This window comes from Flavobacteriales bacterium (genome assembly GCA_025210295.1).
In the GTDB taxonomy this organism is placed as follows: domain Bacteria; phylum Bacteroidota; class Bacteroidia; order Flavobacteriales_D; family Parvicellaceae; genus S010-51.
Window position 1 is genome coordinate 57672 of the sequence record JAOASC010000044.1, and the last position, 57671, is coordinate 115342.

Below are 57671 nucleotides of genomic sequence, written 5' to 3' on the forward strand. Positions count from 1 at the left end.
TATTTCTCCATCTAAACCTCTTACGATACCATTCCCGTTTTCAAATCCATCGTTAAATTGGTAGCGTTGTTTTCCTATTAGTCCTTTTAAGTAAATTCCTTTATAGGGATTGTATTTGACGCCTATCCCATCTAAAGCGTTGTCAATTCCTAAGTTGCGTTCTTCATAGCTTCTTAGGATCATACCACTTCCAAACTGTTCGTAGAAATTACCTACTGTCACACTAAGTTTTTCTTTTGTCCAATTAGCATATCTGTATCCTAATCCTGTACCGTTAAATGTTGTTGGGTAACCCGATAGTGGGTTTAGGTATGATTCATACCTGATACCTGCCGAAAAATTACCTCTATTATAATTAATATTGGTAAATGAGTTCATTCCCATTTTAAAATCAGGTAGAGCAGCTCCTATCAAAGAATCTTCGTTGTAAAGTTGGCTCATAACTTGAACGTTACCACTTATTCTTCCTAGGTCTAATGTTTCTTTTTCTTGACCAAAAAATGCTTGTCCTTTTAAAAAGACAAGCATTAGTATTAAAGGTTTAATGAATTTAATGTTCATTGAATTGGGTTAATGTGCGTGTTTCTTAATTTGTTCATACAGCTCTTCTTCATCTCCAGCTGAGTAGTTGTTATGATCCCAAACGATATTCCCTTTGCCGTCAATTAGAAATGTATGTGGGACATTATTAACATTCATAGCTCTTTTTAATTCTCCATTAGGATCTAGTAGAACTTCGTATTCCCACCCTTGTCCGTTGACATAAGGTTCAACCCTACCCGTAGAACGTGAGTTGTCTATGGATACAGCGATTATTTTTACACCTGTTTCATCTTGCCAGTCTTCGTATTCTTCTGCTATAGTGTTTAGCTCTGTCTTGCATGGTTTACACCATGTAGCCCAAAAATTAACGACAATTGGATTCCCATCGTTAGAAATTGTTGCTAAGTTAACAGTTTTGCCGTCTATAGTTTTAAGTTTAACTGCTGGTAATTTTTTGTTCTGAGCAACAATGCTAGTTAGACCAATTAACATTGTCAAAAAAGTAATAATAGTTCTCATAGTAGTTTAATTAATTTATTTTGAAATGAAAATAATTCAAAAATTAAGCCAAAGCCAAAGTAAACATACTAAAAAAAAGAAACAAGCAATAGAGTATAATTGTTTATTCTTGGAATCCTAAAAAACAAACTTTAAAATAGGAATCCAAGAATACTGTCATATTTTATATTAAGTTAATGTTACTTTGACTTATATTTGTTGTTAAACGCTAGACATTTTTTAATGTATAAACATGTAAATAACTTATGAAAAAACAATTACTTAGTTCAGTTACAGCATTATTATCAGCATCTGCTTTGATGGCTCAATTGCCAGTAAGTCAGACTGCGAGTAATAAAAATGTTGTCTTAGAAGAATTCACGGGGATTTATTGTGGGTTCTGTCCAGATGGGCATAGAATCGCTAATAATATAAAGGCAGCTAATCCTGATGATGTGGTATTAATTAATGTCCATGTTGGAGGTTATGCTAATCCAAATGGATCGGATCCTGATTTTAGAACGCCGTTTGGTTCGGCTATTGTCAATCAAACAGATTTACAAGGCTATCCAGCTGGAACAGTGAATAGACATCTGTTTGCTGGTAATTCTCAACAAGGAGGGAGCGGTACAGCCCAAGGAAGAAATACATGGACTTCTACTTCGTCAACAATTCTTTCTGAATCATCGTATGCGAATGTAGCTTTACAGGCTTCTTTAGATATACAAACTAGAGAGATTACAGTAGATGTCGAAGTTTATTATACAGGGAATGGAGCTGCAGCTAACCGATTAAATGTGGCTTTGCTTCAAAATGGAATAGAGGGACCACAATCGGGGATGTCAGCTAATAACGCTCAAATTTTGCCGAATGGTAACTACGAACATAATCATATGTTACGTCACTTAATTACAGGGCAATGGGGAGATACCATTTCAACGACAAGTCAAGGGACGTTAATACAACGTCAATATGTTTATTCAATTCCTGCAGATTTAAATGGAGTTGCTTATGAGTTGGGTGAATTAGAAGTTGTTGCTTTCTTGGCGGAAGGACAACAAGAGATTATTACAGGTGCTGAGGGACCTATTAGTTATGTAATCCCTCCGGGAACGACTTTAGTTGATTTAGCATCTTCAACAAATATGCAAAGTCCTAATTCATATTGTGATGGAGCAGTTGTTCCAGAAATAACGGTGAATAATGCAGATACTGCTTCGATTACTTCTTATGAGGTGTCTTACTCTTTAAATGGGGGAACAGCTGTCACACAAACAGTTTCTAACCCGTTAGCTGGAGGGGCTTCTGCAACAACATCATTCCCTGGAATTACATTGTCTCCTGGAGAGAACGTTTTTACTTACACTGTTAATGCGTTAAATGGATCTTCTTACGTTGAGGTAGTTATGGGGAATAATTCTGCTACTTCGGAAGCAATTTATATTGTGCCATCAGCAGCATTTGCCCAGACGCATCAAGAAGGCTTCGAAAGTTCTAGCGTTGGAGCTAGTGCACCTAATAATGCTATTGCTGATAATCCAGATGATATTTCAGCTTTGGTTGTGAGTAACGCAGTTAGTAATAGTGTATCCCAAGAGATAGGAGGTTTTGGAAAAAGCTCTAAGAGTTTTTTATGGAATTTCTTTTCTATTCCAACTGGAAAAAGCTCAATGCTTGTTTTTGAAAAGTTAGACTTTAGCGTTGGTACAGGGCATGGTGTTAAGTTTAACCACGCGTATGCTCAGTATCAGGCAGAAAATGATAAACTAGAAGTTTTAGTCTCTACAGACTGTGGAATTACTTGGTCGAATGTATATTCTAAACAAGGTTCAGCATTGACTACTGCTAGTGCATCAACAAGTAGCTTTTTCCCTGCCGTTACAGAGTGGAAAAATAACTTTGTAGACTTAGCAAGTTATGCTGGGGAGTCTGAAGTTATCATTGCTTTTAAAGGAACTTCAGCTTATGGTAATAACCTTTTTGTTGATGATATTCAAATTTTAGATGGAACAACTATTGGAGTTGAGGAAAATGAAGCATTAAGTTCGGCTACTGTATATCCAAATCCATCTAATGGAAACTCAGTATTAGCATTGAGTTTATCAGAGCAGGCTGGTGTAAATGTAGCAATTTATAATAGCTTAGGTGAGTTGGTTGTTGCGAATACTACTCACAATCTATCGGCTGGAGTCGCAAATCTTAACTTAGACTTGTCTAATTTAAATAATGGTGTTTATTTTGCACATGTAACTATCGACGGTAGTACAGTCGTAAAACAAATAACATTATTCAAATAATTAAATATATATAAGTTAAGCCCTTACCTGTTGTGTACAATAGGTAAGGGCTTTTTAATACTGCTAGATATGAAATTAATAACATCAATCTTTTTTGTCCTATTGTTTATAGGAGTACAAGCTCAATTGAAGCTGATCGACCCATTGCATCCTGGTGCTGATTTTAATAACACCACAATTACAGTTTCAGGGGTTCCTGCTGATAACGATTTGGAATTCCCATTATCAGTAATCAATACATCAACAGAGAATTATACGATAAAATGTCGAAGAACAGAAGTAGATGTTTTAGCAGGTACAACGAATAGCACTTGTTGGGTGGTGTGTCCTCCTGATGTAAATGCGGGAGATTATCCTGTAATGGTTATTGGGCAAAATGGAGTAGAGTACGATTATAGTTTAGCACCAGGAGATACCGCAATTGGTTTCTTGGCACATTACGGACCTCATAATATAGATGGATGCTCTTTGTTTAAGTATGAGTTTTTTGACGCGGCAGATCCAAATACTGCGTTAGGTACTGTGTATGGTCGCTTTGTGCATAATGTGTCAACTTCTTGTACAGCAGCACTAACAGAAATGTCTAAAGTGAACTTTTCTATCTATCCTAATCCAGCAAGTGATCAACTAAATGTTGAAGTTGATTTAAAAAATGTAGATGTGAAAATTATTGATATGTTAGGGAAGACAGTACTAACAGCAGTAAATGTCAACAATTCAACTAAAATAAACTTGATGGATTTAAACAATGGAATTTATTTTGTTTCAGTTCTAGATAAAGGGACTGTTTTGAAAACAGAAAAACTAATTGTTAAACATTAGTATTTAATACTTGTTAAGTAAGTATAAGTGAGCTTGTTTGAGCTCACTTTTTTTTGCTTTGCCTTTTTGAAAAGGCTGAATTAGGTATCCTTTTTTGTAGAATAAAAAGTATAAAAAGAATTTATTTTAAGTTTTAAAAACTCATTTTGTTTATTTTTAACAACTTCAATATTAATTTATTACTTTTGCAATCCAAAATTATTGTCGAATGAAATCAATGCGGAAGAAACTGTTGGCTTCATTTGATCATAAAAAATAAATAAAAACAGATGAAATTATCACAATTTGAATTTGATTTACCAGAAGAGTTATTGGCTGAATATCCTGCAGATGTAAGGGATGAATCAAGGTTAATGGTTGTTCATAGAGATACGGGAGAAATTGAACATAAAATGTTTAAAGATATTATCGATTATTTCGATGATGGAGATGTTTTTGTGTTAAATAATACAAAAGTCTTCCCTGCTAGAATGTATGGTAATAAGGAAAAGACTGGAGCAAGAATAGAAGTGTTCTTGTTGAGAGAATTAAACAGAGAAAGCTTATTGTGGGATGTTTTGGTAGATCCAGCAAGAAAAATAAGAATAGGTAATAAACTTTACTTTGGAGAGAATGATGAATTAATGGCTGAGGTTATTGATAATACAACTTCAAGAGGAAGAACATTAAGATTTTTATTTGATGGATCTTACGAAGAGTTCCAAGCAGTGATTAAAAAATTGGGGCAAACTCCTCTTCCAAAATATATAAAAAGAGAGCCAACGCCTGAGGATGAAGATCGTTACCAAACAATTTTTGCTAAAGAAGAGGGTGCTGTAGCCGCTCCTACTGCTGGTTTACATTTTAGTAAACAACTCATGAAGAGACTGGAGATTAAAGGAGTTGACTTTACAGAGTTAACGCTACATGTTGGTTTAGGTACTTTTAGAGGAGTAGAAGTAGAGGATTTAACAAAGCATAAAATGGACTCAGAGCAACTTTTTATTCCTCAAGAAGCTGCAGATAGAGTCAATAAAGCTAAAGCTGAAAAGAAAAAAGTTGTTGCAATTGGTACAACATCTATGAGAGCTCTAGAAACGTCAGTTTCAGTTAATAAAAATCTAAAACCTTATGAAGGATGGACGAATAAATTTATTTTCCCTCCTTATGATTTTAGTATCGCTGATGCAATGGTGACTAATTTCCATACGCCTAAATCAACGTTGTTAATGATGATTAGTGCCTATGCTGGGTATGATTTGACGATGAAAGCTTATAAAGAAGCTGTTAAAGAAAAATACCGTTTCTATTCGTATGGAGACGCAATGTTGATTCTTTAATAAAGTTAAAATAAAAGATAATAAAACCTCATTCAAATAAAATGAATGAGGTTTTTTGTATTATTACAGTACAAATGGATAAGAAAGTAGATATAAGACAGCTAACTTTAGAGGAGTTGAAAAACTATTTTGTAGAAATAGGAGAAAAACCATTTCGAGCAAAACAAGTCTACGAATGGCTTTGGAAAAAATCATCAACAGATTTTGATGATATGAGCAATTTATCATTAGCGCTTAGGGAAAAAATGAAAGCGCATTTTGAAATTCGTTATTTAACAATAGCTGAATCTCAAAAAAGTAGTGATAAGACCATTAAGAGTGTTTTTAAACTTTCCGACGGAGCTGTGGTCGAAGGGGTGTTGATTCCTACTTCAAAAAGAATGACAGCATGCATTTCAGTTCAGGTAGGTTGTAGCTTAGCGTGCGACTTTTGCGCGACAGGAAAATTAAAACGCGTAAGAAATTTAAATCCTGATGAAATTTATGATCAAGTAGTACTGATTAATAATCAGGCTATTTCTGAATATGGAATTCCGCTATCAAATATTGTCTATATGGGGATGGGGGAGCCTTTGCTGAATTATAAAAATATGCGACATTCTATTGATAAAATAACGCATGAAGATGGCTTAGGGATGTCGCCCAAAAGAATTACTGTTTCGACGGCAGGTATTGCGAAAATGATTGAAAAATTAGCAGATGATGAGGTGAAATTTAATTTGGCACTTTCATTACATGCTGCTAATGATGTAAAACGCTCTAAAATTATGGAGATTAATGATTCTAATTCGTTAAGTGAGTTAGCAAAATCATTACGTTATTTTCATAAAAAAACAGGAAAACGCGTCACTTTTGAATACATCGTTTTTAAAGATTTTAATGATGAGATTGAAGATGCACAAGAGTTGGCTGAATTTTGTAAAAATGTACCATGTAAAGTGAATATTATAGAGTATAATTCTATTGATGGTGGAATTTATCAGCAGGCAGAAATGAAGAAAGTAGATGCTTTTGCTCAGCATTTAGAAAGAAAAAATATTATTGTAAATATTAGAAGGAGTAGAGGGAAGGATATTGATGCAGCTTGTGGTCAATTGGCTAATAAAAATGAAGTAGTTATAGATAAGCAATATAAATAAAACTTTTTTAGGTAGTATTAATTAAGAATTAAATCAAAATAAAAATGACAAAAATAAGTACCAATAAAGCACCAAAACCAGTAGGGTTGTATCCACATGCACGTAAAGTCGGTAATTTATTATTTTTATCTGGTGTAGGACCAAGAGTGGCAGGTTCCGATGGTTCAGATTCTAAGGTTCCTGGTTTAGAGTTAGACAAGAATGGGAATTTTCTTGAATTTGATTTCGAAGCACAGTGTAGAGCTGTATTTGATAATGTCAAAGTGATTCTTGAAGAGAGTGGATCGAGTTGGGACAAATTAGTGGATGTTACTGTCTTTTTAGTGAATATGAAGCGTGATTTTCATACTTACAATCGTGTGTATGCTGAATATTTTAAAGACAACCAACCTTGTAGAACAACTGTAGAGATTAACTCATTGCCAACGCCTATTGCCATAGAGTTGAAGTGTGTGGCAGAAGTGTAATCCGCTTCGTGTGCTCAAGAACCAAGTGAGGTTAATCAAAAGAGTAATACCAAGCTTTGTATTTATTGGAGTGTAATTGATGGATAATAGAGTCAGTGGCAATCATTTTTCTGGCACTGTCTCTAAAGTGATTCAGAGAAGGGGTTTCTAGTAGGTAATCTTCAACTATTTTCTCAAATGCAGGTAGGTGTTTTGGTGTTAATTGAGGGTATGCTTTTTCTAGAGGAGCTCTAACAATCTGTTCAATATAGTTGTCGTACTCTTCTTCTGCTTTTTTTATCATAGCTTCCTTTTTTACCCTTAAATTTTCATCTTTAGGTAAGCTTCTAAATCCACAAGTGACCCAGCCAGGACCATTAACTTTATAAGCAAAAAATAAAAACATAAAATGTTTTTGTTCAGGATTGGGAGCTTTTAAGTTGAAGCGGTTAATTAGATTTTCTTTAATTGAGTCGTAATTGCCTTCTAAAGTTTGTGCCAGTAGAATGTCAAACTTATTGTTAAGTGTGTCAATTTCTTTTTCTAAGCTATCAATTTTGGATTGTAGCCCCTTTTGTGCTATTAATGAAACAAGCTGACCATGAGTTCTGTTAATACTATCTTTAATTCCGATAATTGAGCATTCTATATCAAATGAGTTTCGAGGCTCTTTTTTTTCTTTACAACTAAATAGAATTAAAATAGAAAAGATAAAATAGGGGAGTCGTTTAATTCGCATGGTTTTAGTTTGAGATTATCTCAATCTATCCATAGATCGAACTAATTTCTCATCTGCTTTAATTCCTCTGTTGGCAAGGAATTGAAATGCAAGTGCCGCAACAGGTAAGAACATTCCTGCGCCATAAGATATTTGGGTTTCCATGATTCCTAATTTGTTGGCAACACCGGTCGCGTCAAAAGAAATAAAAATCAAAGTAACGATAATCAATAAATAATTGATTTTACCAAATGCCAATTGCTTTTTTCTGTTTTTAAACTGAGCAATAGTCATTATCCCTAGACCCATAGAAGCTCCCAGTGTAACGTAGTATGGAAACCAAGGGCTGGCTTTCGAAATGTTTTCAGAAACACCCAATGCCCCTAACGTCCCAACAGTTTCTTCAATAGGGTAGGTCGCAAAAGGAAAAACAAAGCTTAACCCTAGACAGATAACTAATAGCGCTAAGTATACGGTTTGGATACGTTGAATCATAATTTTTTAGTGTTTACACAAAGATACTATTTGTTAGGAATCAATTCATGCGTTTTAACGAAATTTGTAACAAAAATTGCACAGAGCTACTTAAACAAATACTATTTTTGTAGCTCAAATAAACATTAAGTAATATTCTATGAAATATAATTTAAGCGAAATCACTGAGGTTATTAAAAACAGAAGAACAATTTATCCTGAAATGTATTCTTCTCGTAAAGTTCATCGAGAAATCATAGAAGATTTATTGAATAATGCTATTTGGGCACCTACTCACGGGATGACTCAGCCATGGAGATTTACTGTGTTTATGGAAGAAGGTTTAGAGCGGTTAAGTAGTTTTCAAAGTAGCTTGTATGCTGATTTGTTTACAGGAGATCAGTATAATGAAATGAAGTTTAATAAGTTGAAAAATAGACCTTTGTTGGCTTCTGCAGTTATTGCTGTGAGTGTTGTAAAAGATAAACGAGGGAAAATACCATTTATAGAAGAGGTTGAAGCTGCTTCTTGTGCAATACAAAATATGCATTTAACGGCAACAGCTTATGGTTTGGGAGCGTTTTGGGCAAGCCCAAAATTAATTGGAAGACCTGAAATGAAAACGTTTTTAGAACTAGAAGATGAGGAAGAATGTATTGCGTTGTTTTATGTAGGATATCCTCAACTAGAAGAGTGGCCAAAGGGACAGCGTAAACCAATTGAATACCTCACTAAATGGGTAAATGAATAAGATAGTTTCCTATGGACGATATGAATGAAGGGATTTTGAGGGTAACTAACCACCAAACTCATCCAACTAACAAAAATTATAAAGTATTCTTCTTTTATATTGAAGAACAAGCTGACTATTTCGAAAGCTTGTTGAAAGAAAAAGGGATATGGTTTGAAAGAGATCTAGAAGAAAATAGAGGAAAGCAAATGCATCTTTTTGGGATTAAAATGACCAATTTAAGGGAAGTAGATCAGCTTAATTATTTGGCTATTGGGAAATATCGAAAGCCAATTTTTCAAAATAAATACATCCGATATGGTGTTGTGATTTTTGGCCTTATAATTTTTATTCTAGGCATAATCGGTTACCTTTTAAGTCCTGTTTATCAAAATTAACACTTTTAATGATGGTTTTTATTTGCTTGCAAATCAGTTGTTTATAAAATAAAATGTCAAATTGTTTAAGTTTTTAACAATTATTGAAACAATTGTTAGTAACTTGCGTTCTGTAAGAAGAGCCAAAGCGTAGTATTTAGCTCTGAAAACAACAACAACACAACAACAAAAGCAGCAAATGAAAAATATAGTAATTCTCATATTATTGAGTTTTATTTCTTTAAGTGCATTAGCACAACCATCTGAGCGTTTTCTTACGCGTCAAGATTACATTGAAAGGTGGAAAGATGAGGCTATTTCGCAAATGGTAAAGTATAAAATACCTGCTAGCATCACTTTGGCTCAAGGTATTTTAGAAAGTGGCAATGGAAATTCTGAATTGGCAAAATATGCTAATAACCATTTTGGGATTAAGTGTCATGGTTGGGACGGTCCAGGTGTTTATAAGGACGATGACAAAAAAGATGAGTGTTTTAGAAAATACGCTGACGCTTTTCAATCTTTTGAGGATCATTCTAAATTTTTAGCACATAGAAAAAGATATGCAAGTTTGTTTGTGTTAGAAATTACAGATTATGAGGGATGGGCCAAAGGGCTGAGAAAGGCTGGTTATGCAACAAACCCAAAATATGCTAATTTATTGATTGATTTAATCGAAGATAATGGATTGTATCAATATGATCGAATGGAGGCTGTTGTTGTTGATAGCGAGCCAGGAAAAGTCTTGGAGCTGCCTCAAAATGAATTAGTGTTACCAGCAATTCAACCGGTTAAGCATACCGTTTTACTAGCACAGAAAGTAAGGTATATTCAAGCAGTAAAAGGAGATACTTATTATAAAATAGCTAAGGAGTTTGATATGGCTTTGTGGCAATTGTATAAGTACAATGATTGTGATAACAATACTAAATTAAAAGAGGGAGAACGTATTTATCTACAACCAAAACGAAATAGAGGAAAGAAAAAGTATCATACCATTTTATCGGGAGAAACCTTAAGAAGCATTGCTCAAGAAGAGGGCGTAAAGTTGAAACGAATTTTAAAAAAGAATGGAATGACTTTAGCTAGTGAATTAGTTGTTGGTCAGAAAATAAAACTAAAATAAAGATTACAAACATATTGCGATAAAAACAAAATCGCTAAACGCGTGAGGTTGATGAGTGTTGATTTGTTTTTGTTTGTTGTAAAAGCCCTGTTCTTGTTGTGAACAGGGCTTTTAGTTTATTAAATAATCTAAAGTAACGATGAAGTTATATGGTATTAGTGGCTTAGGAGCAGATAAACGTGTGTTTAACTTACTGAAGTTAGAATATAAAGTTCATTGTGTTGATTGGATTAAGCCTTATAAAAAGGAGTCGCTTGAAAGTTATGTCGGTCGCTTATCAGAGGTGGCGAAAAAAACTAGCGAATAAGGTTAATATGCCCATACTTCTCATAAGGGGTTAAATCGCCTATTGTTTTATAATTTAATTTCCAGATATAAACACCATTGGGGAGTTTGGTATTAAGGTGTGTACCATCCCAAGATTCACCAACTATGGTAGAATTAAAGATGATTTGCCCATTTCTGTCGAATATGGTAAAATCATAATCTTCTTCAGAAATATCAGAAACAATAGGAGTGAAAAGGTCATTAATAAAATCATTGTTGGGTGAAAAGGTATTCGGGATAAAAACATTAGAACTATTAAGAATCGTCAATTGTTTGTAGCTAGTGTCACTACAGTATGGGTTACTAGCAATTAGCTGAATGATAAATTCACCAGTTGATGTATAGGTATAATCTTCGTGTTCGTTAGAAGAGCTCATCTCATTTCCTAAGTCCCACAAGTAGTTCGTTGCATTTTGAGAGAGGTTGGTGAAATTGATGCGTAAAGGTTGGTAACCAACAGAATCACTAACTTCAAACTCGGAAAGTACACTTTGATCGTCTACAGTAAAATATGCTGTATCAGCTCCACATTGATTATAGGCGATAACGTAAATTGTTTCGCTAGAAGATGAATAATAAAAGTCATTGGTTGTTCCATTGTGCCATGTATAGGAGTCACCTCCAGAGGCTTCAAAACGATTAAATTCATTATCGCAAATGATAGAATCACCAGAGATAGTTGCGGTAGGGCTTGTTCCTAGATCATTAACGGTAAAATGTAGTGTGTCAGTACCACAGTTGTTGTTGGCAACTAAGAAACCTGTTGTAGCTAAACTGCTGTATGTTGATGAAGTGGTACCATCGTTCCAAGTATAGCTGTCTCCTCCATTTGCTGTAAGCGTTGTCGGAATATTGTTACAAATAAATAAGTCCCCACTGATGCTAGCTGTAGGAGGAGTTCCTGAAAGTGATATGGTCATATAAGCAGTATCTGTTCCACAGTTGTTAGAAACAGAAGCATATACAGTTTGTGGTGAAGAAGCATTATGCAAGCTTCCTATTGAGTTGTCATGCCATGTAAATGGGCCGTCTCCTGTAGCTGTAATTAAGGTGGTTTCGCCTTGGCAAATTAAAGAATCACCACTCAAAGATACATTTGGAGCAGTTCCGTTCCAGTTGATCGTCACAAAAGCAGTGTCATTACCACAAGCATTAGTGCTTACATAAAAGGTTCCTGCTGTATCAATGTTAACCGTCGATCCCGTCGATCCATCGTGCCAATTATAGCTGTTTGCACCAGTAGCACTAAGGGTTATCGTTTCTCCAGCACAAATAGAGGTGGCTGATGTTGTAACAGCCAAATTGGAACTCGTACTTTGTGTAATCGTAACACTATCTACAATAGTGTCTCCACAAGGAATGATATATCCTGCATAAAGTGTTAAAGGAAAAATATCGTTACTACTAGAATAGTATGAAGTGTTTAAAGAAGTTGGATTAGAGAACGTCCCCAAACCTCCTAGCCAAATAATATTCGAACTGCTTGAAGTAGCGGTTAAACTAATGGTGTCTAATGGGCAAATTGTAGTTGGTGTAGCAGTAATGCTAATGTTGTTGGTGATAATTGGAGCTTGGCAACCATTGTTGTAGTAGGTCGCTACTCCATTGTTAGTGAAGTTTACTCCTCCACCATCTCTGTCGGCAGAGCTTCCCCCAACTGTTCCCATTTGATTAATCAATAAACTTCTGTCATAAGAAACCACATCAGTACACCCTGCTGGATTAGCAAAAGACATTGATAACGTCCTTGTTGCGCTAGAACCATGATTTCCAAAATGTCCAGCAGTATTACCTGCGCATTGGTATATAATATATAACGTATCGTTTAAACCGTCAAAAGAGTTGAATGTTACATCAATGTCGGTACTCGTAATTAGCAAAACTTTTGAACCAGCTGGAAGTACTCCATTAGTAGGCTCTTTAAGAAATCCACAGGTTGTAATTGTGGCATTTAAAGCAGCTGTTTTTTGAGCGGTTGTAGCGTTTTGGCAAACACCTAGCCAAGAGTTCATCGTGGTGGCCCATCCAACACTTAAGTCTGAGGTGTTTAAAGCAGTCCCCCCAACAGTGAAACGAACCATTTCATTCTCGCCTTCAGGGTTTCCGCAAGCATCGACCAATATACTTTCGATTTCAAAACATTGAGCAATGTTTGTCGAAGGTGCTAAAAGCACAAATGTTGATAACAAAAGTGTTATCGTTTTTATGTAAAAAAAGTATCTCAACTTATCAATTTTCTATATCTTATTGGTCTTAAAAACATTGTCTAGACGCTTAAAATATATTCAGGTTGCTAAGTTAGTGCTTTTAGTATTAATTTTATGTTAAGTATACATTAGATTTTTACTAATTGTAGTTGTTGTTCGATAGAGTTAGCCTTTTTTATTACAAGGAAGTATTCTTGTAGGTTACCTATTTTCATTAGTTCTTTTGCTAGCGCTTTAAGGGTGTTTAATTGTGTTTTTAAATCGTTCATGACAGTTAATTTTTTAAGTTTGATAATCTTTTTACAAATGCTGTGCCAAAAAAAAACAAATCCATTATAAAATTGTATTTTTGTAATTCATTATGAGGAATAATAAGAAAGAAGTTAGTTCAAAAGAGCCTATAGGAGTGAGGTTAAACAAGTATATAGCAGATGCAGGGGTTTGCTCTAGACGTGAGGCCGATAAATTAATTGCAGCAGGAGATATTTCTGTTAATGGGAAAGTTGTTGTTGAAATGGGATTTAAGGTTCAAGGTGGAGATGTTGTAAAATATAAGCGGAAGACATTGAGTAGGCAGCGCTTTAAGTATTTTATTTTGAATAAACCCAAAGACTGTATCACTACAGCAGATGATCCCCATGGAAGGAGAACAGTGATGGATATTATGGAGGGAGCTTGCTCTGAAAGAATTTATCCTGTAGGACGCTTAGATCGGAATACAACGGGATTGTTGATTTTGACTAATGACGGACATTTGGCTAAACGATTGACGCATCCCAGTTATAATGTAATGAAAACCTACCATGTAGAGTTGGATAAAGGAGTTACTGGAGAGGATCTGAAAAAACTACAAAAAGGAGTTGAACTTGAAGATGGATGGTCTAAGTTTGATAAGGCTGATTATGGAAATAAAGGAAATAACCAAAAAGTAGTGATTGTAACCTTGCATTCTGGAAAAAACAGAATTGTTAGACGTATGTTTGAGCATGTTGGTTATGAGGTGAAAAAACTAGATCGAATTGCTTTTGCTGGAATCAAAAAAGATATGATTACACGTGGAAAGTATAGAGAATTGACAAAGAAAGAAGTGGGGTTTTTAAAAATGACCAGTAAAAACAGCGCTAAAAAATAGTTGAAAAAGAAAAAAGTTATAGCAATTGTAGGAGGTGGAGCGGCAGGAATAATGACTGCTTTGTTGCTTTCTGAGAGTTATGAGGTGCTTCTTTTTGAAAAGGAGAGAACTTTAGGAAGAAAATTTTTAGTTGCAGGAAAAGGAGGGTTTAATTTAACCAATAATGCAGATCAACCAGCTTTAATAGAAGCGTATAGCCCAACTGGGTTTTTAGAAACAGCGTTGAACGAATTTAATGCAAACGACTTAAGAAGTTTGTTGGAACGCTTAGGTGTGGCTACTTATGTAGGGTCCAGTAATCGAGTTTTTCCAAAGCAAGGAATAAAGCCAGCTGAAGTCTTAAAAGTACTTGTTGATGCTTTGAACGCAAAGGGTGTTTCTGTCTTTAAACAACATAAACTTTTGCAAATAAAGGATCGAGAGCTTGTTTTTCAATTTGATCAGGAAAAACAAAAAAGCATAGTATTTGATTATTGTGTTTTGGCTTTGGGAGGTGCTTCATGGGCAAAAACAGGGTCTGATGGTTTGTGGAGTACTATGTTAAAGGAGTTGGGGGTTGTAGTTTCTCCTTTTCAGGCTTCAAATTGTGGGGTGAATGTCGATTGGCCTGAAAGTTTTTTAGTCCATCATGAGGGTAAACCTCTAAAAAATATTGAAGTTAAAGTGGCTGGGATGAGCAAAAAGGGAGAAGCTTTAATAACGAGTTATGGGTTGGAGGGAAATGCAATTTACCCTATTGTTAAGCAAGTAAGGGCTGTGCTCAATAAAGGAGAAACTCCTGTTTTGTTATTGGATTTAAAGCCTAATAACTCTGAAGAGGAATTGTTGGATAAAGTGAGGTTTACTAATGCAAGTAACTTTGCAAAAAAACTCAAACTTGGAACGATGGAAAAATCATTGTTAAAACATTATGTTTCCAGAGAAGCTTATTTTAATCACGAATTGTTTGTGAAATCATTGAAAGCTCTGCCTATACCAGTGTTGTCTTTGCGACCAATAGAGGAAGCTATCTCCACAGTTGGAGGGGTGGCTATAGAGAGTTTAAATGCTGATTATAGTTTAAAGGTGTCTTCTCGTGTTTTTACCATTGGAGAAATGGTAGACTGGGATGCGCCAACAGGAGGCTTTTTGCTGCAAGGGTGCTTTGCTATGGCCAACGCTGTTGCTACTTGTTGCAATAACCGTTATTCTTAATGTATTCAATATGCTCAGTTAAATTATCTAGCTAGCTTAATGATTCCTTTTTCTTCAAATTGTTTACCGTCAATCCCCGTAGCTCTGATAATGTATATGTAATCTTGGGCAGGAGATTCTTCGTTGTAGTTGTTGTAACCATCCCATCCGGTAGTGATGTCTTGAGTTTCAAAAATTAAAACCCCTTGTTTATTATATATGTATAAATTAAATGTGGCTATATGTTCGTGTTGAACCGTAAAATAATCGTTGATGTTATCATTGTTTGGGGTGAAAATATTGGGGATATTGGTAATGCTACTGGTAGGTGATACTGTAATGACTTTGGTGTCTTTGGTTGTGTTTCCGTTTTTGTCTTTAACTGTTAAGGTTACTTCATATTGACCAGCTTTTTCAAAAGTGTAGGTCGTTGTTGGTTGGGAACTGGTGTTGCCATTTTCGAATTCCCAATTTGTAGTGGCATTTTCGCAATCGTGGGTGAATTCAACAACCAGTGGTGCTGGCCCTCCAATTGGAGATGCGGATATGTTAGCAATGAGTTGGGTTGTTTCAACCTCAATGATTTCAATGTTGTTGACAGGTGGGGCAGGAGGGGTAACCAACTCTTTCTCGGGGATTGGTGAGTTTAAGGCTGGTTTTCCCTTAGGTGCTTCTACCTGTTGTTCTATAGTAGGTGGAATGTTAGGTTGTATGATGTATTTTTTATCCTTTTCTTTTAATTCTTCTTCAGCAAAGTGCTTTTCTATAACTGGATCTTTCTTTTCTGTTGCACTTGTAGGAATGGATGCTATATGTTTTTCAGCTTTTTTTGTTGTATTTGAATGTGGAGTAGCTGTGTTTTCGTTTTTTTGTGTTTGAGTTTCTTGAGGAGGATTGGCTTCTTTAGGAAGTTGAGCAATAGATATAAAAGCAATTGTGGCTACAACCAATATACTAGATGCAGCGATTAAAAGAGTTTGGCCTCCAAGTATTGATCCAGTAGTGGTTGTACTAGTGGCAGAAGGGATTTTTTGACTAATGTTTCCCCATGCATTTTGAGGAACCTCCATTTCAAAATCTTCTAACTCAGATTTAAAAACTTCTTCTATGTTGTATTTTTTGTTGTTCATTTTTGTTGTTTCACCTTTTGGGTGTTTTTTATTTTAAGTTAAGCTTTGTTATTTTTTCTCTAAGCAAAGCTTTGGCCCTTGAATATTGCGATTTAGAAGTACTAGTTGTAATGTTTAATTGTTCAGCGATTTCTTTATGAGAGTACCCCTCTATGGCATATAAATTAAAAATGGTTTTATAGCCTATAGGAATACTTTGTAGTATTTTGATTAAATCTTCAGCAGCTAAACGTTCTTCAATAAAATCATTACTAGGAATCTTAAATCCCGTTTCATCAATGTCGGTATGAAGTTGGAATTTTTTATTCTTTCTAATATTATCTAAAGCAGTATTAACAATAATTCTTCGCATCCATCCTTCAAAAGAACCAATGCCAGAATATTTGTCAAGTTTTTCAAAGATCTTAATGAACCCATCTTGCAGTAAATCTTGTGCTTCATCTTGGTTGTTGGCATATCTGTAGCAGACTCCTAACAATTTTGGGCCAAATTTTTCAAAAAGCATTTTTTGAGCACGAGCATTGCCTTCTAAACAGTTTTCAATTAATTGCTCATTTGTCATATACGCTATTCTGTTAGTTAAGACTTTAAAATTAAAATAAAGGTTGCATTTGTTTTATATATTTGCCTAATTTAGTATAAATTGCTCGTTTTTAAAAGGGAAATGAATATGGTGTTAAGAGGTGTTTTGCTTCTGATGACGTTGGTGTTGTTAGGGTGTAAAGAAATAGAAGAAAGTGAAGTCTTAGTTGAGGAACCTACAGCGAAAGCATCTGAGTTTTATTTAAAAAATGGTTATTGGAAAGGAAGTTTAGTCATTGATAGTCTTAAAAGTATTCCTTTTCTAATGGGGGTCTATGGGGATTCTGTTTACTTTATTAACGGGAAAGAAAAATTGGGAGCTGTTATAACTGAAGAGGGGGCTGATTATGTTATAGAAATGCCAATTTTTGATTCAAAATTTACATTTTCAAAACAAGGAGATGGATTGGATGGAAAGTGGAATAATTATGCAAAGGGTAAGGATTATGAAATGCATTTTGTTGGTCATTACTTAGGGGAAGATAGAGCGCGATTTGAAGTCGCCAATCAAGATAAATATATTAATGTAGATGGTAAGTGGGAAGTGGATTTTAGTTCAGGATCAAGAGAGGAGTATAAAGCTGTGGGCTTATTTGAAAAAGGAAATGACTATGTGTCGGGAACATTTTTAACTGAAACAGGGGATTATCGTTTTTTAGAGGGGGTTGTAAGAAATGATTCCTTGTTGCTGTCTTGTTTTGATGGTGCACATGCTTTTCTGTTTGAGGCCCAGTTGAGTCAAGATACAATGCATGGAACGTTTTATTCAGGAAAACATCATCAGGAACCTTGGCGTGCTTTAAAAAATGAGGGGTTTGAATTGTCTAATCCTGATTCTTTAACACGATTAAAAATAGGGGAGACACTTGCTTTTAGTTTGCCTTCAGTTGATGGAGGAGAACCTATTGTTTATCCTAGTACTGCTTATAATGATAAGGTTGTGATTATTCAGGTTATGGGATCATGGTGTCCAAATTGTATGGATGAGACTGCATTGTTTACTCAGTTTTACGAAACCTATCACGATCAAGGATTAGAGGTCATTGCTGTAGCTTTTGAAAAACCTGAAGCGCTTGAAGATAAAAAAGCTAGAGTACAGGCGATGAAAAAGTATTTCAATGCAGGTTACGACTATGCAATAGGAGGAAAAGCAAGTAAGGTTGAGGCACAGCAAGTGTTACCAGCTTTAGAAAGTGTTTTATCTTTTCCTACGGCCATATTTATTGATAAGACAGGTCAGATAAGAAAGATTCATACTGGGTTCTATGGGCCGAGTACAGGAACTTATTATTTAAATTATGTGAAGTCTACCAAAGCGTTTTTAGAACAGTTGTTAAGTGAATAAAATGAGAGAAGAATATGGCTGTTAATAAAAGTGCATTTCAAAGGTATCGTATTATAGATCGTTGTATTAGAAATTCTGCGCGGCCTTTCCCTAGTAAAGAGGAATTAAGACAGGCTTGCGAAGAAGAGTTGTTTGGAACAGATGCAGTGCATATTTGTGATTCTACAATTGAAAAGGATTTGAGATATATGCGCGTTGAACACGACGCGCCCATCTGTTATAGTCGGTTAGAGAAAGGGTATTATTATAGTGAAGAAAATTATTCGTTGGATCAAATGCCTTTGTCTGATACAGATGTAGATGCTATAAAAGTAGCGGCAAATATTTTAAGTCAGTTTAAGCACACCAGTTTATTTAGTCAATTTGAGGCAGCAATTGACAAAATCGTTAATCGTGTAACGATTGCAAAAGATGTTCAAGATGTTGCTATTGATAAGTTTGTACAGTTTGAAACTGCACACAGCATAGAGGGAAATGAACATTTAGAAAAGATTTTGGAGGCTATAAAAACCAATCGTGTTGTTCAGTTTGGATACCAAAGTTTTCAGAGCAAAGTCGCTAAAATAAGAAGAGTACACCCTTATTTATTAAAAGAGTATAGAAACCGTTGGTATTTGATAGGAAAGAGTGAATTAAAAGATAAAATGCTAACGTTTGGTTTGGATAGGGTATATGATTTGGAGTTATTGTCTTTAAAGTTTAAAAGAGCTTCAGATTTCTCTGCCGATCGTTTTTTTAAGCATGCTATTGGTATTACCACTAGCGATCAATTGCCGGTTAATTTAAAGATAGCGACCAATGAGGTGTTGTCTAAGTATTTGCTGTCTCAGCCGTTGCATCATTCACAAGAGTTTGTAGGAGAAGAAAATGGGAGTTATATATTTACCTACCATTTATTATTAACTTACGAATTGAGAATGCAATTATTAAGTTTTGGAGAAGAGGTCCTGGTCCTTGAGCCTCAAGAATTGATCAATGAAATCAAAACTGTTGCTCAAAAAGTAGTGAATCAGTATTAGGATTAATCTATTTCTTCTTTAGTGGAAATAAAATGTTGTAGTAGGCACCGTTTTCGTTAATGATCTCTACTGTGCCATCAATTTGGTCGATAAGGGACTCTATGAGCTCAACTCCTAAAGAATTACTGCTTTTTAGAGAAAAACCTTGAGGGAATCCTTTACCATTGTCGCCGATGTATAAATGAATGAATTTTTTGTTTTTAATGGTAATGTTACAGGTGATAGAGAATTCCTCCTTTTCTGGAGTATACCCATGCTTAAAAGAGTTGGTTATACATTCGTTGATGATTAAACTTACTGGAATAATAGTGTCTAAATCTAATTCTTCGACTTCTATGTTTGTCTTTTTTATAACCAAGTAATTAGAGGCATAAGAAGCAATAAGATTTCTAACAAGTTCGTCGATGTATTCTGCTAAATTAATAGCGCTAAAGTTATTGCTTTTATATAGTTTTTCATGAACGAGGGCCATGGCAGCTACTCTTTTTTCACAATCAACAAAATAAGATGCAGATTTCTCATCTTCAATTGTATAGGCTTGGAGTCTTAGTAGGCTTGTGATAATCTGTAAGTTGTTTTTTACCCTGTGATGAATTTCCTTAATAAGTGTTACTTTTTCTTCTTTACTTATGGCGGTTTCCTTTAAGTTTCTAGATAATTTTTTGTTGGTATAAAGGATATAAGATATGCTTAACACAGTTATTCCAAGAAGAATAGTAAGTATAAGTAGTAAGGTGTTTAAATCTTTTGCTTTTTGTCGTTCTTTTTCCACTGCTTTGTTTGCGGTAATAAGTTCTAAATTGGTCTTTCTAGAGTTTTGAAGTTTGTTTTCTTGTTGTTTAAATTGATATTTAGCCTCTAACTCCTCTAGTCGTTTAATGCTTTTGTTTTTTTCAGCTTTTTGATAATAGTTGATATAGTTTTTGTAATAGGATAAGGCAAGTGTCTTTTGGTTAAGTTTTTCATAAATAGTACTCATGCTATAATAGAAATCTCTGGTGTCAATATCAGCACCTTTTTTTAAGGAGAGTTGTAGGCCTTTTTGATAAAAGTATAAAGCACTATCTAGAGTGTTGAGCTCTTGGTGAAAGTCTCCTAGATTGCTGAGACTGGCAAGTTGAGCAATGGTGTCTTTAGCTTCTTTTCGAAGTGTATAGGCCTTTTTAAAGAAGTTATAAGAAGTGGGAGTTTTGTTTTCATAGAAATAAATGATAGCCATATTATTGAAACTGTTGGCTAGAGAAGTTTTAGAGCCGTATTTCAGGTTGTAATCAAGAGATTTTTGGTAATGCACTTTTGCAGAATCAAGTTGGTTGGCATTTTGGTATAACATTCCCCACAAATTCTCAACGATAGGAGTTTCGGCAGTGTCTTTGTTTAGGGTAATGAAATATTCGGTTTGGACCAGTTCGGCTTTAGCTTTTTCAAATTCGTTTAGGTCTATGTAGAGTCTTGCAATGTTTAATCTTGGAGAAGTTTGGTGAACGGATGTGGAGTCTTCTTTTAAAAGAGAGATTGCTTTTAAATAAAAATCTAAGGCCTCGTCTATAGCCCTGCTCTCATGGTGAATGGTTCCTATTAGGTTTAACGTTTTTGAAATAGATTCTTGGTCATTAACGAGCTTTTTTTGCGCTAAACTAAGGTTGAAATATTCTAGGGCTTTATATTTTTTATGAAGTCTTTTTTCTGCAACCCCTATAAAATGATAGATTTCACCTAATTTATGATGGTTGTTTTTTGCTGTTGTTTTTTCTGCCTTAAGGAGTACACTTCGTGCGCTGTCAAGGTTCTCGTTTAATAACTGCTCTATTTGATCACTGAAATTAGAATGATCTTGAGCATAAACAGAACCATTTAACACCAAAATAAAAGCAAAAAAGAATTTAAAGATAGTAGTCATTGTTCAGCTTTTAATGTCCTTGTCTATAAGGCAGTAGTAGTAGACAAAGGTACTAAAAAAAGTCATAGTTTTATGGAGTGTAAAGTTGTTTTAAGTAATTGGTTCAATTATTTTTAATCTATTAAGACGCACTTTGAAACAACTTCATTATCTTTGCCCCCGAAAATCATGAGTCAGTACGAAATAAATAGGACATTTTCAAACAGAACTATGGGAGATAAGATAAAGGCATATACAGAGTTAATGAAATTGCGTTTGTCGTCTCTTGTAATCTATTCGGCAATTTTGGGGTATATGATTGCTCCAGGTGAAATAGATTATTTGGTGTTAGTTTGGTTGTCAATTGGAGGGGCTTTTGTTACAGGGGCTTCAAATGCTTTTAATCAAATTATCGAGCGTGATTTAGACAAGATCATGGATCGTACTCAGAAAAGGCCATTGCCAAGTGGTAGATTAACCGTTAAGGAAGCTTTGGTGTTTTCTTTTGTCGTAGGGGGAATAGGAGTAGGGGCTCTTTTTATGATCAATGTATTGTGTGCTTTATTAGGTGTTTTAGCCATGGTGTTATATGTGTTAGCCTATACACCAATAAAGACCAAAACGCCCTTAGCAGTTTTTGTTGGAGCAATTCCAGGAAGTTTTCCTCCAATGTTGGGGTATGTAGCAGCTACCGCTGATTTTGGCTTGGAAGCAGGAATATTGTTTGCTGTACAATTCTTTTGGCAGTTCCCACATTTTTGGGCAATAGCTTGGAAATTAAATGATGATTATTTAAAAGCAGGATTTAAAATGCTTCCTACACTCGGAGGAAGAAATAAGGCAAGTGCATTTCAAATCTTTATCTATACAGCGATGTTGCTCCCTGTTGGAGCTGCACCATATTTAATTGGTTTGTGCAATATCTATTCTGTTCCTTTGTCAATAATATTGGTTTTTCCAATGTTTATGGCTTCTATTCGTCTATACTTGACATTAGAGATGGAATATGCTAAAAAGATTATGTTTGCTTCTTTTTATTATCTGCCTTTAATTCAAATTGTGTATTTACTCACTAAAATATCGTAATAGAGATGATGAAAGATGTTGTAAAGCGTTCGATGCCTAAAAAGGAGTATCAAAAAGTTGCTAAACAAATTGTTTGGGTAGGGATTATTGCTAGCATAATGCTATATGCTGGGTTTACCAGTGCTGTTTTTGTAAGTATGATGGATAAGTTTTGGGTGGATATCAAACTTCCCGAGGCATTTACATTGAGTACTATTGTAATTATAGCAAGTAGTATCACCTTATTCTTAGCCTTGTTTTTTGCAAAAAAAGATAATAAAAAAGCAGTGGTAGCATTGGTGGGTGTTACTTTTGTACTGGGAATCGTTTTTTCTGTTTCACAATTCAAAGGATGGGGGCAGTTAGTGGCCGATGGAAATTATATTGCTGACAAAATCTTTTTTGATTACGGATCTTATGGGAATCAGTATACTATTCTGAAAAACGGAAAAGAAATTACTCATGATGGGTATGCTTATTTTTTGGAGGGAGAAGAATTGTCTACAGCTGAAGTAAATGAATTAAAAAACTTTTCGTATCAAATTTGTAAAGAAGAGTTAGCAGTAAGAGATGTACCTTATCGCATTGAGAATTATGGAAATCCCTATACGGTTCAAAATATAGCACAGGGTAAAACGGTAGAGTTTAGAGAGGGGAAAGCTTTTTTAGGAGGAGACTCTTTAACTTTCTCTCAGCGAAATGAATTATTTAAATTTTCTTTTGGTGTTTATCATGATATGCCATTCTTTATGTTAAAAGGAAAGTATGGAGAAGATTTTTCGATTAATTTGAATGGAGAAAAGTTGGATTTTGAAAATAGAAAACTTTATTTTCCAGAAAGAACCTTAACTGCAGATGAGATTAAACGAATCAAAAAATCTGTTTTTCAAGGTGGGAAAGAGTATGTTATTAGTAAAGGGAAAGTCTACTTGGATGATCAGGAAGTAGATTTAGCTAATTTCGAAACATACATCGACCTAAACAAAGGGATTCAGGTACATCTTAAAAATGGAGAATGGACCCAATTAAGACAAGAATTAAATACAATTCAATATGGAGAGTTTTATCAAACTGGAAATGTAGCAAGTTCGTATGTATGGATTTTAACGATTATCCATTTTTTACACTTAATAGTAGGTCTGATCGTTATTTTAGCGCTTTTTATTCGCGCTATAAAAGGAATATATAATAAAGAAAATCAGTTAGGATTAGTTGTAGGTGGAATTTTTTGGCACTTTTTAGGTGCATTATGGGTCTATTTATTCGTATTTTTACAATATATTCATTAAACTTGCACCGATTATAAAAAAATAACAATGGCAGCACACACAGAAAAAGTTGATGGAGCAACGCTTTGGGGAGGAAATGGCTCTCCTTTTAGAATTTCTTATGGAAAGCAAATGATGTGGTTTTTCTTGCTTTCAGATGCATTAACATTTGGAGCATTATTAACAGCTTATGGTTACGCACGTCACCAAGCAGTTGATTGGCCAATCGCAGAGGAAGTGTTTAATGCAATGCCTTTCTTAGGAGAAGGATATCCTTTGATGTATGTCGCATTGATGACATTTATCCTTATTATTAGTTCGGTAACAATGGTATTAGCGGTTGAAGCTGGACATCGTTTAGATAAAAAGGGAGTGATCAAGTGGTTAACTTTGACAGTAATAGGAGGAGCTTTCTTCGTAGGGTCTCAAGCTTGGGAGTGGGCACACTTTATACACGGAACAGAGCATGGAGCACATATTGGAGATACAGTGATTTATGGAGCTAATTTATTGGAAAATGAGTATGCACCTTTAACACCTCAGTTTGCTGACTTCTTTTTCTTTATTACTGGATTTCACGGATTTCACGTACTGTCTGGAGTAGTTATTAACTTAATTATATTGATTCAAGTAGTAAAAGGAACTTACGACGATAGAGGACACTTTGAAATGGTTGAGAAAGTAGGTTTATATTGGCACTTTGTAGATTTAGTATGGGTGTTTGTATTTACATTCTTCTACTTAATCTGATACTATATTTAGTTGTTAACTAATTTAAACACACATAAAAAAATGGAAAGAGACGATTTAATATTAGACCATTCATATTCTGTAGCTGCTAATCATGATGAAGAGCACGGAAAACAAATAAGAAAAACAGTTTGGAAAGTAACAGCAATTCTATCAATTATTACAATTATTGAGGTAGGATTGGGAATGACAATAAAACAAGGTACAGATTTATGGCCTATCGTAAAATGGAGCTTTATTGTAATGACTATTGTTAAAGCTGGATACATTGTATTAGTTTTTATGCACTTAGGTGACGAGAAGAAAAGTTTTAAATGGATGTTGTTTGGACCATACTTTATTTTTATGTCGTATTTAATATTCCAAGCAATTACTGAAGCTGGTCATCAGCATGATATGTTGCATGGAGATGCAAAAACAGAGGTGGTAGAGCAAGAAGCTGGACACGCAGAACATTAAGAAAATGTCAAAAATAAAACGTATAGCGTTATTTGCCGGAATGTTTGGACTTCCGGCTTTTTTTATTGGTTTTTTTTTGATGGGAGAACAACAGTACCATCAAACCCCTTATTTTGGTAAACCAACCATTGTTGGGAATGACACCATTCCTTATCATATTCCTCAATATACTTTTGAAGATATTGACGGGAAAATCTACAATGAAAATAGCTTTAAAAACAAATATGTTGTCTTTAACTTTTTAGAGTCAACTTGCCCGTTTGAGGGATGTAATATTAACTTTAAGATCTTTAAGTATCTTATTTACGATGAATTTGAACAGAATAAAGGGTTTGAAGATGCTGTAATCGTGAGTCAAATATTTGGAGAAAATGCGCTAGAAAGAGTAAAGACTTTACGAAAAGATTTGGAGTTAGATAAAGAGAAGTGGGTTTTTGTAAAGGGCGATTATCAACCTTTTTTTGATTTAGACTTAGAAAAAGGAAACCCTTGGAGTAAAAGAGATACCATTTATGGTTATGAAAGAGAAGCTTATGTGATGACTGTTTTAAAGGATCGTGACGGTTATTTAAGAGGTAAATATGTCACAACACTAGCCGATGAGGTAATGCGTATTACTAAAGATATTAGCATGCTTGAAAAAGAGCAGAGAGATCGACAAAAAAAACAATAATGAGAAATTACTTTTTGACATTAAGTGCAGTTGTTTTGTTGTTAAGCAGTTGTTCAGAAAATAAGCCGTTAGAAATTTTTGGACCCAAAGAGTTTATTGAGGGAGTAGACCAAGATACGATTTACCATACAATCCCTTTCTGGAGTTTCGAAAATCAAGATGGTAAGATGGTAGGAACAAACGATTATCAGGGTGAAGTGTATATCGCTGATTTTTTCTTTAGTCACTGTCCCTCGATTTGCCCAACAATGCTTGAAAATATGAAGCAAGTGCAAAAAGAGTTGAAAGCTTATGATGTTAAGATAATCTCTTACACAGTAGATCCTAAAAATGACAATGTAGAGCGCCTTAAATGGTATACAGAGCATAATAAAATTGAGACAAAGAATTGGAATTTTGTAACTGGAATTCAGCAAGATATTTATGAATTGGGAGTAAAGGGCTATTTAGTGCCGAACCAAGAGGATGCTTTGGCTCCAGGAGGTTTTTTGCATTCTGAAAAGTTTATTTTAATTGATAAAAAATCAAGAATTCGGGGCTTTTATGATGGAACTGAACAACAGGAAATCGAAAAGTTGATAAAAGATGTTAAAACACTAAGTGTTGAGTAATCATATTTACCCAACTCTCATTAATTTTACACCACTTTAATTATAAGATTAATCCAATGAAAGGGGAAAACACACTGAATACAGAAGAATTAAAATATAAAAAGTTAATCGTTGTGTTGTCTATTGCGATACCATTAGCAGTGGCAGCTTTATTTGGAATTAAGATTCCAAATGTTGGACCTTTAACCTTTTTGCCTCCAATTTATGCTACAATTAATGGAATAACAGCCGTAGCTTTGGTGGTAGCTGTAGTAGCAATAAAAAATGGTAATAGAACACTTCATGAACGATTAATGCAGTTTGCGTTGGTATTATCATCTTTGTTCTTAGTGTTGTATGTCGCGTATCACATGACTTCAGATTCTACCGTGTATGGAGGAGAAGGAGCAGTTAAATATGTGTACTACTTTATTCTAATTACGCATATTATACTCTCTATAGGAATCATTCCTTTAGTATTGATTACTTATGTAAGAGCGTTGTCAAAACACTTTAAAAACCATAAAAAAATAGCAAAAATAGCTTTTCCTCTATGGTTATATGTTGCAGTAACTGGAGTGGTGGTTTACTTAATGATTTCACCTTATTACGTTTAAAAATAAAACAGATGTTATTGAATACGTTTGAAGCTGCTACAACAGAAAAAGTGTTAACTCGGTTAGCTACAATTTCACATGAAACATTACCATTGTGGGGTAAAATGAACGCTGCTCAAATGTTAGCGCATTTGAATGTAGCTTACGATATGGCCTATCACCAAGAGGCTCATAAAACTTCTTGGCTGCAAAAAATACTATTAAAAACATTTGTAAAGAAGATTGTCGTAGGGGATAAGCCCTATGCTAAAAATTCAAGAACAGCTCCAGCATTTCTAATCACTTCAGAAAAGGAGTTTGAAAATGAAAAGTCTAGATTTATTGAAAACCTGAAAACAACAGAACAAAAAGGCGTGGCGTATTTTGAGGGGAGAGAAAGTGCTTCTTTTGGCCCGCTATCAGCTAAAGAGTGGAGCAATATGTTTTACAAGCATATCGACCATCATTTTGCTCAGTTTGGAGCATAGTTTATTTAACACTTCTGAGACATTTATTGGGGGAATTTAGAGTATCTTTGTAGGCTAAACTATACACACTCTATGAATACGATTAGATTTAATCACTCCGAAAATGCTGAATTTGTAAAAGTATTACGGAAACGCGTTAATAATTATTTTAAAGAAAATAAAATTACCAAGTATGCTAACTTTAATATGAAGTTAAAAACAGTGGTGATGTTGACCATCTACTTTTTACCGTTGATTTTAATGTTAACAGGTGTTGTTCAAAATATTTGGTTAATAGGTTTGCTGTGGGGAGTGATGGGAGTAGGAATGGCTGGAATAGGTTTTTCAGTGATGCACGACGCTAACCATGGAACGTATTCTAAAAATCAGAAAGTAAACCAAGCAATAGCTTTTGTGATTAGTCTTATTGGAGGCTCATCAATCAATTGGAAAATTCAACATAATGTATTGCATCATTCTTATACCAATATTCAAGGACATGATGAAGATATTGACCTAGAACCTTTATTACGTCTTGCTCCCTCTCAAAAACGATACAAAATTCACCGTTTTCAAGTTTTTTATGTCTGGATTCTCTATAGTATAATGACGTTATATTGGTTTTCTGTAAAAGATTTTGATCAAATAAAACGTTATAAAAACAAAGATTTATTGAAAGGACAAGGAATAACATTTAACAAAGCTTTACTAGGAATAATAGGGAATAAAATTTTATATGTTGGTGTTTTACTTGCTTTACCACTCATTTTTGTAAATATACCTTGGTGGCAAACGATCATAGGGTTTGTTATTATGCATATTGTTTGTGGGTTGATGTTGTCTACTGTATTTCAATGTGCACATGTTGTAGAAGAAACAGCCTTTTTTACAGTTGATGAAAATTCAAGTATGGAAAATAATTGGGCTGTTCACCAAATGAAAACAACTCTTAATTTTGCACAAAAAAACCGAGTATTATCATGGTTTATAGGTGGGCTTAACTTTCAAATTGAACACCACTTGTTTCCTAATATTTGCCATGTTCATTATCGTAAAATCTCTAAAATTGTAAGAGAAACAGCCAAAGAGTTCCAATTGCCTTACCATACTCAAAATTCATTTTGGAGCGCGTTGAGAAGCCATGTGGTGCTTTTGAATAAGTTGGGCTTAGGAAAGATATAAAACATAGAACTAAAAAGCCCTTTCATTAATGAAAGGGCTTTTTTTATTTACTCTTTAAGTGTACAATCGGTATCAGTACCTCTTCTAAACTGATTCCACCATGTTGGAACGTATGTTTGTAGTATTTTAAGTAATGGTTATAATTGTTAGGATAAACAAAGAACTTGCTGTCTTTTGCAAAAACAAAAGTTGTACTAACATTTTGTTTGGGTAAAAAAGCATCCTCAGGCTTTCTCACTTCAAAGACATCTTTCTTTTCATAGGTTAGGTTTTTCCCTTGCTTATACCTTAAATTGGTATTGGTATTACGGTCACCTACAACTTTACTAGGTTCATCCACCTTAATGGTTCCATGGTCGGTAGTAACGATTACATCACAATTGTTTTGAGCGATTAATTTAAAAATATCAAATAGCGGAGAGTGTTCAAACCAGCTTAATGTTAGTGAACGATATGCAGCTTCGTCATCAGCTAATTCTCTGATAACTTCCATGTCTGTCCTCGCATGAGAGAGCATGTCTACAAAATTATAGACAATAGCATTAAAGTCATTTTGTAACAAATTAGAAAAATTATCTGCTAACTTTTTACCGCTTTCTAAATTGGTGATTTTATGATAACTGAATCGTTTGTTGATGTTGTGACGTTTTAAATTCTCAGCTAACAGTTCTTTTTCAAACAAGTTCTTTCCTCCTTCATCCTCATCATTTTTCCAGTATTGTGGCAATTTTTTTGCAATTTCGGCAGGCATCATTCCTGCAAATAAAGCATTTCTAGCATACTGTGTAGCAGTCGGTAAAATGCCATAGTATAAGTCTTCAGAATCGATATTAAAATATTCTCTTAACAATGGTCTTAATACCCTCCATTGATCATACCTTAAATTGTCAATGACCACCAAAAAAGTGGTTTTATGACCTAGTTTTGGAAAGACTTCTTTTTGAAGTAGCTGATGAGAAAGCAATGGCGCATCAATTCCATTTACCCAATTCAGGTAGTTTTTCTCAACAAAACGAGAAAATAAGTCATTAGCCTCTCGCTTTTGCATGTTGAGAATTTCTTTCATGCTCTCATCATTGCTTTTTGCTAATTCTAAGTCCCAATAAACAATCTTTTTATACAGTTCAGCCCACTCTTGTTCATCCATCCTGTCTTGCAAGTCCATTGAGATTTGACGGAATTCTTGCTGATAACTAGATGTTGTTTTTTCGCTAACAAGTCGTTTCCCCTCTAAATTCTTTTTGATCGAGAGTAAGATCTGATTAGGATTAACAGGCTTAATGAGGTAGTCAGAAATTCGTCCTCCTATTGCTTCTTCCATAATAGACTCTTCCTCACTTTTGGTAATCATAACAATAGGAATACTAGGATGTTTAGCTTTAATTTGTTCTAAGGTCTCCAAACCTGTTAATCCAGGCATGTTTTCATCTAGAAAGACAATATCAAAATTACTTTCATTAATTTCATCGACAGCATCGCTACCACTGTTTACTGTTGTGAGGTTATGTCCTTTAGCTTCTAAGAACATGATGTGTGGTTTTAGTAAGTCAATTTCGTCGTCTGCCCAAAGAATTTTTGCCATAGGTTTTGTTTTTGTATTAGTTAACCAATAAAAAGTTGGTTTATTGTTGTTGAATTTAAAAAAATAGAACGTCTTTTTTTAGAAAGAGTTTCTTAATTGAGTAAAAATTAAGATAATTTATGAAAGATTGTTTTTAGTTCGCTTTGTATAATTCGATTAGAAAGTTTCAACTGTTGAAAGTGTTTATGTTAATAGCCTCTTTCCATTCAAGAGGAGCAGGTAACATTTTATCTGTAAATTCAAGATGAATAACTCTTCTATTCTCTAAGTTTTTGGTTCGTTTGGAAGCGTGTAATAGTAGAGGTTTCATAATGAGAATTCCTCCTTGAGGAACTTCGCAAATCACTTTTGGTCCTTTTTTGTCTTGAAGCCAATTATTGATGTTGATAATCCCCTTTTTGTGAGAGCCATCAATAACACTTAGGGCTCCATTTTCATGTGTACAATTATCTAAATGTATACGTATTGTAAAGATGCTCTCTAAAAACTCTTGATCGGGTTGTACAATGACTCTTTCTTTATTTTCTCTCCAATTTTTGTATCCAGCGATATTGGCTTTGTTCATTAAATTAATCGTTAAGTCTTGATGCCAGTTAACCACCCAGTTAGCGTTGGGAGGTTTGTCGAAGTAGATTGATTTAATAACAGAGTTACATTTAGGGGCTATTTTCTTGATGAGTTGTATGAGGTTGCTGTTGAATACTTTTTTAGTGATTTCAGGATATTTGATTAAAAATTCTCTTTCTCCAAAGTTACTACCGAGCGAGGAACGATCAATTAGTTGGATAATTGTATTTATTTCATTTACGGTATAAATGTTATCAAGGATATAATATCCTTTATGTGCTAATTGATCATTCATGTTTTACTCCTTTGGAATAATAAAATTATAAAATAACAAATTGAATATGCATCAACTTCATTATATTCGCTCAAATAAATTTAGAATTATGCCAAAATTAACGGTAAAAAAATCAATTGTAATTAAAGCATCGCCAGAGAAAGTATATGGTGTTGTTGCAGACTTTAGTCAATGGCAACCGTGGTCTCCATGGTTAATTATGGAAGATGGAGTAAAAGTCAACGTAAGAGCAGATAAAAAGTATTATGAGTGGGAGGGAGATTTAGTAGGTGCTGGAAATATGACTGTAGCATCTGAAAAAGAATTTACTCGTATTGACTACGATTTAATGTTTTTAAAACCTTGGAAGTCCAAAGCAAAAGTAGCATTTGAGTTAGAAAAACAAGGTGATGAAACACTTGTAACTTGGTACATGAATAGTAGTCTGCCTTTCTTTTTGTTTTGGATGAAAAAAATGACAGAAAATTTCATCGGAATGGATTATGATAGAGGGCTTAAAATGTTAAAAGACTATGTAGAAGACGGGACTGTTCATTCTAAGTTATCGTTTAAAGGAATTAGTCAATTTGAAGGAGCAAAGTATATTGCTATTAATACAGAATGTGCAATTCAAGATATGCCAGAGAATAGTAAGAGAGATTTTACAAAATTGATGACATATATGAGAGATAACCATGCTGATATAATGGATAAGGCAATGAGTATCTATCATAAATGGGATATGAGAAAACAACGTGTGAATTATTCTGCTTGTGCAATTGTTTCTGAAATTCCAAAAGATCTTCCTGCTGGATTTGTCACTGGTGAATATCCAAAGGCTAAAGTATATGCTGTACACCATACAGGGCCATATCATCACATTGGTAATGCATGGACAGCGCAAATGATGAGACAAAGAGGTAAGGTCTTTAAACCAAGTAAACAATTACACCCTATGGAGTATTATATTAATAGCCCATTTGATACTGATGAATTAGCATTAGAAACGGAAGTACTATTCCCTATAGCTTAGTCTAATAATACATCTATCATAACAAAAAGGCGGTCGAAATTTCGACCGCCTTTTTGTTATATAAGAGTTTAATACTTTGATCAATCAACATAATCGTCGTCAATAAGACGCTGTTTAATGATTTCTAAATGTTTCATTTTATCGGCCTGTCTCAGCTTTATTGCAGAGTCAGTAAAGTATTTGTGCATGGTTAAGAATTTAACTTGAATTTCGTCCCAAGTTCGATCACTATCAATTTTTCCATGGTCTCGTAATTCTCTTCTCAAGGTGTCAGAAATTTCAAAAAAGTCATCTCTTCCTAAATAATCTAAATCAGCATCACAGATGATTTGTTCCAGTAAGTTATTAGGCTGATGCGGTATACGGGTAGCGTAGATTAACTCCTCAACTTGTTTAACTTGCTCTGGAGTATATCCATATTTAGGAAGTATTTCAGCTGCCATACGTGCACCTATAGGTTCATTAGCATCGTATTGTTCTACAAATCCAGCATCGTGATAAGTCGCAGCAGATTTTAAAACAAAAATATCCTCATCCAATACCCCCTCCATAATCGCAATACGTTCTACAGCCTCAACAACATCTAATGTATGATGTATTCCATGATAGTGGAGGTTAGGGGAAAGTTCTTCTTCCAGAATTTTCATAATATGACGTTCTGCTTTTCTATAGTTAATACTACTATAGATGTGAAGATTCATATAGTCCTTAAACTTTTGATTAGGAACTGTCCCATCTGCGTCTTTGGATAAGTGTGGCTTAATTCTGTCGACAAAATACATGTCGATTTCACCTTTGTTTTTAGCTGCGATTTTTCCTCTATAGGTACAATCGAAATAAGGTTTAATTTGGTTATAGGTTGTTCCAGAAATATTTACTTTTCCTGGAACACTAGATGTCTCCATTCGTTGAGCAACATTTACTGTATTTCCCCAAATATCATAAGCAATACGTTTGGTACCAATTACTCCTGCAATAACATCTCCAGTATGTAACCCTATTCTTAGTTCCCAATAACGTTCACCAATACTCTCCATTTTTTGCTGCATCACTTTCATGTGCGCTTGAATTTCTAATGCAGCTAATACACTATTAACAGGATTTTCTTTATCTCTTAGTGGAACACCACCAGCAGCCATATAAGCATCTCCAATCGTCTTAATTTTTTCGATTTGGTGCTTTTCTATGATTTGGTCAAAATCTTTAAAGAGCATATCCAATTGTGTTACCAGTTCAATTGGTTTCATGGTTTCAGCAATCTTAGTAAAGCCTTTAATATCGGTAAACATCACTGTTACCATTCGGTAATACCTTGTTCTAGCTTTACCTTTGTTTTTAAGCTCTTCGGCAGTCTCGGCAGGTAAAATATTGAGCAGTAATTCATCTGCTTTGTTTTTTTCAATCTCTAGTGCCCTCTTTTGTTCTTCAATTTGCTCTTTTTGTTTCGTAATGGTTTTGGTTCTTTTCTCAACTAAGAAAGTCAGTTTTCTCTTTTGAGATTTCATACTTCTTATTCTAATGATATAAGAGATGTAGAAAATAAGTAAGATAAAGAAAGTCAATGCTGTAATAAACCACCATGTTTTCCAAAAGGGGGGAGTGATGATTAATTTAATTTCTGTTGGTTCAGTAGACCAAACACCATCAGAATTGGCTGCCCAAACTTTAAAGGTGTAATTTCCAGGAGAGAGATTAGAATAGTTGATTTGTTGCATGTCCCCCAATTCAAGAGAGGTGTCATATAAGCCATCCATCATTATTCTATATTTGTTTCCTTTGGAGTGTGTATAGTGAAGCGCAGAAAACTTAAATGTGATATTGTTTTGCAAATACCTTAATTTCAATTGTTTTAAATGAGTAGTAGATTGAATAGAATCTATTTTATTAGCTATGGGTTCGTTAAACAATAAAATGTCTGTAATAACTACTTTAGGAGGTTTTATGTTCTTAATAATCTTATTAGGGTCGAATACATTGAACCCATTAATTCCTCCAAAGTAGAGTTTGCCAGATGCTCCTTTGTGATATGCACCATTATTAAACTCATTACTTTGTAATCCATCATCTTCAGTAAAATTTTGAAAGCTATTATAGGCAATATCGAAAAGTGATAAACCAAAGTTAGTACTTACCCATAGTTTATTGGAGTCATCTTCCATTAACAAGCCGTAGATGGCATTGTTGGCAAGTCCATTTTCTTCTGTGTAGGTCTTAAAGAATTCATTTTTACTATTCAAATGGTTGAGTCCTCCACCATAAGTTCCTATCCAAATATCATTTTTTTGTCCTTCTAGTATAGATAAAACCGTATTATCGCTAATCGATAACGTATCTTCTCCTTCATTTGAATGTGTAATGAATTGATATTGATATTTGTTGTTAGCATCTCTTACTCCTTTACATAGCCCACCACCGATTAGTCCTATCCAAAGTACATGTTCTTTATCGGTGATAACAGTTTTACATTCGTATTTAGGTAACTTATATCTGCCAGTATCTAGATTACTGTAAAATTGATAGGTTAAGGAATCAAGAGTCACTCGAGCTATTCCCTCTTTACAGGCAGCCCATAGGTTGTTCTCATTATCGAAGTGAATATAGTTGACTCGATTATCATGGCTCCCCTCTATCTCCTTGCGATAGGGAATATTGGTATAAGTACCATCTTTAGGTTCAAAAAGGTAAAGTCCATCTGAGGTTCCTGCCCAAAAACGGTTGTAAGGATCTTTTTTTAGGGAATATACACTGTTGTTGGCACTAGCTCCTTTAAAAGGGTATTGATGAAAGGTCTTTTCTATAGTGTTGACGATGGTAATCCCTTCTCTTGTCCCAACAAATATATCATTTCCATTTTCGTATATGCTCCAAACGTTTTTATCTAATAAGCTATTGGGGTTACCGTATTGGTAGTTGTAGTGCTCAAAAAATTGTTTAATAGGGTCAAAAAAATTAAGACCATCTTGGGTACCGATCCAGATGGAACCATTTTCATCCTCAAGGATGGCATTAATAATATTACTAGAAATAGAGTAAGTATTGAAATCGTTTTGTATAAAATTTTGCTTGAAATATTCCCCTTGTTTATTCTTGCTGATCGAATATAATCCATTTCCATTGGTCCCAATCCATATTACATTTTTCTTAACTAAGAAGCAAGTAGCAAAATTGATGTTTTCTTGAGCTAAAAATTTAGGAACAGAGACCTTAAAGTTTGTTTTATTAATACTATTAATCCCATGATTGGTACCTACTAGCAGATGATCTTGATCATATTTCGAAAAGGAGAGGATAGTGTTGTCAATCAAGTTTTTTGTTTCATCTATTATTGTCGTTTTCTTATTCTTTTTATTAAAAACAATTATACCTCTGCCTTTAGTACCAATCCAAACATTATCCTCATCTAAAAAAATTTGATTGAGTTTATTGAATGGAAAGCCATTAGAGGTGTTATATTTTTCTACTTTATCATTAGAGGGCCAATAGTGAAAGAGCCCATTGTTTTGTGTCGTAAACCAGATAGAGCCATTGTTGTCAATGGCCAATTGTTGTACATCTATTTTTGATAAAATATTTTCTTTTGGAAAAGAATGAAATGTAGATGACTTAGGGTCATAACGATTAAGTCCCCCATTTTGTGTTCCAATCCAAATTTGAAGAGAGTTAGAATCTTGTTGAATACAATTGATAAATGAATTAGATAAAGAATGTTTATCGTCTATTCTATGCTTATAGGTCTTAAAATGATAGCCATCATATCTATTGAGCCCATCTTGAGTACCTGACCATATAAACCCTTTCTCGTCTTCTAAAAGCGTTAAGATACTGCTTTGAGAAAGCCCATCTTTAATGGATCGTTTATTAAACCTTATGGTTTGTCCATAATAAAATAAACCTGAAAACAACAAGAAGAATAGAAGGAGGTAAACTCTCATTTATAAATGATTTTGCAATTGTTTTTGTATCAATTTAGTAACATATTTACCTACAATGTCAAACTCAAGGTTTACTGTTGTACCTATCTTAAACGTATGGAAGTTGGTATGCTCATATGTATAAGGAATAATAGCAACTGAAAATTGATTATCATTGGAGTTAACAACTGTAAGGCTAACTCCATTTATTGTTACAGAGCCTTTTTCAACAGTAATATTCCCTTGATCCTCATATTCAAAAGTGAAAATCCAACTACCATCTGCATTTTTTATAGCAATACATTTTGCTGTTTGATCTACATGCCCTTGAACAATATGTCCGTCAAGCCTATTACCAATTTGGGTACAACGCTCAAGGTTGACCAAATCTCCTGTGCTTAATAGACCAATGTTAGATTTTTGAAGAGTCTCATCGATAGCAGTGACTACATAGTTTTTTCCGCTTTTCTCAACCACAGTTAAGCAAACACCATTATGTGCAACGCTTTGGTCAATTTGAAGCTCATCAGTAAAATTAGCTTCAATTGTAAGGTGGACATTAGTTTGGTCTTTTTTTAGGTCAACGACCTTTCCTAGTTGTTCTATTATTCCAGTGAACATATTAATCTAAGTGTTTTAAGTTGGTTTTAGTTGTACTCTTTTTATCTTTTAAGAATTCACTACTGATGTCATTCTCCTCATTAGCTTTGGTATTTGAAAAACGAATTCCAATAAAAAGTTCATGCGTTCCAGTGCTGTAATTTCTAAGGTTTGTTGTGGTAAAATCATAAGCATATCCAAAAGATAAGTTTTGCTTATAGGTTACTCCTAAAAGAACAGAAGCAGCATCCATTGTTCTATATACGCCTCCTAACCATAACTTATCTTTCCAAATTACTCTTGCCATAATGTCTGCTTGAACTGGTGCAGGAGAAATGTATTTAATAATAGCTGATGGTTCTACTTTAAAATCCTTAGCTACTCTAAATTTATAACCTCCATTAACGATAAAATGATTTTCTAATCGGCTTAATCCAGTGTATAAAGCTTCATTAAACTTTAGCTTTGATTGCAATAGATTAGGCATGGTAAAACCTACAAACCATTTGGGATGGTACAGGTGAGCACCAAATTTAGCATCAGGAACTAAGCTTCTCATTACTCCATTAACAATTACTTGATCATTGGGATCGTATAAGTCTATTTTATGAGCATCTAATTTCCATTCTAGAATTCCTCCACTTAATGCTAAGCCTAACTTGATTCTTGAAGTCAGTTTTAACTTGTAAGTGTAAGAAAGTTGAGCGCCTGTTCTTCTTGTTGGCCCTACATGATCGGTATAAAGAAAAGCTCCAATACCAGCATAATTGTTTTTCAGTGGCCCATGAATACTTAGGGTATATGTTCTTGGTGCATCAGCTATTCCTTGCCACTGATATCGGTGATTAGATCGGGCATCAATGTAAGATTTTGTGCCTCCTATTGCAGGATTTACAGCATAGTCGTTAAAATAGTATTGACTATACAAAGGCAACTGTTGTGCACAGTTATTATCCGTAAAAACAATTACAGTAATAATAAGCAATATGGTTGAATAGATATATTTCATTTTACCTCATAATAGTAATAGGCCCTGTAAAAGCATCTGGGAAATTAGGGTCGTTTAATTCAATGATATAATAATAGGTACCTACAGGTAATCGTTTCCCTTTATAAATCCCATCCCATGGTTCATTATATCCAATAGATCTAAATAGTAGTTGTCCCCACCTGTTATAAACTTCAACTACGGATTGAGGGAATTCTTTTATAAAGTCAATTTGCCAGTAATCGTTTGTTCCATCATCATTTGGAGTAAAACCATTTGGAAAGCTAATTTCAGGAATTGGTCTTACGTGAACAGTATCTGAATTAACACAACCATTGGTGTCAACAACGACGACTACAAAATCTTGTTCTTCATTCAATTCTATTAGCGGATTTGGTTGGTTTTCACTGCCATTAATAATATTGTCAGTAGGGCCCCATGTATAATCCTGTCCAGCTGGAGCAGTTGGAGAACCTCCTAAAGTAATTTCGGAACCAAAGATATTGGTTTGGTCTTCTCCTGCATCTACTTCAGGTAATCCCCAAACAATAAGGTTTACACTATCTCGATGTGAGCAAAAAGCATCTGAGACTTCAAGAATAAAATTACAATTTTTAACACTATCTGGACAAACATAAACACTATCAGTGTTGCTTAGTGAATTTCCAAATTCATCAAACCATTCAAAGACTATTCCAGAAGGACCTTGTCCTTGTCCAATAAAAGCAGCGCATTCTCCAATACATATTGCCGTATCTAACCCTGCATTGGCTAAGACTATATGATTAGTGTCAATACCTATGGTATCCATCTTGATACAATTATTGTTATCTGTAACAGTAAGAATATAATGTGTAGGAAGTAGTCCAGTAATATCTTCAGTATTTGCAGAGAAAGAAGTACTTGGCATCGTCTCCCAAGCATAGCTATAACCTGGTGTACCTCCAGTTACAGTTGTGTAGATTGCTCCTTCAGTAGAATAAACGCATTCTGAATTAATAGTACTATCTATATTGATGATTATTTCAGTAGGCTCTATTACTGTAATTGTGATACTGTCAGTACATCCATTAGCATCTGTAACAATAACTTTAGAATCACCTACACATAAGTTATTTTGTGTTTCGGTATTACTTCCTGTTAGCCAATTATAAGTGTAATTCAATGCTCCGCCAGTTACAACAATTGTGGAAACACCATCGCATGTTTCAAAGCATGTTGGGTTTTGTACATGGGGAACTTCAATTGAAATAGAATCTGCCTCTTCTATCACAATACTTTGAGTGGTCAAACAACCTGTATTCATATCAGTGACTTCAACTAAATGAGTGCCGGCACATAAATTATTAATGGTCGGTGTGGTAATCGTTGTATTAATCCAATTGTAAGTATAGTTCCCCGTAGTTGGAGATGCTGTTACTTGAGCACTTCCATCACATAAACCAAAACAACTAACATTTGTTCCAGAAATACTAACTATCGGAGCAGTGGTAGCGTTTACGGTATAAGTATGGACAGAAATACAACCATTATTGTCAGTGATGGTCAATTCATAAATTCCTGTCTCAAGGTTAGATAAGGTCTGTAGTGAGCTTACAAAACCATTTGGCCCATTCCAGCTTAATGTATATGGTCCATTAATCCCATTAATATTCAGAGCAATACTACCATCACTGTTGCCACAGTTTGAATTAGTTACCACAGCATTGATAATAGGTAGTTCTGGTTCAGTAATTTCAACAGGAACGACTCTTGTACATCTGTTGGAGTCGGTTACTTCTAGATAATAAGTTCCTGCCTCAAGGTTGTTAATTGAATTTGAGGTTTGCCCTGTTGGAATCCATAAATAATCGTATGGTAGGGTTCCTCCAGTTGGATTTATGATAATGGCTCCATCATTTCCTCCATTACAACTCACATCTGTTTTGTTAATGGTTTCTCCATCTGGTCCACCAATATTACTAATGATTGTTTGTAGCTGTATAGCACATCCATTATTATCTATAACTTCAAATGGATGAATTCCAGCACATAAGTTATTATGCGTTAAACCTGTTGAGCCATCTGCCCACAATATTGAATAGCTTCCACTTCCTCCTGTTGGAGTAACTGTAGTCATACCGTCACATTGCCCACAATTGGCATCTGTATTTGTTGTTGTGGCCATTAGATTATTGATAGCAATAGTTTGAACTGTTTGCTCTATAGAGCAGTTGTTAGCATCTGTAATTAGTACAGAGTTTATACCAGGACAAAGACTATCAGCAGCTTGTGTAGTTTCTCCATTATTCCATTGGTAAGAGTAGCCTAGCGTTCCTCCAAGAGGATTTACCAGAGCTGAACCGTCGCAAACACTATTACAAGAAGCTGCCATGATAGTTGGTAGTCCTAAAGTGATTGGGGTAGGCTCTGTTATGGTTAAAGCAGCTTGATTTGAACAACCTGTAGTGTTGTCTAATACGACTAAGGTATAAGCCCCTGCAGGCATGTTGTTGATTGTGGCATTTGTTTCTCCTGCTAAAAGTGTATTGCTTTGGAACCATTGGTAAGTAATTGTTCCAGTATTACCGCTAACAGTAGATGCTATTACGCCAGAGCTATCTCCAAAACAACTTAAGTCAGTCCCAGCTAAGCTAACCTCCGGGGCTGCAATGTCTGGTAAGTTGAAGTTAAAGGAAGCAGAACATGCGTTTGCATCTGTAATGGTTACGGAATAAACACCACTGTTTAAGTTGCTTACATTTGCCGTAGTACCTATTCCTCCAGCCCAATTAATTCCATAAGGAGCAACACCTCCATTAATGTTTAATGTAATCGCTCCATCACTGTTAGCACATGTTGCAGGAGTAATAAAACTGGTTGCATGAATTGCATTAGGTTCAGTAATTGTAATTGTTGCATTTCTGATACAACCATTGATATCCTGCATTTGAACGCTGTAGTTTCCAGCTGTTAAATTGGTTTGAGTATTATTGGTAGAGTTGTTGTGCGGCCAGAAATAAGTATATGGAGCAACACCACCAAGAGCTGTAATAGTAATACTACCGTCATTTCCTCCATTACAGCTAACATTATTCACTATTACATTTTCACCTGTTGGCCCTCCTGTATTATTAATAGTAACATTTGAAGTTGTTTGACAACCGTTATCATCAGAAACCAAAACAGGATAAATTCCAGCACAAAGATTTTGTATGCTATTGTTGGTGGAGTTATCAGACCATAAATAATTAATTGTTCCTATACCTCCTGTTGTAGCAAGAATAGCGCTACCATTACAACTGTCGCAGGTAGCATCAATTACCGTTGTAGTCGTTAGAATTGGACTTGGTTCAACAATAGAAGTATCAAGAGTAGATATACAGCCAACATTATCTGTTACAGTAAGTGTATAGTTTCCTGCAACAACATTCGTTAAATCTTCAGTATTGCTAATAGCGTTTGGATTCCATAATTGTGAATAAGGAGCAGTACCTCCTGATATTGAAACATAAATACCTCCATTTTGATCACCAAAGCAATTTGGCGTATGAATACTATCTACAACAATAATAGGAGCATTTATATTATTGATACTAATTAACGAATCTCTTTGACAACCATTGTCATCTGTTACAGATAGTAAATAGGTTCCTGCTCCTACAGCATTAATCGAATTCGTTGTAGAAATTGTACCTCCTCCAAATTGCCAGTCATAACTATAGTCAGGAGAAGTTAGCGTTCCACCTGAAACGTTTACTGTTGCAGATCCGTCAGCTGTATTACAGTTGGCGTCGTTTATTGTAAGGTCTAATGATAGAGCTGTAGGTGCTATTATTAGTATGGCAGTATCTTTACTACATCCATTGAAATCAGTTATTGTCAGGTTGTATGTCCCCGCCGTTAAGTTCGTTAAGTCTTCATTCACCGAGCCAGCAAATGGCGGTAAGCTAGTCCAATTGTAAGTATATGGAGTTGTTCCATTGTTTGGAGAAATATCAATAGCGCCTTGTGCTTGTCCAAAACAATTGTTGTGCGTTAGTATTGCTGGTGTTTCAATAGCTAATGGTTGGGTTAAATTATAGACATCTGCAATAATACACCCATTATTATCGGTTACTGTTAAAGAATAAGTACCTGCAGCTAAACCATTTTGATCTTCAGGTTCATTAGGAATAGTCAAGTTATCCCAATCAAAAGAATAAGGACTTGTTCCTCCTGTTACCGTAACATCAATACTTCCAGAGTTGTCATTGAAACAAGTTAGGTCTAAAGTGTTTGCTGTTAAGCTTAAAGGAGCAGGTTCTGTTATGGTTGCTGAAGTAGTAGCAATACAACCTGTTGTTTGATCGGTAACAATAACATTATATACACCTGCAATTAAAGCATTAAGATCTTCATTGTCATCATTATCTCCTGTTCCATCGATATCCCAGTCATAAGTGTAAGTATTGGTGCCTCCTACTGTTAAATCGATGGCTCCTGTTGCATTACTAAAACAATCTACATCAGTACTGTTGATCGTAAGAGGTGGAGCATTGTCATCAGATAGCGATATGATTAAACTGTTGGAACAACCATTATCATCAGTAACCGTAACTTGATAGTTGCCAGCTCCCAATGAGTTAATGGAATTAGTACTACCAATAGCTGTTCCTGAAGTTAAGTCTATCCAAGCATAATTATAGTCTGTAGTTATTGTCCCTCCAGTAACTGAAACGGTAATTTGACCATCATTAACTCCACATGTTGGGAGAGTTGGTGTAGCAGTAATTTGTATGCTGTCAGGTTGGGTAACAGCTAAGTTATTGTTATACTGGCATCCATTGTTGTCAATAATTTGAAGTTGGTAGGTACCACTCAATAGGTTGTTAATGTCTTCGGCATTTGAAGTAAAAGAGTTAGGCCCTGTCCAAGTAAAATTATATGGAGATGTACCTCCTGATGGACTAAGATCTATTCCACCAGTACTATCATTATAACAGGTTAATGAATTAACAACAGCATTATCTTGTATTGGTGCAGTAGGCCCATTAATCGTAATGACTTGATTGGTAATACAATTATTACCATCAGTAACAGCCACAGTATATGTTCCTGCTTCTACAGTAGCAATGTCTTCTGTAATCGCTCCAGTAAAAGGTAAAGGACCAGTCCAATTAAAGGTGAAGTTTGGAGTTCCGCTAACAGTAATGTCGATAGCACCTGAAGCGCCCCCATAGCAAAGTACATCTGTAACTAAAGCTGTAACAGTAGGTCCGTTAGTGTTGGATATCGCCACTATTGATGAGTCAGAACATCCATTGTTGTCGGTAACAACTACTTGATAAGACCCAGCTGGTAACGTGTTGACACTATTAGTGTTTCCTCCAATTGTCGTTCCTGGTTGGCTATTGGTAACATCAGTCCATGAATAATTATAGGTAGGGTTACCACCTGTTACATTAACAGCTATAGAACCATTACTTAACCCACAAGTAGCTTCATTGCTATTCATCACAAGGTTAAGGGCTGTTGGAGCAGTGATAACAGTAGTGTCAAAGGCTTGACATCCGTTATTATCTGTAACAATTACAGAATATGTTCCAGCACTTAAACCATTAATATCTTCTGTGTTTCCACTATTAGACCATAAAAAGCTATAATTTGGAGTTCCTCCAGTTACAGTTAAATCTATAGCACCAGTATTTAAGCCATTACAGGCAGCATTGGTCGAAACTCCATTTGCTGTTAATGCTAATAAAGGTTCATTGATGGTAACCAAAAGGTTATCAGAGCATCCTGCCGCATCAGTTGTTGTTACTGTATAGTTACCTGCTGGTAGGTTGTTTTGATTTTGAGGATCATTAGTCCCCACAAGATTATCCCAGTCAAAGGAATAAGGAAGAGTACCCCCAGATACAGAGATAACAATACTCCCCGTTGCTTCACCTCTGCATAGTACATCATTGGCATTTACCAAAGTTGTTGTAGGACCATTTGCAAGAGTAATTGTTTCGGAAGCAGTACTTGTACATCCATTATTATCTGTTACTGTAAGCGTGTAAGTATCAGCTCCTAATCCATTGATATTTGCATTTGTGCCTACAGAAGTACCTAAACTATTAGCCCAATTATAGTTATAAGTAGGAGTGCCTCCAGATACGGCTGCAGTTAACTGTCCGGTATTCGTATTACAATCAGTAGGAGTACTGGTTGTTGTAATGCTTAAAGCTGTAGGATTACTTAGGTTGAAGCATTGAGTGTTCGAACAATTATTGGCATCTGTTACAGTAATACAATATTGCCCAGCGGTTAGTGCGTTAAGGTCTTCAGTTCCTGGATCAATAAATCCAGCAGGTCCAGTCCAACTGTATGTAAAAGGAGTTGTTCCATTAGTAATTGATACATCAATAGTACCGTCATTTCCGTTGTTACAGTTGGGGTTGTTAGTTGTGCCAGCTATCAGTATTTGCAGAGGATCATTGATGGTGTCAGAAATCGTAGCGATACAACCAGCTCCATCGGTCACTTGTACAGCATATATACCGCTTTGTAAATTAGTTGCATTAAGACTTCCATTAGGTATTGCTGTATTGCCTGTCCATACAATAGGGTTGTATGGAGTTTGACCGTTAGTAATGGATAGGTTTATAGTCCCGTCAGTATTCCCAAAACAAGTTACATCAGTAGCATTGATTGTTAAATCAGGTGCGTTATTGTCTGTAATACATACCGTCGTTGTTGTAGAACAGTTGTTAGCATCGTTTACAGTAACATCATAGCATCCCGCTGGCTGATTGGATAAAGTAGAAGCAATACTTAAAACAGGAACAGTTTGCCCACTTGGTGTCCACTGGTAGGTATAGGAGTTGGGTGGAATTGGAGTTCCGTTAGAAGCGGTAACTGTTGCTGAACCATCGCTTTGTGTACAATTAGAATTTACACTTGAAGTAACAAGGTTAATCGCACTAGGTTCATTTAAGCTTATTGTTTGAGTTTGTGGACAGTTGTTATTATCGAGTACCGAAATGATATAGTTTCCTGCTACTAGCCCTCCAATATCTTCCGTGTCATCGAAATCCCCTGTACCGTCGTTGTCCCAGTCAAAGGTGAAAGGGGCGGTTCCTCCATTAACAGATAAATCAATTGAGCCATCGTTCCCTCCGTTACATAAAGGATCTGTAGTGTTTGCATTTAAACTGATAGGCTGAGGTTCGTTTATTAATTGACTTTGATTGGCAGAACATCCATTAGCATCAGTAACAGTAATATTGTAGGTGATTGTACCTGCTAATAAATTGATATCTTCAGCATTTGAAGTATATCCAGTAGGGGTTGAGGTCCAACTGTACGTTAATGTCCCTGTTCCACCTGTTGCTGTAATGTTAATAAGTCCGTCGTTGGCTCCATTACAACTTACATCATTAAAGTTATCGATGGTTAAAGTTGGAGCAACATCATCAGAAATAGTAGCGGTTATTGTTTCTGTACATCCGTTCAAGTCGGTTACTGTTAATGTATAAATACCACTTGGTTGATTGGTAATGGATGGAGAGTTCCCTCCAATTGAAGCCCCTAAAGCATCTGTCCAACTGTAATTATAGGTTGCTGTTCCTCCACTTACTGAAGCTGTAATGCTTCCAGTGCTTCCTGTACACTGAGAGTTAGTTGTGGTGGTGGAAATGACAATAGGTGTAGGCTCAGTAATATTAAAAGAAGCTGTATTGTTACAATTGTTGTCATCAGTTACGATCACAGTATAGCTTCCGGTAGGAAGACCTGAAATATCTTCGGTGTTATTTGAGTAAGCATTACTTCCTGACCAGCTGTAGGTATAACTTCCTGCTACAGTTCCACCTGTAGCAGTGATGTCAATCGCTCCATCATTACCATTATTACAAGATACAGGAGTAATGATATCTGTTATGGTAATAGGTAGTGGCTCGTTAATAGTAACAGTTTGGTTAAAAGTACAGTTGTTAGCATCTGTTAATGCAAGCGTATAATCTGCTGCACACAGTAAAAAGATGTTATCGGTATTAGGATCTGTAAAGCCTGGATCTGTAGAAGTCCATGTTGTATTATATGGCGCTGTTCCTCCTGATATATTGACCGAAATAGAACCGTCACAAATAGCATTACAACTCGCGTCATTAGAGTTGAATGTAACAGTTGGAGCAGCTAAGTCAGTGATGCAGACTTGAATGGTTTCAGTACATAAACTAGCGTCGGTTACAAGAACATCATAACATCCAGCGGCTAGATTGTTGGCAGTAGCAGAATTACTGATAACAGTACCATTGATATCCGTCCAGCTGTATGTATAGTTTGGAGTTCCACCTGTTGCTGTTGCTGTAATAGAACCATCTGATTGACCGCAGTTAGGTTGTGTGTCTGTTGTAGATATCGTAATAGGAGAAGGTTCTGTTAGAGTAAAAGCTGTATCTTTTTGACATCCATTTCCATCTCTAACGGATAGGTTATAGGTGTTTGGTGTTAGGTTAGTTTGGTTTTGATTATCATCAAAATCACCCGTTCCATCAATATCCCAATCATAGGTGTAAGTTCCAGTCCCATTAACGGGTGCTATAGTGATTTGTCCATCATTGGCATTATTACAAGTAATTGGTGTAACGACACCATTGATAAAAATTTCATCTGGTTTTGTGATGCTTAGCGTTGTATCAATAAAGCAGCCATCAGCATCTGTTATTCTTACAGTGTAAGATGCAGAATCTAACCCACTTAAGTCTTCTGTCCCAGGGTTTACAAAGCTTCCATCAGTACTGGTCCAATTCCATGTGTACCCACCAGCACCACCAGTTGTTGTTAAGTCAATTGTTCCATCATTAAGGTTAAAGCAAGTTACAGGTGTTGTGATACCGTTAGCATTGATTTGGGTAGGTTCGTTAATTGTAACTGTTTGTGTGAATATACAGTTGGTAGCATCAGTAATTTGTAAGGTGTAATCAGCTGCGCAAAGATTACTGATATCGTCTGTGTTTGGATCAACAAATCCAGGGTCAGTAGAAGTCCATGTTGTAGTATATGGAGCTGTTCCATCAGTAATAACAATGGTGATGGCTCCATCACAAACTCCATTACACGAAGCATCAGTCGGTGTTAAGGTAGCAGTTGGAGGTGCTAAGTCTGTAATACAAATTTGTTGGGTAAAGGTACAAGTATTAGCATCAGTTACTGTAACATCATAACATCCAGCGCTTAAGTTTGAAGCTGTAGCTGTGTTTCCAACATTGCTTCCACCAGCGTCAGTCCAAGAGTAATTATAAGTTGGAGTTCCACCAGCAGCTGTTGCAGTAATAGAACCGTCTGCTTGCCCACAATGGGATTGAACAGCGGTATGTGTGACAGAGATTGGGTCTGGTTCGGTTATTGTGAATACGGTATCTTTTTGGCAACCATTAGCATCTCTAACGGATAAATTATAGGTGTTAGGGGCTAATCCAGTTTGGTTTTGGTTATCGTCAAAATCCCCTGTTCCATCAATATCCCAGTCGTAGGTATAAGTCCCTGTTCCATTAGTTGGTGCGAGGTTAATTTGAGCATTGTCATCGCCATTACAAAGTATTGGGCTTACAGTTGGGTTGATAAAAATTTCATCAGGTTTTGAAATTGTTAGCGTTGTATCAATAAAACAGCCATCAGCATCTGTAATACGCACAGTATATGAGGCAGAATCTAATCCACTGAGATCTTCTGTTCCTGGATTGATAAAACTTCCATCAGTACTGGTCCAGTTCCATGTGTATCCACCAGCTCCACCAGTTGTAGTCAAATCAATTGTCCCATCTGTTAAATTAAAGCAAGTGACATCCGTAGCTATTCCATTAGCATTAATTTGAGTGGGTTCAGCTATTGTGATTGAAAGTGAATCTTGACATCCAATATCGTCAGTGACTAAAACTTGATAAGTTCCGCCTGACAGTCCAGTTTGGTTTTGACTAGCTGGAGAAAGACCACTACCATCGCTGGTTGTCCATAGGTAAGTATAGGTCCCAGAAGAAGTTCCTCCACTAACGTTTATAGTGATTGTCCCACTGTTATCTCCAAAGCAGTTGTTATCAGTATGTGTTTCAGTAATAGTGATTGTAGGAGGTGCGTTTAATGGGGTGATTTGTAGACTGTCCATACATCCATCTGAATCTGTAACCACAGCATAGTAATTGGTGAATGGGCATAAAGAACTAACAGATTGACCTGAGAAAGGTTGAAGAATACCGCTTCCTAATGTCCCTTGATACCAAGAAACATTTACATAAGGAGGAGTCCCTCCTGTTACATTCAATGACACTTGACCATCACATGTATTAGAACATTGGGCATCAGTACTTGAGGCAACCGAAATGGTCATGGGTTGTTTGTCAGCTAATGTTACAGCAGTGTCAATAGCACAACCAGTATTGTCGGTAAGGTGTAAATTGTAAGTGTTATTCTCGCATAAGTTGGATGCAGTATTAGTATTTCCTACATTCGTTCCAGGTCCAACTTCTGTCCAAGTAAAATTGTATGGAGCTCCTGTTCCTCCAGTTGGAGTACTGGTTAGTATACCATCGCAGGCGTTGTTACAAGTAACTTCAGTGATGTTGATATTAGCAAATATTGGTGGGGGAGTAACAATGTTTACAGTAGTATCAAATTGACAACCGTTTAAGTCGGTGATGGTTAATGTGCTACTTCCAATACAAAGGCTTGATGCATTCTGAGTTGTTTCTCCATTCGTCCAATTAAAGTTGTAAGGGGGAACACCAAAAACAGGAGAATGAGTAGCTGTACCATCGCAGGTGTTAAAACATGATGGTGGCGTAAGTGTAAAATTAATTGTTCTTAATCGATCGGGAACATTTAGAACATGAGAAGCAGCACAGGTAACACCTTGTCCAACATCGGTAACTAATACCTGTATAGAACTTTGGTCACAGACATTTGTCCATGATTGAGCTGTTTGAGTAGCAGGATTACCTGATCCTAGCCATTGAAATGTAAAAGGTCCAACACCTCCAGTAACATTAACAGTATAAAAACCTGTACATCCATCAGCACATTGTAACTCATAACCATTGTAGTTGGAGTCGGGAACAATTTGAATAGAGAATTGGTTTGGAGCTGTTCCGCAGGTAACGACGTTTCCTTTTTGGTAAATGGGAGTGTTGTTCAAATCTCTTTTATGTACCTGTGGTAAAAGAGAGTCTGGTATAAGTTGACTATGTATTTGATTAATCATAGCCAGACAAAGTAATATTATGATAAAGTGCTTCACTTAAAAAACAGAAATTATGGTAAATAATTTATTTACGTAAAGTGGTTAAAGTTAAGGAAAATAAAGATAAGTTGAAAAAAACAATTTTTTTTTATTTGATTGTAGCCAATATATGGATTAATGGCGTTTTATTAATTGAAGATAGGGCATTGATACTCATGTCCTTGTTCGTGTCCACAGGCATTAATGACCAAGATCAATTCGTGGGTATTGGCGCTACCTAGTCTAAGACTAGAAACAGTATAGTCGTAGGAATACCCTAATGTGAAATATTTAGCAAATTTTAGTTTCATTAGAGCGCCTATTTGATCTTGATTTCGCCAACCTATACCGATGTCAAACGAACGGTTAAGTTCAGCGATTAAATTGAGGTCAAGTGATGGGGTAGAAAAAGCAGCGTATTTTAACATTGCTGAGGGAATGACATTGATTTTACCTGCTTTAAATCGTTTTCCTCCGACAATATAGTGATGCCATCTGTTTCTAGATTGCTCAGATCCTATAATTTTCCATTTATTTCTTGCCAGTTGTTTAATGCTAAATCCGGCAAACCAATCTTGGTGGCTAAGAAATAACCCAGGAGAGAAGTCAGGCACCATTAACGTTGCTCCAGAACCATTGATGAGCGGGTCATCTGCTTGAGCAACAGTGATTTTAGAGGCGTCAATTTTAAATTGGTGTAATCCTGCAAAAAGACCAAAGGAAGCATTGATTTCTCTGGAAATAGGGAGGTGGTAGGCGTAAGCAATATTGATGGATGTTCTTGCCGCTGGTCCAATGACATCATTTTCTATATACATACCCAGTCCATGCTTAGAGCGATTAGTTGGTCTTCGTTTTAACTTTAATTCTGTGGTAAAACTACCGAAGCCTGTTTTTGGGGCACCTTCTAAGTTGAGCCATTGACTCCGGTATCCTAAAGAAAAATTTAAACAAGGTTGACTACCTGCCATAGCTGGGTTTATGGCGAAGTAGTTAAAAATATATTGACTAAATTGTGATGCTTGTTGAGCATTATAGTTTAGTGAAACTACACAGAAGAACGATATGCATAATAATGTTTTCATATTCTTCTAATAGATAAGAGTTATTGGGCCAATAAAGTGATTGTTTTTCTTACCTGATTTTAAATCTATGGAATAGAAGTAGGTACCGGAAGGTAAACGTTGGCCATTTTGAGTTCCATCCCATCTTCTTGCATTAGTATATCCAATTGTTTTGAAGACTTGTTGTCCCCATCGATCAAAGACAACAACTTCAGCTCCTGGATAATTGTCTATTCTTCCTATAATCCAAGTGTCATTTATTCCATCGTTATTTGGAGTGAGTGTATTGGGAACACTAATTGGTTCAAAGACATCAACAATAATGTCATCTTGGTAGGTACAACCATCAGCTGTCGTTAAAGAGAGGTAATAAGTTGTGGTTTCCTCAGGGGTAGAAACTGGAGAAAGTGAGGTTGTATTGGATAAATAGTTTGGGGGACTCCATTCAAAACCATCAGGAGCAGATCCAGATAGGGTTGTAGATTCTCCTGTTTCTATAGATACATCAGGCCCTGCATCAATGGTATAGGTTACAGCTGATCCAGTTGTGGTAATGTTAAAATAACATTCAGCGGGGTTGGTAATACCTGTACCATTCAAATCGCCATCTACTAATACATAGTAAGTCGTATTAGGGGTTAGGTTGGTTGCTGATAGAGAAAAATCACTAGAGCTGTTAGAGACACAGTTGGATACCGCCGTGTAGCTTGATTCGTCACAAGGTGTTGTGGCTTCAATTATTACAGCCTGTAGTTCATTGTCATACGCAGGGTCGTTGGTGCAATTAATATTACTGAAATTGACAGAGGCATCTCCTCCGTTATCGTTAGTCGTAAAGGTAAACCAAGTCGTGTTGTCTAGAGCAAAACAAAAGTTGCCATTGTTAGAACTACCGTCTGAACACCCTGAGCAAGCAGATACTGTTGCGCCTACATTATTGGCTAACGTTGTTTGATTTCCACATAATATTGTTGCGGAAGAACAGTTGTCGTTTGCAGCTTGAGTATAAAAAGGTGCAGCATAAAGGAATAGAAAAAATATCACGAGGTATCTCATAAAACAAATATAAAGATTATTTACATAAACGAAAATAAGCATTATTAGATTCAAAAAAGTATACAAAAGTACTACTGTTAATGATTGAATGTTTATAAAATAGATGGGGGAAGAATAAAAATTGAGAAAATATTGTGATATTCGCGGTTTGGATTAGTATTTGAATAGAAGAAAATTGGTGAGTAGATTAGTTAGGATAGCGTTTTATATTTTCATCCCCGTAATGTTGTGGTCTTGTGGAGGAAAGAAAAGAACAGTGGATGGTATGAAACTTAAAAACCTTAATTGGAAAGTTTTAGTAGATTCAATGAGGAATAATGAGTTTGATTACAGTTGGATTCGTTCAAAAGCATCTGCTAGTGTTGTGTTTAAAAACGATAAAAACACAGTAAAAGCTAATTTCAGAATAAGAAGAGACAGTGCAAGTTGGATTAATTTGTCAAAAGGGGTTCAGATTATGACAGCTATAGCTTCAAACGATTCAATAAAGGTGCTTAAGAAAATAGGGAAGAAAGAATACTATATTGATGATTTTAAGACGGTGAATAAATTCTTAAATACTACTGTTGACTATTCATTGTTGGAGGATTTTTTTGCTGGAAATGCTATTGGATTTGATTACGATTCTACCAAGTATAAGTCAGGGATAGACGATGGCCTTTACATACTAAGTTCTGATAAAATCAAAAAAATGGATAAGCTCTTAAAGAAAGGAGCGAATAGAAACCGAGAGTTTTTATACAGATGCTGGGTAAACCCCGTAAATTATAGATGTCAAAAAGTGCGTGTAGATGTTTTACGTGATACAACAGCCCTAATTGTTGAATATTCTGATTGGGAAACAATAGATCAAGGTGGGCAGTTCCCTTATCACACATCGATAGTTCTAGAAACTCCTAGGGATACAATATCGTTAGCTTTGAAGTATAGTAAGGTAACGATTAATGATCCACAGTCGATGCCTTTTAAATTGACAAAGTCTTACGAACCAATGGTTTTTGAATAATTATGAGAGTTGGCTTGTTTATCATATTATTTTTAGTCCCTTTTTTTACCTTTTCTCAAGGAAGTAAAAAGTTAAAGCAACAAGAGGCGGTACTCAAAAAGAAAATAGCAAACACTAAAAATCTTATTCAACAAACAAGAAAGACTGAACAGCTTACCATGACTGAGTTGGCGATTATTAATCATCAAATTGCTTACCGAGAATCATTGATGGATAATATTAATTATCAAATGAAGCGACTGGATGACGAGTTAATTGAAAGTCAGAAAGAATTACAGCTTTTAGAAAATGATTTAAAGCTGTTAAAGGAAGAGTATGCTAAGATGTTGAGGTATGCTTTTAAAAATAGAGAGGAGGATTACAAAATGATTTATGTATTTTCTGCAAAATCTTATACAGAAGCTTATCACAGGTTAAAGTATATCGAACAATATAAAGATTTTAGGCAGAAACAGGTTGAAAGAATTTTAAAAACCAAGCAAGAGCTAGAACAGAAAATAATTGAGATAGAAGTTTTAAAGACCAATAAAAAAGAGTTAGTAGAAGTACAAGAGCAGGAAAAGAGTTTGTTTTTAAAAGATAAGGAAACGCAACAATCTTCGTTACAAAAATTACAGGCCAATGAGGCTCAATTAAAAGCTCAGTTACAAAAACAACAACGAAAGCAACAACAAATAGCAAAAGCTATTAGAAAGGCGATAGAAGCAGAAATAGCAGCAGAGGCGAAAAAAAATAAGACAAAAGGATTTGTCTCAACTCCAGAAACTTCTGCACTGTCTAAAACGTTTGCTGCAAATAAAGGGAAATTACCTTGGCCAGTTTTTAAAGGGGAAATTACAGGGCGTTATGGTAAACAACAACATGATGTTGTGAGTACAGCTTATGTAGAGAATAATGGTATTGATATTACTACCGAGAAAGGAGCTAGTGTAAGGGCTGTTTTTGGAGGTAAGGTGTCTAGTGTTTTTGTAATCCCTGGAGCAGGGAAAGTTGTAATGGTTAGCCATGGAAGTTATCGTACTGTTTATTCTAATCTTGAAGAAGTTTTTGTTAAAAAAGGGGACGAAATTTCGATTAAACAGAAAATAGGGAAGTTGTTGCCAGCTTCTTCCGGAAGTGTATCTGAAGCGCATTTTGAGATTTGGTATATTACTTCATCGGGTATGAAAAGCCAAAACCCATCTCTTTGGATTTACAGGTAATTTTCTTACTTTTCAAGCATGAATGATTTGAAAACAAAGACTTGTTTGAATTGTTCTAGTGATTTACTAGAACATCAAAACTATTGTCCTAATTGTGGTCAAAAGAATAGAAAAGTAGACTATCGTTTAAGAGATTTATTGTTGCATTTTTTTGAAGATTATTTTGCTTTTGATAATAAAATTATTCAGACATTAATTTTGCTGATTAAGAAGCCAGGTCAGCTTTCTTTGGCTTTTTTTGAAGGAAAGCGGATGAGTTATGTTTTGCCTTTGAAGCTGTATTTTTTTGTTGCATTTATTAGTTTGTTGTTAATGTCTGCGTTGGATTTATTTACTTTTCAAAGTCAAGATTCATTTGTAGATGGCTTTAGTGAGGGAATCGAAATTTCTTATGATTCGAGTGAAGATAGTGGGGGAGAAGAGCAAGCAGAAATAGATGCTTTAGGTTTAGATGTGGGAAAAGATATATCCTATGTCTTAAAGGAAAAAAGTGCTTTGTTTATTTTGTTTGAAATGCCAGTATTTGCTTTTTTTATTTATCTGTTTTTTTACAAAAAGAATCGTTATTATACTGAGGCCTTTGTGGTGGCTTTACATATTCAAACGTTATTTTTTATTAGCATATTTTTAGGGAAACTTTTGGGAATGATCTCTCCAATGGCAAGTTTGTTTTTTATACTTGTTTATCTAGTTTACGCTACGTTGTCTTTAAAGCGATATTATCAAAATGGTCTTGTAGTCAGTTTTATGAAGCTATTTGCAATACAGTTATTGCAGGTTTTAGTTGTTCTAGGGATAACAGTACTCTATATATTTATACGATTATATAGTTCAGGTTTTACTCAATAACCTTAGCATCTTCTAAGATGTAGCTCAATTGATAAATATCGTCAGGATTAAGTCGAAGTTTCCCCTCAAAAGTAATGATTTGATCCATTCTTAATCCGCTATGTTCTCCTACAATTTGAACTTCCATCACAGATTCTGGTCCAGCACCTCCACAGAAAAAACAAGAGCTGTAAGGGTTCGCAGATAAAACATAATAGTCTTGAATAACATCAACAGGGATGATGTATCCTCGAATTTGGACTTTTTTTCCATTTAATGAGGATATTTTTTTTCCAAATTTAGGGACTTGGTAGTATCCTTGGAATTCTTCAGAAAATACCTCTTCAAATGTAACGTCTTTTAAAACTTCCCAAGTAATGATGGTTTGACTTTTAATTGAGGCAGTTACCCCCAATGCGAGAATAAGTGTGATGATTAAATTTTTCATTGCTTATTTATTCGATAATGTTTTTGAAATATCTGTTCGATATGCTTTTATGGCTGGGTATAATGCAGAGATTATGCCAATTAATACGGCTCCTCCTAAAATTGTCCATTCTTCTTTTAGCCAAATCCAGCCTGTAAAATTGTAATGGTAAGTTTCGGCTAAGTATCCAGAGAAAATTTCCATACCAATGTGACTAAAACCTATTCCTAAGAGGTAACCTAAAATAGCAAGGAGGAATCCTTCGAGTAGTATCATGGTAAAAACTTTAGTTGTTGAAGCTCCCATAGTTCGCATAATTGCAATCTCGTATTGACGGTCTTTTAAAGAGTTTAGCATAGCGATAAACATACTGGCAGATGCAATGATTACAATAACCATAGACATCAGTGAAATAATGCTTATTGCAGGCTCTATTAATTCAAACAACTGTCTGATTTCTATTGCAGGTTCAGCAGCCATCATGCCATCAGTATTGTTGGCGATTCCAGGAAGCGTAAAACGTGCCCTTGTTGTTTTATACTGGATTAACATTGCTGTGATCTCTCTAGTTTTAAAGTCGATATCTTTTAAAATAGCATCATAATCTTTTGGGGCATCATCGTGGTGATGTTCATGATGATGGTGGTGAGCATGTTCGTCGTGGTGATGATGTTCATCATGATTGTGAACTTCTTTTTCTAATTTAGCATCGTGTTCCTCTTTTGAGATAATATCAAAGCTCCCTCCAGAGTCATGGTCATGGCCTGCATGTAAAATCCAAACACTCTCTAGGGATGTTAATAATAAGTTGTCTAATACTGTGTTTGACTTTTTTAGAATTCCAACAACAGTATATAAGTGGTCTGTATGTTCATCAATTGATTCCCCTAAACCATGTCCACCTGCAAACGTATCACCAATTTTTAATCCAAATTTTTTAGCGACATCGTAACCAATTGTAGATTCTAATGGCTTTTTCCAAAGTTTCCCTTTTGCTATTTCTCCTTTGTATAAATGAATATAATCATGCGTTGTAGCTAGAATTCTATAAGATTTATAATTATCTCCTATAGAAACAGGAATGGCCTTTTCCACCATAGGATGCATTCTAGCAAAGCCAGTTCGTGCATAGTTAATGTTTCCTGTAGGTTTATCAATTTGGTAGAGGTTGCAGAGTACAGATTGTAACCGGCTTCCCTCAGCTCCAATGACTAAATCAATTCCACCTGCATTATTTTTGAATTTTTCATTGATTTGGTAGTGGGTGAGGAGGGTAATTAAAATAATGGTAATCCCTGAAGCAAGGAGTAACAAAGACAGCCCGCTAGAAAGTGGTCGGTAAAGGATGTTTTTCCAACTAATTTTTAAGACATTCATAGTTTTATTTTCGTTTTAAACGCGTTAGAAAGTCTGTTGTCATGCGTTACAACTAATAGTGTGGCATTAGACTTATTAGCTTGTTCTATTAAGAGGTTTATTACGGTGTCACAATTTTCATCGTCTAAAGCAGAAGTGGGTTCGTCTGCTAAAATGAGTTGCGGAGAATTGATTAGAGCTCTTGCAATAGAAACACGTTGTTTTTGTCCTTGGCTTAATTCTTTAGTTTTGGCATTAAGTTTATCTAAAATGTCTAATTCTGAGAGTAAAGCTTTTATTTTATCGAGGTCTTTTTTACCACCAGCCAATGTTTGTGCTAGGTATAGATTTTCTTTTACAGATAATGCATCAATAAAATGAGGTGTTTGGAAGATAATTCCTATTTCTTGACCTCTGAATTGATCCAAGTTGGCGTCGCTTAAGTTGTTAAGAGTCGTGTCGTTTATGGTGATGGTTCCTTCTTGAGGCCTTAATAGCCCTGCTAATAGGTGTAAAAGCGTTGTTTTACCACAACCGCTTTTCCCTAAGAGAAGAGCATGGGATGCGTTATCTAAGTTGATGTCTGGAAATTGAATAGCATTTCCATTTTTGTATTTAAAGGCTATGTTTGTTGTGGTTAACATTTTTAATTGTTGTTATTTGAAGGAAGATGTAAAAAATCGGTAATCACTTTACCTATCTCTTTGTATTTGTTGATAATCATAGGGTGTCCACCTCCTTTGATTACATAACAATTTCCAATGTGTTTAATAGGAAAAACAATGTCCTTATCTCCATGGATATGTAATAGGTTTTGATGCTCATAATCGCTATCCCAATCACTCACTTGCTTCATTACCCATTTGTCAAAGCCTCCAGTACTTTTTGCAACCATTGCTTTTGTATCCTCATTGTAAATAGCTTTGTATGATTTTTTTACATAAGTAGAAATATGGAACCCTTTATTGAAAATGTGTTTCATTATCTTATCTGGAACCATCGAAATAAAGAAGCTAGCACCTTTTAATTTCATTATTGGGCTTAATTCCTCTCTGTTTTTTGCAGAAGAAATGATAATAATTTTTTCTGGGTGTTTGATTTTAGCTATTTCCATAGCTAATATTCCACCAAACGATGTTCCTACAATAACAAACGGCTCAGATTCATCTATTTCTTGACTCATCTTAATGGCATAATCATGTAAAGATTCATCGTCATCAAGTGATTTAAACTCTATCACTTCACATGGAGCGTCTAGTTCATTAACTAAATCTTTGTAGATTGTTTTGTCGGTAGCCAGTCCAGGTACTAAATATATTTTATTGTATTTACTCATTCTCAAAATCCTTGCGCAACAACAAAAATAATGAAAATCAGTGAGATGACCAATAGTTGGGTTACCACCCAGTAATAGCTACAGTAGAAGAACGATTATAAGGTGCTCCGTTACTCCAGTTTGGGTGTTGAACATTTAAAAATAAGGTTTTGTTGTCTGGTGTAAATATTGCTCCTGTAAATTCAGCTCCCATAGGAGAGATGGCAAAACGATGCAAGTCATTGACTGTTGGTTGTTCAATACTTAAATCAAGGAAGTATAGTTCAGTATACCAATGGTTTTTTCGTTCTGCATGCAAAGGGACTCTTCCTTTACTGTTGTCGTTAATGTCTTCGCATATCACTAAATAATCTTTTCCTCCTTGTTGAGTCATTGTGATGCAATCAGGGTTGGAGAATACAGTTGCTCCATCGGCACCAATCCCTCCTTCGAGGTAAACACTCATTTTATTGGTTTCGGTATCAAATATTAGAATTCTTCCAAATACATCTTCGTAGATGTTTCCTTCTGGATTGAGATAGTCTCTATAGTGTTTAGCTGGTATTGCTCCATTTTTAATTGGACGCGTCCAATCAGTATGATCATGCCCCGTTTCAGCAATGTAAATTTTATTTCCTTTCCTAACAACCCATTCGTGGCGCATAAAAATACTTGCACCCATTGCAATTGCAGTATCTCTAATGTTTATTAAAGAAGCGGTGTCGCGAGGTAAAGTAAGCCATTTCCCAGACTCTCCATCCATAGTTTGTTGATAGGCATATAATTGTCCTTGGGAATAGTCGTCTTCTTGATCGGCAACAAACTTAAACCATACTCCTGGTTCTTTGTCGTCTGTTAAATATACCGTTTTTCGATCCTCCATAAATTCTAAGTCCTCGTGGAAGTAG

The 57671-nt window shown here is 35.3% G+C and carries 47 protein-coding genes (2 of these 47 cut by a window edge); 25 read left to right on the forward strand and 22 right to left on the reverse strand.

Going from position 1 to position 57671, the window contains the following annotated elements; all coding sequences use genetic code 11:
• Positions 1–561, reverse strand: partial view of a DUF6029 family protein gene (locus N4A35_13210; protein MCT4582366.1) — the 5' portion only. It extends 1131 nt beyond the left edge of the window; the window shows 561 of its 1692 coding nt (coding positions 1–561); it begins with the start codon at positions 559–561; its stop codon lies off the left edge, out of view.
• Between the two features lie 9 nt (positions 562–570).
• Positions 571–1062, reverse strand: a complete 492-nt coding sequence (locus N4A35_13215; GenBank protein MCT4582367.1) for a TlpA family protein disulfide reductase — start codon at positions 1060–1062, stop codon at positions 571–573.
• A gap of 245 nt (positions 1063–1307) precedes the next feature.
• Between N4A35_13215 and N4A35_13220 the strand changes: the two genes are divergently transcribed.
• The 5 genes from N4A35_13220 (at position 1308) to N4A35_13240 (ending at position 7085) form a co-directional block, all read left to right on the forward strand.
• Positions 1308–3338 carry an Omp28-related outer membrane protein gene (locus tag N4A35_13220; protein ID MCT4582368.1) on the forward strand — a complete coding sequence of 677 codons (2031 nt, stop codon included), beginning with the start codon at positions 1308–1310 and terminating at the stop codon, positions 3336–3338.
• A 69-nt stretch (positions 3339–3407) separates the two neighbouring features.
• Positions 3408–4160, forward strand: a complete 753-nt coding sequence (locus tag N4A35_13225) for a T9SS type A sorting domain-containing protein (GenBank protein MCT4582369.1) — start codon at positions 3408–3410, stop codon at positions 4158–4160.
• A 269-nt stretch (positions 4161–4429) separates the two neighbouring features.
• Positions 4430–5479, forward strand: a complete 1050-nt coding sequence (gene queA / locus N4A35_13230) for a tRNA preQ1(34) S-adenosylmethionine ribosyltransferase-isomerase QueA (GenBank protein ID MCT4582370.1) — start codon at positions 4430–4432, stop codon at positions 5477–5479.
• Between the two features lie 41 nt (positions 5480–5520).
• Complete coding sequence (rlmN, locus tag N4A35_13235) at positions 5521–6618, forward strand: 23S rRNA (adenine(2503)-C(2))-methyltransferase RlmN (protein MCT4582371.1); 1098 nt, start codon at positions 5521–5523, stop codon at positions 6616–6618.
• Positions 6619–6662: 44 nt separating this feature from the next.
• A complete protein-coding gene (locus N4A35_13240; protein MCT4582372.1) occupies positions 6663–7085 on the forward strand; it encodes a RidA family protein in 423 nt (140 codons plus the stop codon).
• A gap of 31 nt (positions 7086–7116) precedes the next feature.
• Here the strand turns inward: N4A35_13240 and N4A35_13245 are convergent, their stop codons facing one another.
• Together N4A35_13245 and N4A35_13250 are read right to left on the reverse strand one after the other, a co-directional pair.
• On the reverse strand, positions 7117–7803 hold the full coding sequence (locus tag N4A35_13245) for a hypothetical protein (protein MCT4582373.1): 687 nt from the start codon (positions 7801–7803) through the stop codon (positions 7117–7119).
• A 15-nt stretch (positions 7804–7818) separates the two neighbouring features.
• Complete coding sequence (locus N4A35_13250; protein ID MCT4582374.1) at positions 7819–8277, reverse strand: DUF4293 domain-containing protein; 459 nt, start codon at positions 8275–8277, stop codon at positions 7819–7821.
• A gap of 139 nt (positions 8278–8416) precedes the next feature.
• On the opposite strand from N4A35_13250, the gene N4A35_13255 reads away from it, so the two are divergent.
• From N4A35_13255 to N4A35_13265, 3 genes are all read left to right on the forward strand, one after another.
• Complete coding sequence (locus N4A35_13255; protein MCT4582375.1) at positions 8417–9007, forward strand: nitroreductase; 591 nt, start codon at positions 8417–8419, stop codon at positions 9005–9007.
• An 11-nt stretch (positions 9008–9018) separates the two neighbouring features.
• The gene (locus N4A35_13260) at positions 9019–9384 is read left to right on the forward strand and encodes a hypothetical protein (protein ID MCT4582376.1); all 366 of its coding nucleotides are present in this window, start codon (positions 9019–9021) and stop codon (positions 9382–9384) included.
• 178 nt (positions 9385–9562) lie between these two features.
• The gene (locus tag N4A35_13265; GenBank protein ID MCT4582377.1) at positions 9563–10489 is read left to right on the forward strand and encodes a glucosaminidase domain-containing protein; all 927 of its coding nucleotides are present in this window, start codon (positions 9563–9565) and stop codon (positions 10487–10489) included.
• Between the two features lie 296 nt (positions 10490–10785).
• On the opposite strand, the gene N4A35_13270 is transcribed toward N4A35_13265, so the two are convergent.
• A complete protein-coding gene (locus tag N4A35_13270) occupies positions 10786–13005 on the reverse strand; it encodes a gliding motility-associated C-terminal domain-containing protein (GenBank protein ID MCT4582378.1) in 2220 nt (739 codons plus the stop codon).
• A 146-nt stretch (positions 13006–13151) separates the two neighbouring features.
• On the reverse strand, positions 13152–13292 hold the full coding sequence (locus N4A35_13275) for a hypothetical protein (GenBank protein MCT4582379.1): 141 nt from the start codon (positions 13290–13292) through the stop codon (positions 13152–13154).
• A gap of 92 nt (positions 13293–13384) precedes the next feature.
• Here N4A35_13275 and N4A35_13280 point away from each other — a divergent pair, with 92 nt between their 5' ends.
• The gene (locus N4A35_13280) at positions 13385–14155 is read left to right on the forward strand and encodes an rRNA pseudouridine synthase (protein MCT4582380.1); all 771 of its coding nucleotides are present in this window, start codon (positions 13385–13387) and stop codon (positions 14153–14155) included.
• Complete coding sequence (locus N4A35_13285) at positions 14156–15349, forward strand: TIGR03862 family flavoprotein (protein MCT4582381.1); 1194 nt, start codon at positions 14156–14158, stop codon at positions 15347–15349. It abuts the gene before it with no gap.
• A 23-nt stretch (positions 15350–15372) separates the two neighbouring features.
• On the opposite strand, the gene N4A35_13290 is transcribed toward N4A35_13285, so the two are convergent.
• The gene (locus tag N4A35_13290) at positions 15373–16458 is read right to left on the reverse strand and encodes a gliding motility-associated C-terminal domain-containing protein (protein ID MCT4582382.1); all 1086 of its coding nucleotides are present in this window, start codon (positions 16456–16458) and stop codon (positions 15373–15375) included.
• Between the two features lie 28 nt (positions 16459–16486).
• Complete coding sequence (locus N4A35_13295; protein MCT4582383.1) at positions 16487–17020, reverse strand: sigma-70 family RNA polymerase sigma factor; 534 nt, start codon at positions 17018–17020, stop codon at positions 16487–16489.
• A 102-nt stretch (positions 17021–17122) separates the two neighbouring features.
• Between N4A35_13295 and N4A35_13300 the strand changes: the two genes are divergently transcribed.
• Positions 17123–18385: a TlpA family protein disulfide reductase gene (locus N4A35_13300; GenBank protein MCT4582384.1), complete on the forward strand. Its 1263-nt coding sequence runs from the start codon at positions 17123–17125 to the stop codon at positions 18383–18385.
• A gap of 14 nt (positions 18386–18399) precedes the next feature.
• Positions 18400–19404, forward strand: a complete 1005-nt coding sequence (locus N4A35_13305; GenBank protein MCT4582385.1) for a WYL domain-containing protein — start codon at positions 18400–18402, stop codon at positions 19402–19404.
• Positions 19405–19411: 7 nt separating this feature from the next.
• Here the strand turns inward: N4A35_13305 and N4A35_13310 are convergent, their stop codons facing one another.
• Positions 19412–21304 (reverse strand): hypothetical protein, encoded by a 1893-nt coding sequence (locus N4A35_13310; GenBank protein MCT4582386.1) that lies wholly within the window; start codon positions 21302–21304, stop codon positions 19412–19414.
• Positions 21305–21472: 168 nt separating this feature from the next.
• Here N4A35_13310 and cyoE point away from each other — a divergent pair, with 168 nt between their 5' ends.
• From cyoE to N4A35_13355, 9 genes are all read left to right on the forward strand, one after another.
• Positions 21473–22369: a heme o synthase gene (cyoE, locus tag N4A35_13315; GenBank protein MCT4582387.1), complete on the forward strand. Its 897-nt coding sequence runs from the start codon at positions 21473–21475 to the stop codon at positions 22367–22369.
• Between the two features lie 5 nt (positions 22370–22374).
• On the forward strand, positions 22375–23637 hold the full coding sequence (locus N4A35_13320) for a cytochrome c oxidase subunit 3 (GenBank protein MCT4582388.1): 1263 nt from the start codon (positions 22375–22377) through the stop codon (positions 23635–23637).
• 27 nt (positions 23638–23664) lie between these two features.
• Positions 23665–24366 (forward strand): cytochrome c oxidase subunit 3, encoded by a 702-nt coding sequence (locus tag N4A35_13325; protein ID MCT4582389.1) that lies wholly within the window; start codon positions 23665–23667, stop codon positions 24364–24366.
• Between the two features lie 42 nt (positions 24367–24408).
• Positions 24409–24825 (forward strand): cytochrome C oxidase subunit IV family protein, encoded by a 417-nt coding sequence (locus N4A35_13330; protein MCT4582390.1) that lies wholly within the window; start codon positions 24409–24411, stop codon positions 24823–24825.
• Positions 24826–24829: 4 nt separating this feature from the next.
• On the forward strand, positions 24830–25498 hold the full coding sequence (locus N4A35_13335; protein MCT4582391.1) for a hypothetical protein: 669 nt from the start codon (positions 24830–24832) through the stop codon (positions 25496–25498).
• Positions 25498–26109 (forward strand): SCO family protein, encoded by a 612-nt coding sequence (locus N4A35_13340; protein MCT4582392.1) that lies wholly within the window; start codon positions 25498–25500, stop codon positions 26107–26109. The genes N4A35_13335 and N4A35_13340 overlap by 1 nt, the downstream gene beginning before the upstream one ends.
• 56 nt (positions 26110–26165) lie before the next feature.
• Positions 26166–26705, forward strand: coding sequence for a DUF420 domain-containing protein (locus N4A35_13345; protein ID MCT4582393.1), 540 nt, complete (start codon positions 26166–26168; stop codon positions 26703–26705).
• 11 nt (positions 26706–26716) lie between these two features.
• Positions 26717–27172: a DUF1569 domain-containing protein gene (locus tag N4A35_13350; protein MCT4582394.1), complete on the forward strand. Its 456-nt coding sequence runs from the start codon at positions 26717–26719 to the stop codon at positions 27170–27172.
• Between the two features lie 72 nt (positions 27173–27244).
• Entirely contained in the window at positions 27245–28333 is a 1089-nt protein-coding gene (locus N4A35_13355; protein MCT4582395.1) for an acyl-CoA desaturase, read from the forward strand.
• Positions 28334–28376: 43 nt separating this feature from the next.
• On the opposite strand, the gene N4A35_13360 is transcribed toward N4A35_13355, so the two are convergent.
• Both N4A35_13360 and N4A35_13365 read right to left on the reverse strand, forming a co-directional pair.
• The gene (locus N4A35_13360; GenBank protein ID MCT4582396.1) at positions 28377–29915 is read right to left on the reverse strand and encodes a PglZ domain-containing protein; all 1539 of its coding nucleotides are present in this window, start codon (positions 29913–29915) and stop codon (positions 28377–28379) included.
• 166 nt (positions 29916–30081) lie between these two features.
• On the reverse strand, positions 30082–30777 hold the full coding sequence (locus N4A35_13365) for a phytanoyl-CoA dioxygenase family protein (protein ID MCT4582397.1): 696 nt from the start codon (positions 30775–30777) through the stop codon (positions 30082–30084).
• A gap of 88 nt (positions 30778–30865) precedes the next feature.
• Between N4A35_13365 and N4A35_13370 the strand changes: the two genes are divergently transcribed.
• Entirely contained in the window at positions 30866–31789 is a 924-nt protein-coding gene (locus tag N4A35_13370) for an SRPBCC family protein (protein ID MCT4582398.1), read from the forward strand.
• A gap of 80 nt (positions 31790–31869) precedes the next feature.
• Here the strand turns inward: N4A35_13370 and N4A35_13375 are convergent, their stop codons facing one another.
• The 6 genes from N4A35_13375 to N4A35_13400 all read right to left on the reverse strand — a co-directional run bounded on the left by N4A35_13375 (position 31870) and on the right by N4A35_13400 (position 50629).
• Positions 31870–35721, reverse strand: a complete 3852-nt coding sequence (locus tag N4A35_13375) for a hypothetical protein (protein MCT4582399.1) — start codon at positions 35719–35721, stop codon at positions 31870–31872.
• Positions 35722–36321: a riboflavin synthase gene (locus tag N4A35_13380; GenBank protein MCT4582400.1), complete on the reverse strand. Its 600-nt coding sequence runs from the start codon at positions 36319–36321 to the stop codon at positions 35722–35724. It lies immediately after the preceding gene.
• A gap of 1 nt (position 36322) precedes the next feature.
• On the reverse strand, positions 36323–37309 hold the full coding sequence (locus tag N4A35_13385; GenBank protein MCT4582401.1) for a type IX secretion system membrane protein PorP/SprF: 987 nt from the start codon (positions 37307–37309) through the stop codon (positions 36323–36325).
• A 1-nt stretch (position 37310) separates the two neighbouring features.
• Complete coding sequence (locus N4A35_13390) at positions 37311–48491, reverse strand: gliding motility-associated C-terminal domain-containing protein (protein MCT4582402.1); 11181 nt, start codon at positions 48489–48491, stop codon at positions 37311–37313.
• 167 nt (positions 48492–48658) lie between these two features.
• Positions 48659–49594 (reverse strand): type IX secretion system membrane protein PorP/SprF, encoded by a 936-nt coding sequence (locus N4A35_13395; GenBank protein MCT4582403.1) that lies wholly within the window; start codon positions 49592–49594, stop codon positions 48659–48661.
• 6 nt (positions 49595–49600) lie between these two features.
• Complete coding sequence (locus N4A35_13400) at positions 49601–50629, reverse strand: gliding motility-associated C-terminal domain-containing protein (GenBank protein MCT4582404.1); 1029 nt, start codon at positions 50627–50629, stop codon at positions 49601–49603.
• A 178-nt stretch (positions 50630–50807) separates the two neighbouring features.
• Here N4A35_13400 and N4A35_13405 point away from each other — a divergent pair, with 178 nt between their 5' ends.
• From N4A35_13405 to N4A35_13415, 3 genes are read left to right on the forward strand one after another with little or no spacing between them, the layout of a single operon-like run.
• A complete protein-coding gene (locus N4A35_13405; protein MCT4582405.1) occupies positions 50808–51635 on the forward strand; it encodes a DUF4292 domain-containing protein in 828 nt (275 codons plus the stop codon).
• Positions 51636–51637: 2 nt separating this feature from the next.
• Entirely contained in the window at positions 51638–52837 is a 1200-nt protein-coding gene (locus N4A35_13410) for a peptidoglycan DD-metalloendopeptidase family protein (GenBank protein ID MCT4582406.1), read from the forward strand.
• Between the two features lie 27 nt (positions 52838–52864).
• Positions 52865–53686: a DUF3667 domain-containing protein gene (locus tag N4A35_13415; GenBank protein ID MCT4582407.1), complete on the forward strand. Its 822-nt coding sequence runs from the start codon at positions 52865–52867 to the stop codon at positions 53684–53686.
• Here N4A35_13415 and N4A35_13420 read toward each other — a convergent pair.
• From N4A35_13420 to N4A35_13440, 5 genes are all read right to left on the reverse strand, one after another.
• Positions 53676–54113 (reverse strand): DUF3299 domain-containing protein, encoded by a 438-nt coding sequence (locus N4A35_13420; protein MCT4582408.1) that lies wholly within the window; start codon positions 54111–54113, stop codon positions 53676–53678. The genes N4A35_13415 and N4A35_13420 overlap by 11 nt on opposite strands.
• 3 nt (positions 54114–54116) lie before the next feature.
• On the reverse strand, positions 54117–55469 hold the full coding sequence (locus N4A35_13425; GenBank protein ID MCT4582409.1) for an ABC transporter permease: 1353 nt from the start codon (positions 55467–55469) through the stop codon (positions 54117–54119).
• Entirely contained in the window at positions 55466–56092 is a 627-nt protein-coding gene (locus N4A35_13430) for an ATP-binding cassette domain-containing protein (protein ID MCT4582410.1), read from the reverse strand. The genes N4A35_13425 and N4A35_13430 overlap by 4 nt, the downstream gene beginning before the upstream one ends.
• A 2-nt stretch (positions 56093–56094) precedes the next feature.
• Positions 56095–56784: an alpha/beta hydrolase gene (locus N4A35_13435; GenBank protein MCT4582411.1), complete on the reverse strand. Its 690-nt coding sequence runs from the start codon at positions 56782–56784 to the stop codon at positions 56095–56097.
• A 61-nt stretch (positions 56785–56845) separates the two neighbouring features.
• Positions 56846–57671: the 3' portion of a PhoX family protein gene (locus tag N4A35_13440; GenBank protein ID MCT4582412.1), read on the reverse strand. 704 nt of this gene lie beyond the right edge of the window; 826 of the gene's 1530 nt are visible here — the last part of the coding sequence; its start codon lies beyond the right edge, outside the window; its stop codon occupies positions 56846–56848.

Coding starts and splice junctions, on each gene's coding strand:
- N4A35_13355 (MCT4582395.1), top strand. CDS start 27,245: ATGAATACGATTAGATTTAATCACTCCGAAAATGCTGAATTTGTAAAA.
- N4A35_13275 (MCT4582379.1), bottom strand. CDS start 13,292: ATGAACGATTTAAAAACACAATTAAACACCCTTAAAGCGCTAGCAAAA.
- N4A35_13265 (MCT4582377.1), top strand. CDS start 9,563: ATGAAAAATATAGTAATTCTCATATTATTGAGTTTTATTTCTTTAAGT.
- N4A35_13215 (MCT4582367.1), bottom strand. CDS start 1,062: ATGAGAACTATTATTACTTTTTTGACAATGTTAATTGGTCTAACTAGC.
- N4A35_13330 (MCT4582390.1), top strand. CDS start 24,409: ATGGAAAGAGACGATTTAATATTAGACCATTCATATTCTGTAGCTGCT.
- N4A35_13325 (MCT4582389.1), top strand. CDS start 23,665: ATGGCAGCACACACAGAAAAAGTTGATGGAGCAACGCTTTGGGGAGGA.
- N4A35_13410 (MCT4582406.1), top strand. CDS start 51,638: ATGAGAGTTGGCTTGTTTATCATATTATTTTTAGTCCCTTTTTTTACC.
- N4A35_13430 (MCT4582410.1), bottom strand. CDS start 56,092: ATGTTAACCACAACAAACATAGCCTTTAAATACAAAAATGGAAATGCT.
- N4A35_13365 (MCT4582397.1), bottom strand. CDS start 30,777: ATGAATGATCAATTAGCACATAAAGGATATTATATCCTTGATAACATT.
- N4A35_13435 (MCT4582411.1), bottom strand. CDS start 56,784: ATGAGTAAATACAATAAAATATATTTAGTACCTGGACTGGCTACCGAC.
- N4A35_13320 (MCT4582388.1), top strand. CDS start 22,375: ATGATGAAAGATGTTGTAAAGCGTTCGATGCCTAAAAAGGAGTATCAA.
- N4A35_13245 (MCT4582373.1), bottom strand. CDS start 7,803: ATGCGAATTAAACGACTCCCCTATTTTATCTTTTCTATTTTAATTCTA.
- N4A35_13350 (MCT4582394.1), top strand. CDS start 26,717: ATGTTATTGAATACGTTTGAAGCTGCTACAACAGAAAAAGTGTTAACT.
- N4A35_13225 (MCT4582369.1), top strand. CDS start 3,408: ATGAAATTAATAACATCAATCTTTTTTGTCCTATTGTTTATAGGAGTA.
- N4A35_13250 (MCT4582374.1), bottom strand. CDS start 8,277: ATGATTCAACGTATCCAAACCGTATACTTAGCGCTATTAGTTATCTGT.
- N4A35_13220 (MCT4582368.1), top strand. CDS start 1,308: ATGAAAAAACAATTACTTAGTTCAGTTACAGCATTATTATCAGCATCT.
- N4A35_13335 (MCT4582391.1), top strand. CDS start 24,830: ATGTCAAAAATAAAACGTATAGCGTTATTTGCCGGAATGTTTGGACTT.
- N4A35_13345 (MCT4582393.1), top strand. CDS start 26,166: ATGAAAGGGGAAAACACACTGAATACAGAAGAATTAAAATATAAAAAG.
- N4A35_13310 (MCT4582386.1), bottom strand. CDS start 21,304: ATGACTACTATCTTTAAATTCTTTTTTGCTTTTATTTTGGTGTTAAAT.
- N4A35_13280 (MCT4582380.1), top strand. CDS start 13,385: ATGAGGAATAATAAGAAAGAAGTTAGTTCAAAAGAGCCTATAGGAGTG.
- N4A35_13300 (MCT4582384.1), top strand. CDS start 17,123: ATGAATATGGTGTTAAGAGGTGTTTTGCTTCTGATGACGTTGGTGTTG.
- N4A35_13380 (MCT4582400.1), bottom strand. CDS start 36,321: ATGTTCACTGGAATAATAGAACAACTAGGAAAGGTCGTTGACCTAAAA.
- N4A35_13360 (MCT4582396.1), bottom strand. CDS start 29,915: ATGGCAAAAATTCTTTGGGCAGACGACGAAATTGACTTACTAAAACCA.
- N4A35_13340 (MCT4582392.1), top strand. CDS start 25,498: ATGAGAAATTACTTTTTGACATTAAGTGCAGTTGTTTTGTTGTTAAGC.
- N4A35_13395 (MCT4582403.1), bottom strand. CDS start 49,594: ATGAAAACATTATTATGCATATCGTTCTTCTGTGTAGTTTCACTAAAC.
- N4A35_13240 (MCT4582372.1), top strand. CDS start 6,663: ATGACAAAAATAAGTACCAATAAAGCACCAAAACCAGTAGGGTTGTAT.
- N4A35_13425 (MCT4582409.1), bottom strand. CDS start 55,469: ATGAATGTCTTAAAAATTAGTTGGAAAAACATCCTTTACCGACCACTT.
- N4A35_13290 (MCT4582382.1), bottom strand. CDS start 16,458: ATGAACAACAAAAAATACAACATAGAAGAAGTTTTTAAATCTGAGTTA.
- N4A35_13400 (MCT4582404.1), bottom strand. CDS start 50,629: ATGAGATACCTCGTGATATTTTTTCTATTCCTTTATGCTGCACCTTTT.
- queA (MCT4582370.1), top strand. CDS start 4,430: ATGAAATTATCACAATTTGAATTTGATTTACCAGAAGAGTTATTGGCT.
- N4A35_13260 (MCT4582376.1), top strand. CDS start 9,019: ATGGACGATATGAATGAAGGGATTTTGAGGGTAACTAACCACCAAACT.
- N4A35_13420 (MCT4582408.1), bottom strand. CDS start 54,113: ATGAAAAATTTAATCATCACACTTATTCTCGCATTGGGGGTAACTGCC.
- N4A35_13370 (MCT4582398.1), top strand. CDS start 30,866: ATGCCAAAATTAACGGTAAAAAAATCAATTGTAATTAAAGCATCGCCA.
- N4A35_13385 (MCT4582401.1), bottom strand. CDS start 37,309: ATGAAATATATCTATTCAACCATATTGCTTATTATTACTGTAATTGTT.
- N4A35_13390 (MCT4582402.1), bottom strand. CDS start 48,491: ATGATTAATCAAATACATAGTCAACTTATACCAGACTCTCTTTTACCA.
- N4A35_13305 (MCT4582385.1), top strand. CDS start 18,400: ATGGCTGTTAATAAAAGTGCATTTCAAAGGTATCGTATTATAGATCGT.
- cyoE (MCT4582387.1), top strand. CDS start 21,473: ATGAGTCAGTACGAAATAAATAGGACATTTTCAAACAGAACTATGGGA.
- rlmN (MCT4582371.1), top strand. CDS start 5,521: ATGAATGAGGTTTTTTGTATTATTACAGTACAAATGGATAAGAAAGTA.
- N4A35_13295 (MCT4582383.1), bottom strand. CDS start 17,020: ATGACAAATGAGCAATTAATTGAAAACTGTTTAGAAGGCAATGCTCGT.
- N4A35_13255 (MCT4582375.1), top strand. CDS start 8,417: ATGAAATATAATTTAAGCGAAATCACTGAGGTTATTAAAAACAGAAGA.
- N4A35_13375 (MCT4582399.1), bottom strand. CDS start 35,721: ATGAGAGTTTACCTCCTTCTATTCTTCTTGTTGTTTTCAGGTTTATTT.